Origin of the sequence: Candidatus Laterigemmans baculatus (assembly GCF_010367455.1) — a bacterium.
Lineage (GTDB): Bacteria > Planctomycetota > Planctomycetia > Pirellulales > Pirellulaceae > Laterigemmans > Laterigemmans baculatus.
The window spans coordinates 1-47,804 of record NZ_WRPR01000035.1 but is presented as its reverse complement, the minus strand read 5'-3'; the positions used below and the strand labels follow the sequence as shown (position 1 = coordinate 47,804).

39 protein-coding genes are annotated in these 47,804 nt (G+C 63.9%); 15 read left to right on the top strand and 24 right to left on the bottom strand.

Annotation, left to right across the window (positions count from 1 at the left end):
* Positions 1–154 precede the first annotated feature (154 nt).
* The 12 genes from rimI to GNK13_RS07580 all read right to left on the bottom strand — a co-directional run bounded on the left by rimI (position 155) and on the right by GNK13_RS07580 (position 12,614).
* A complete protein-coding gene (gene rimI, locus GNK13_RS07635; RefSeq protein ID WP_235934910.1) occupies positions 155–676 on the bottom strand; it encodes a ribosomal protein S18-alanine N-acetyltransferase in 522 nt (173 codons plus the stop codon).
* Positions 677–835: 159 nt separating this feature from the next.
* Positions 836–1,012, bottom strand: a complete 177-nt coding sequence (locus GNK13_RS07630; RefSeq protein ID WP_164101913.1) for a hypothetical protein — start codon at positions 1,010–1,012, stop codon at positions 836–838.
* Positions 1,009–1,392 carry an amidohydrolase gene (locus GNK13_RS07625; RefSeq protein WP_235934902.1) on the bottom strand — a complete coding sequence of 128 codons (384 nt, stop codon included), beginning with the start codon at positions 1,390–1,392 and terminating at the stop codon, positions 1,009–1,011. The genes GNK13_RS07630 and GNK13_RS07625 overlap by 4 nt, the downstream gene beginning before the upstream one ends.
* 8 nt (positions 1,393–1,400) lie before the next feature.
* Positions 1,401–2,477 carry a hypothetical protein gene (locus GNK13_RS07620; protein ID WP_164101911.1) on the bottom strand — a complete coding sequence of 359 codons (1,077 nt, stop codon included), beginning with the start codon at positions 2,475–2,477 and terminating at the stop codon, positions 1,401–1,403.
* Positions 2,478–2,543: 66 nt separating this feature from the next.
* Complete coding sequence (locus GNK13_RS07615; protein ID WP_164101910.1) at positions 2,544–4,508, bottom strand: 6-phosphogluconolactonase; 1,965 nt, start codon at positions 4,506–4,508, stop codon at positions 2,544–2,546.
* Between the two features lie 35 nt (positions 4,509–4,543).
* Positions 4,544–6,082: a DUF58 domain-containing protein gene (locus GNK13_RS07610; protein ID WP_390622502.1), complete on the bottom strand. Its 1,539-nt coding sequence runs from the start codon at positions 6,080–6,082 to the stop codon at positions 4,544–4,546.
* A gap of 114 nt (positions 6,083–6,196) precedes the next feature.
* Complete coding sequence (locus GNK13_RS07605) at positions 6,197–7,168, bottom strand: AAA family ATPase (RefSeq protein ID WP_164101917.1); 972 nt, start codon at positions 7,166–7,168, stop codon at positions 6,197–6,199.
* Positions 7,158–8,651 (bottom strand): hypothetical protein, encoded by a 1,494-nt coding sequence (locus GNK13_RS07600; RefSeq protein ID WP_164101909.1) that lies wholly within the window; start codon positions 8,649–8,651, stop codon positions 7,158–7,160. The genes GNK13_RS07605 and GNK13_RS07600 overlap by 11 nt, the downstream gene beginning before the upstream one ends.
* The gene (locus tag GNK13_RS07595) at positions 8,651–9,535 is read right to left on the bottom strand and encodes a DUF4129 domain-containing protein (protein WP_164101908.1); all 885 of its coding nucleotides are present in this window, start codon (positions 9,533–9,535) and stop codon (positions 8,651–8,653) included. Before GNK13_RS07595 ends, GNK13_RS07600 begins: the two co-directional genes overlap by 1 nt.
* The gene (locus GNK13_RS07590; RefSeq protein WP_164101907.1) at positions 9,532–10,560 is read right to left on the bottom strand and encodes a hypothetical protein; all 1,029 of its coding nucleotides are present in this window, start codon (positions 10,558–10,560) and stop codon (positions 9,532–9,534) included. The genes GNK13_RS07595 and GNK13_RS07590 overlap by 4 nt, the downstream gene beginning before the upstream one ends.
* Positions 10,550–11,533: a stage II sporulation protein M gene (locus GNK13_RS07585; protein ID WP_164101906.1), complete on the bottom strand. Its 984-nt coding sequence runs from the start codon at positions 11,531–11,533 to the stop codon at positions 10,550–10,552. Before GNK13_RS07585 ends, GNK13_RS07590 begins: the two co-directional genes overlap by 11 nt.
* Before the next feature lie 19 nt (positions 11,534–11,552).
* Positions 11,553–12,614, bottom strand: coding sequence for an RDD family protein (locus GNK13_RS07580; protein WP_235934900.1), 1,062 nt, complete (start codon positions 12,612–12,614; stop codon positions 11,553–11,555).
* 340 nt (positions 12,615–12,954) lie between these two features.
* Here GNK13_RS07580 and GNK13_RS07575 point away from each other — a divergent pair, with 340 nt between their 5' ends.
* Entirely contained in the window at positions 12,955–13,686 is a 732-nt protein-coding gene (locus tag GNK13_RS07575) for an SDR family oxidoreductase (RefSeq protein WP_164101905.1), read from the top strand.
* Positions 13,687–13,722: 36 nt separating this feature from the next.
* On the opposite strand, the gene map is transcribed toward GNK13_RS07575, so the two are convergent.
* On the bottom strand, positions 13,723–14,526 hold the full coding sequence (gene map / locus GNK13_RS07570) for a type I methionyl aminopeptidase (protein ID WP_164101904.1): 804 nt from the start codon (positions 14,524–14,526) through the stop codon (positions 13,723–13,725).
* Positions 14,527–14,694: 168 nt separating this feature from the next.
* Here map and leuS point away from each other — a divergent pair, with 168 nt between their 5' ends.
* Entirely contained in the window at positions 14,695–17,526 is a 2,832-nt protein-coding gene (leuS, locus tag GNK13_RS07565) for a leucine--tRNA ligase (protein ID WP_164101903.1), read from the top strand.
* Between the two features lie 137 nt (positions 17,527–17,663).
* Here leuS and GNK13_RS07560 read toward each other — a convergent pair whose 3' ends face one another.
* On the bottom strand, positions 17,664–18,497 hold the full coding sequence (locus GNK13_RS07560) for a dienelactone hydrolase family protein (protein ID WP_164101902.1): 834 nt from the start codon (positions 18,495–18,497) through the stop codon (positions 17,664–17,666).
* Positions 18,498–18,708: 211 nt separating this feature from the next.
* Positions 18,709–19,407: a hypothetical protein gene (locus tag GNK13_RS07555; protein WP_164101901.1), complete on the bottom strand. Its 699-nt coding sequence runs from the start codon at positions 19,405–19,407 to the stop codon at positions 18,709–18,711.
* 57 nt (positions 19,408–19,464) lie between these two features.
* On the opposite strand from GNK13_RS07555, the gene GNK13_RS07550 reads away from it, so the two are divergent.
* Both GNK13_RS07550 and GNK13_RS07545 read left to right on the top strand, forming a co-directional pair.
* Positions 19,465–19,680 carry a hypothetical protein gene (locus GNK13_RS07550; RefSeq protein ID WP_164101900.1) on the top strand — a complete coding sequence of 72 codons (216 nt, stop codon included), beginning with the start codon at positions 19,465–19,467 and terminating at the stop codon, positions 19,678–19,680.
* A 241-nt stretch (positions 19,681–19,921) separates the two neighbouring features.
* Complete coding sequence (locus GNK13_RS07545; protein WP_164101899.1) at positions 19,922–22,333, top strand: TolC family protein; 2,412 nt, start codon at positions 19,922–19,924, stop codon at positions 22,331–22,333.
* 381 nt (positions 22,334–22,714) lie between these two features.
* Here GNK13_RS07545 and GNK13_RS07540 read toward each other — a convergent pair whose 3' ends face one another.
* On the bottom strand, positions 22,715–24,346 hold the full coding sequence (locus GNK13_RS07540) for a sigma-70 family RNA polymerase sigma factor (RefSeq protein WP_164101898.1): 1,632 nt from the start codon (positions 24,344–24,346) through the stop codon (positions 22,715–22,717).
* A gap of 260 nt (positions 24,347–24,606) precedes the next feature.
* Positions 24,607–26,637, bottom strand: a complete 2,031-nt coding sequence (gene dnaG, locus GNK13_RS07535; RefSeq protein ID WP_235934898.1) for a DNA primase — start codon at positions 26,635–26,637, stop codon at positions 24,607–24,609.
* 452 nt (positions 26,638–27,089) lie between these two features.
* On the opposite strand from dnaG, the gene GNK13_RS07530 reads away from it, so the two are divergent.
* Positions 27,090–27,542 carry a hypothetical protein gene (locus GNK13_RS07530; protein ID WP_164101897.1) on the top strand — a complete coding sequence of 151 codons (453 nt, stop codon included), beginning with the start codon at positions 27,090–27,092 and terminating at the stop codon, positions 27,540–27,542.
* Between the two features lie 161 nt (positions 27,543–27,703).
* On the opposite strand, the gene GNK13_RS07525 is transcribed toward GNK13_RS07530, so the two are convergent.
* The 3 genes from GNK13_RS07525 to GNK13_RS07515 all read right to left on the bottom strand — a co-directional run bounded on the left by GNK13_RS07525 (position 27,704) and on the right by GNK13_RS07515 (position 30,071).
* Entirely contained in the window at positions 27,704–28,342 is a 639-nt protein-coding gene (locus GNK13_RS07525) for a DUF4254 domain-containing protein (protein ID WP_164101896.1), read from the bottom strand.
* A gap of 12 nt (positions 28,343–28,354) precedes the next feature.
* Positions 28,355–29,140, bottom strand: a complete 786-nt coding sequence (locus GNK13_RS07520) for a creatininase family protein (protein ID WP_164101895.1) — start codon at positions 29,138–29,140, stop codon at positions 28,355–28,357.
* Between the two features lie 100 nt (positions 29,141–29,240).
* Complete coding sequence (locus GNK13_RS07515) at positions 29,241–30,071, bottom strand: DUF1559 family PulG-like putative transporter (protein WP_164101894.1); 831 nt, start codon at positions 30,069–30,071, stop codon at positions 29,241–29,243.
* Positions 30,072–30,327: 256 nt separating this feature from the next.
* On the opposite strand from GNK13_RS07515, the gene GNK13_RS07510 reads away from it, so the two are divergent.
* The 4 genes from GNK13_RS07510 to GNK13_RS07495 are packed head-to-tail and all read left to right on the top strand — an operon-like array spanning position 30,328 to position 35,710.
* Positions 30,328–31,278, top strand: coding sequence for an SMP-30/gluconolactonase/LRE family protein (locus GNK13_RS07510; RefSeq protein ID WP_164101893.1), 951 nt, complete (start codon positions 30,328–30,330; stop codon positions 31,276–31,278).
* 36 nt (positions 31,279–31,314) lie between these two features.
* Positions 31,315–32,061, top strand: coding sequence for an ABC transporter ATP-binding protein (locus GNK13_RS07505; RefSeq protein ID WP_164101892.1), 747 nt, complete (start codon positions 31,315–31,317; stop codon positions 32,059–32,061).
* Between the two features lie 43 nt (positions 32,062–32,104).
* Positions 32,105–34,468 carry an ABC transporter permease gene (locus tag GNK13_RS07500; protein ID WP_164101891.1) on the top strand — a complete coding sequence of 788 codons (2,364 nt, stop codon included), beginning with the start codon at positions 32,105–32,107 and terminating at the stop codon, positions 34,466–34,468.
* A gap of 6 nt (positions 34,469–34,474) precedes the next feature.
* Positions 34,475–35,710 carry an efflux RND transporter periplasmic adaptor subunit gene (locus tag GNK13_RS07495; protein WP_164101890.1) on the top strand — a complete coding sequence of 412 codons (1,236 nt, stop codon included), beginning with the start codon at positions 34,475–34,477 and terminating at the stop codon, positions 35,708–35,710.
* A gap of 274 nt (positions 35,711–35,984) precedes the next feature.
* Here GNK13_RS07495 and GNK13_RS07490 read toward each other — a convergent pair whose 3' ends face one another.
* Positions 35,985–37,025, bottom strand: coding sequence for a Gfo/Idh/MocA family protein (locus GNK13_RS07490; protein ID WP_164101889.1), 1,041 nt, complete (start codon positions 37,023–37,025; stop codon positions 35,985–35,987).
* A 280-nt stretch (positions 37,026–37,305) separates the two neighbouring features.
* On the opposite strand from GNK13_RS07490, the gene GNK13_RS07485 reads away from it, so the two are divergent.
* The 6 genes from GNK13_RS07485 (at position 37,306) to cmk (ending at position 45,608) form a co-directional block, all read left to right on the top strand.
* Positions 37,306–38,175 (top strand): HAD family hydrolase, encoded by an 870-nt coding sequence (locus GNK13_RS07485; protein ID WP_164101888.1) that lies wholly within the window; start codon positions 37,306–37,308, stop codon positions 38,173–38,175.
* Between the two features lie 20 nt (positions 38,176–38,195).
* The gene (gene gnd / locus GNK13_RS07480; RefSeq protein ID WP_164101887.1) at positions 38,196–39,671 is read left to right on the top strand and encodes a decarboxylating NADP(+)-dependent phosphogluconate dehydrogenase; all 1,476 of its coding nucleotides are present in this window, start codon (positions 38,196–38,198) and stop codon (positions 39,669–39,671) included.
* 211 nt (positions 39,672–39,882) lie between these two features.
* Positions 39,883–40,944 carry a GHMP family kinase ATP-binding protein gene (locus tag GNK13_RS07475; RefSeq protein ID WP_164101886.1) on the top strand — a complete coding sequence of 354 codons (1,062 nt, stop codon included), beginning with the start codon at positions 39,883–39,885 and terminating at the stop codon, positions 40,942–40,944.
* A 60-nt stretch (positions 40,945–41,004) separates the two neighbouring features.
* Positions 41,005–42,414, top strand: coding sequence for a DUF58 domain-containing protein (locus GNK13_RS07470; RefSeq protein ID WP_164101885.1), 1,410 nt, complete (start codon positions 41,005–41,007; stop codon positions 42,412–42,414).
* A 25-nt stretch (positions 42,415–42,439) separates the two neighbouring features.
* A complete protein-coding gene (locus GNK13_RS07465) occupies positions 42,440–44,830 on the top strand; it encodes a transglutaminase TgpA family protein (RefSeq protein ID WP_164101884.1) in 2,391 nt (796 codons plus the stop codon).
* Between the two features lie 25 nt (positions 44,831–44,855).
* Entirely contained in the window at positions 44,856–45,608 is a 753-nt protein-coding gene (gene cmk, locus GNK13_RS07460) for a (d)CMP kinase (RefSeq protein WP_235934896.1), read from the top strand.
* On the opposite strand, the gene GNK13_RS21445 is transcribed toward cmk, so the two are convergent.
* The 3 genes from GNK13_RS21445 to GNK13_RS07450 all read right to left on the bottom strand — a co-directional run bounded on the left by GNK13_RS21445 (position 45,586) and on the right by GNK13_RS07450 (position 47,475).
* On the bottom strand, positions 45,586–45,762 hold the full coding sequence (locus tag GNK13_RS21445) for a DUF6800 family protein (RefSeq protein WP_203328976.1): 177 nt from the start codon (positions 45,760–45,762) through the stop codon (positions 45,586–45,588). The genes cmk and GNK13_RS21445 overlap by 23 nt on opposite strands.
* Before the next feature lie 70 nt (positions 45,763–45,832).
* Positions 45,833–46,660 carry an ABC transporter permease gene (locus GNK13_RS07455; protein ID WP_164101883.1) on the bottom strand — a complete coding sequence of 276 codons (828 nt, stop codon included), beginning with the start codon at positions 46,658–46,660 and terminating at the stop codon, positions 45,833–45,835.
* Positions 46,657–47,475 (bottom strand): ABC transporter ATP-binding protein, encoded by an 819-nt coding sequence (locus GNK13_RS07450; RefSeq protein ID WP_164101882.1) that lies wholly within the window; start codon positions 47,473–47,475, stop codon positions 46,657–46,659. The genes GNK13_RS07455 and GNK13_RS07450 overlap by 4 nt, the downstream gene beginning before the upstream one ends.
* Between the last annotated feature and the right edge of the window lie 329 nt (positions 47,476–47,804).

Here is a 47,804-nt window from a genome sequence, read left to right as displayed (position 1 = left end):
TTAAAAAGCAGTCGCCTTCGGCTTGCCGTTAAACGATTTTTCCGCGAGCCGTCCTGCTCCGAACCAATCCAAAGTGGCGCTGTCCAGCTAGGCTTCCCCGGGGAGCGTGTACTCACGCTTGGGGAAGCCGCAAGAAAATCGGCTGAGCTCTGGCTCAGCCAGCCAGTCGCGTGATGCGGTTGGTCGGCGAAGCCAGCTCCTCTTGCGAGGGGTGGTACCGCAACTGCATCAGATACGCGTCTTCGGTCGAGTCGTCGTAGAAATCGCGAAGCACCGAGATCGCGCGGAAGCCGAGGCTGCGGAAGAACAGCTGGGCGTCGAGGTTTGTCTCGCGGACCTCGAGCATGATGCGGTTGCGACGCTCATGCGACAGCTTGCCGATCAGCTTCTCGCACATCGCTCGGCCGACGCCCGTCCGGCGGGCTTCGGCGGCAACCGCAAAGTTGAGGATGTGCAAGCGGTTCTTGTGGAGCTCGTAAATCATGAAGCCCACGACTTGATCGTCCTGTTCGGCGACCATGCCAATGCAATTGCGTTGGCGAAGGCAGCGAATGAATTCTTCTTCGCTCCAAGGAAATTCGAAGCCTTGGCTCTCGATTCCCAAGACCGCCGGCATGTCGCGGCGGATCATCCAGCGAATGTGAACAGCAACGGGAGACTGCTTCGTGCGTCCCATTCCGTACTCCTTCCATGGCGACGGTTTCACGCGGTTCCTGCACTGCGATCGAACCAAGTTTCGGTTCACAGCCGCGTGCCAGGAAGGTATCAGAAGCGGATGCGAGGGCCAAGAGAAATCGATTCCCCGCAGCCCGTTTTCTACCTGCACGACCCCGTGCTATCCCCGCCGCCGCAGCAGGGTCAGCACTCCAGCCGCTTCGATCGCCGAGCCGATGCTGATCACAACGAAGAGCGGCAGCACCTGAAACGAGTCGGCGATGACGGCGAAGAATACGACTCCCAAAAGCTGGATCGCCGCGCCAACCAGAATCAGAACCAGAGGAAGCGGACTCATGAGGAAACCCCCTCCGGTTCCGCAGCCTTTCGAAGCGAATCGCCGCCGAGTAGCTGCTGAATCCTATCCACGGCGAGCCGAAGCGAGCGGGCTGCCATCTGGAAGTTCGTGTGCCCGCTGACTTCCGGCTGAATTTCCACAAACAGCTCGGTCGCCCCCCGAAGACGACGCAGCTTCTTCTTTGCTTGTTTTAAAAAGCCCGCGTCGTCGCCGTCGGTTCGATGGGGTCCCACAGCCAACATGAAATCGTAGAGGTCGCGTGATATTTGCTGCAGTTCCTCGTCGTCCTCCGCCTCTTCACAGTGCTTGAGGAACCGCCGCACCATCCAGACATGGGCGATCTGATCATCGATCGCCTCGACTCGTTCCCGGTCGTTCATCCCAGCACTCATGCCGAGGGAGCGGCGGTGGTCGAAGGTTCGCTCGCCAGCACCGGTTTCGCCGGCGGGGCGGTCGGTTTCGGAGCAAACACCAGGACGCTCACCGCCCCAGCAATCGTGACCAGCACGGCGGCGATGAATTCGGGACCGATCCGCCCCCAGCTACCCGCCCCGGTGACCGTGGTGATCGTATTCATCACCGGAGCCAATCCGAAAATCAGCGGCATTACGAAGATCGGCTTCCCCCCGAAGTTGAACGCCAACACGATTCCCAGGGCTCCCAGAGCGCCGGCCGCTCCGCCAGCCAAGCTCCACATCCAGCCCTCGGTCATTCCCGGCGTCGACCAATCCCGTAAGCCGGTGGTCATCGGAAGAATCAGCAGCGGCAGGGCGACGGCGATCAAAAAGTAAGCGGCTCCCACACATAAGAAGGGCCGCAGCCGACTGCCGCCCATCTTCATCTGCCCTTTGTGCAACATCGGACCGTAGCTCCCCCAGCAGACGATCGCCATCAACACCGAGAGAGCGACCAGGGAGAGCTGCGTTTCGGCCTCGGCCGCAACGACTTCAGGAACCTCCGCTGCGGCGGTCTCCGCGACATGCTCGGCCGCCGGGGCCGTCGCTTGGGGAGCCGGCTTGAAGTACAGCACCCCCGCGGCTCCGATGGCCGCGGTCAGCACCCCGAGCAAAAATTTCTTGCTGATGTTCGTATGCGACTTCGCCATCCACATCGTCACGATCGTGTTCACGATCGGAGCACCGCCGAAGACCAGCGGCATCACGTACATCGGTTTGCCCTGGAACGTGAAGGCGAGGATCACGCCGAGCGCCCCGAGCGCCCCGACCGCTCCGGAAATGAACGAGAACAGCGCCCCTTCCCGCGACCAATGACCCCGCTCCCCCGAGATTTTCAGCATCACGCTCGGGGCGAGCACGGCGATTACAAAGTAGGCGAAACCCACTCCGATGAACGGGTGGAGGGCATCGTGCATGTAGTGCTGACCTTGGTGCATCAAGGGGCCGTAGTTGCCCCAGCAAACAATGGTCAGAACCACAAACGGAAGGGCGGCAACGAACGATCGCATCGAATTTCTCAGGCGAGGGAGAGGGGAGCCGGTTGGAGTCGCTCGCAGGACTCCGTACTCAGGTCGCTAAATCTGTTGCCCGTTCCAGCGGGTGAAGGCTTCCAGGGCAAAGTATTCCGGCAACCCCAGTTGGTTGTAACCGTCGGCGGTTCCTCGGTTGCGATCCTCGGCCCGTTCCCAGAATTCCCGCGGATCGCTCCCGGGGAACAGCGCCTCGTCCTTCTGGCTCTCGTGCATGAAGATCGCCTTGCGTTTCAGCTCGATGTCGCCGGGCGAGAGCGGGACGGCGATCTCGATCTCGTGCATCGCGTACTCCTGCCATGCCCCGCGGTACAGCAGTACCTCCGGAAGCGGGTCACCGGCCTCCTCGAGCACCAGGATGGCGCGGAAGATCGCATCGGCACAGACTCGGTGGGTTCCGTGGGGGTCGGCGAGGTCGCCGGCGACGAACACCACCTCAGGCTGCACCCGCCGCAGCAGGTCGACGATGATCCGCACGTCCTCTTCGCCGACCGGACGCTTGCTGACCGTGCCGGTGCGGTAGAAGGGAAGGTCGAGGAAGTGCAGGTCCTCGTCGCGGCAACCGACTTTGAAGGCGGCCGCACGGGCTTCGCTCCAGCGGATCAGCCCTTTGATTTTCTGCAGCGCTTCGACGTCCGGCTGCCCAGGCCGCTTGCCCTGCAGCCCTTGGTGGACTTCCTGCTGCACGCGGAGGCTCTCGGATTGGTCGATCCCGAACAGCCGGTTGTATTCGGCGACCAAGTCAGCGATCCGCACCGCGTCGTGGTCGAAGACCGCGATGTTGCCACTGGTCATGTAGGCGATGTGGACGCGATGCCCGTCCTCGATCAAGCGGATCAGCGTTCCCCCCATGCTGATCACGTCGTCGTCCGGGTGGGGGCTGAAGCAGAGGCAGGTTCGCGGTTCGCGGCCGGCCGGATGGTACTCGAGCGTGTCCATCATCAGGCGGAACACGCGGCCGGCCAACCGCTGGGCCGGACCGTGGTGCCGCAGCAGCTGGTGCAGGTCGTGTTCGCGGAAATCGTCGTCGCTGAGCTTCAGCAGCGCCTTGCCCGTCTGCTGGCAGAGCCACAGCACGACCCGCTTGATCGAGTCCTCGGTCCACTCGGTCTTGCCGAGCAACCACGGCGTCGCGACCCCGGTCAACTCGCCGGCTGCCGGGGCATCGAGAAACACCTCCACCATCGAGTGTTCTTGCAGGAAGCTGGCCGGGACGCGGTCGGTCGCGGGACCTTCGAAGGCGGCGCGAACCATCGCCGCTTTGTGTTCGCCGAGCGCCAACACGCACAGCCGATCGGCCGAGAGGATTGTCTCGAGGCCCACCGTCACCGCCTGCAACGGCACGTTCTCTTCACCGAAGAAGTCGTTCGCCGCCGCCCGCCGGGTGACCGGATCGAGCGTGCACAGCCGCGTGCGACTGCTCCGCACGCTGAACGGCTCATTGAACGCGACGTGGCCGTTGCGGCCGATTCCGCAGACGACCAAATCCAACCCTCCGGCTTCGCTGATCGCGCTCTCATAGTCGCGACACGAGGCCTGGAGCTGCGCTGGAGTGCCGGCGACGTTCGGAACCCGCACCGACTCGCGAGGAATATTGACGTGGTCGGTCAGATGGTCGGCGATCCACCGCGCATGGCTCTGCGGGCTGTCGGGTGCCAAGCCGACGTACTCGCCGAGCAGGAAAATCACGACTCGGGAAAAATCGAGCCCCTCCTCGCGGTGCAGCCGAATCAGCTCGCGATAGGTGTCAGCCGGCGTCGAACCGGTGACCAATCCCAGCACGGTTCGCTGGCCGAGCACGCTCCGCTGCTCGATCACATCGGCGATGATCCGAGCCACATGCGAGGACAACTGCGATGCCCGCTCGAAGACGAACGCGTTGACCGAGGTGCCGGGAACCGGTTGAGCAATCGGACGGTGCGAAGGCTCGCCGGACGCCGCGGGCCGGGAGGCCGAGGCAGACGGATCCGAGAGAGACGCGTCGGACGGAGAAGAGGAGTCGAAGGCCATGGGTGCGCTGAGGGAGCGTGGGTAGAGGGAGGTGGTTAGAGCAGGTGGTCGGCTTTGATCCGCAGGTACTCATTGACCAGCGGAGCGGTCATCTCTTCGGGGAAGACGTCCAGCACGAGGCTGCCGCGGTGCCGTAAGTCGTGAATCAGCTGATCCCGCCAACACAGAATTTCGGCTGCAACTGCCGCTCTGTAAAGGCGCGTCGGGTCATCCGAGGGGTGATCGGCGGCATCAAAAATCTGCCGGTCGCGGATCAACAGGCCGAGCGGCAAGTGGCGACCGACGAGGTTTCCCAGGTAATCGACGACCTGCCCGGCGTTCACCTCGTCGATCACGCTGGTCATCAAGGCGACGAGCGTGCGACGTTTGCAGTGGTTCGAGAGATGCAGAAAAGCCTGGTCGTAGCGGCTTTCGACCAGCCGCGGGAATTGGTCGAAGCCAGCCTGCAGCAAGCGGTTGAGTTGGTTCCGGCCGCCGCGCGGCGGCAGGTAGGCGTGGACGCGATCGGAGAAACAGAGCATGCCGACCGAATCGCCCTGGGAGAGCGCCACGTAGGCCATCATCAAGGCCGCATTGAGCGAATGGTCCAGCAGCGACATCCCGGCCCGCTCGTTGGTCATCATCCGCCCGCAGTCGAGCAGCAGCATGATCCGCTGGCTCTGGTCGGACTGGAACTGGCGGACGGTCAGCTTGTGCCGCCGCGCGGTGGACCGCCAGTCGATGTGCCGGTAGTTGTCGTCCGGTGTGTAATCCCGCAACCGCTCGAAATCGCTGTCCTGGCCGATCCGCCGCGTTCGCCGCACGCCGATCAGACTCAGCCGGTCGGTGCGGGCGAGCAAGGCGTACTCGGCCATCTGCTTCATGTCGGGATAGACGTTCAGCCGGCTGGCGACCGGCAACACGATCTGCCGCTTCCACAGTCGCAGCGCGCTGAACGTCTCGAGGTAAACCCGCTGGAAATCGATCACGCCCCGGCGGGTCGGCGTGACCCGAGCGGTATACGTCGCCTTGGACAGCGGCGGAAGCAGGACCGGATGGACCGCCGGCTCCGCTTCGATCCCCTCGGGCAGATCATCGCGGACAAACCCCCGAAAGGTCCGCCGCGTCCCGTTGCGGAGCGTCAGCTCGCTAGGGGTGGCTGCGTTGATCGAGGTCGTGCGAGGCAGCTTCCGCTCCGCCGCGAGCCGTCCGGCCGGGGCACTCGGCTCGTCGCTCTGGCTGCCGCCCGCCTCCCCCTCGGCCTCCCCGACGCCGCTCGTTTTGCGACTCTCGGCGGTCCTGGTGCCGCGGCCGCCGCGGCTCGCCACCGGCAGCGTGATGTAGTCGATCGCAGCGATGACCAGGATCACCCCGTCGACGATCGCCAGAACCAGCAGCAGCGGCGCCCAGAGGGCGACCAGCAGGCTGCACAAAATCGGGACGAGCAGGATCCCCACCAGGACCCGCGTGGGATACGTTTGCGATCGCCACACGGCCAGCAGCAAGGGAGCCGCGATGGCAACCAGCAGCAACCACGGAACGGTCGATAACCACAGAAGCGTCGAGTTGCCGCCCATTCGATCCGAGGTGCTCAAGAGGTGTCGCCGGCTGAACCGCCCGGCTTGCAGCGAGCGGTTCCCACGGCGTTTCGAACAAACCGACGGCTACCGCCCGGCGGCTGAGGTGATGAAAACCAGTGGCGGTAGCGGCTAGCTGCGAGGCACGTCGACCGAGCGGACCAGCGAGCGGAGTTCCTCGTCCACCTGTCGCCCCTCGACTTCCGCTTCGGCGGTCAACTGCACGCGGTGCCGCAGGGCCGGCAGCACGATCTCGACGACGTCGTCGGGAATCGCATAGTCGCGGCCGTTGAAGGCGGCCAACGTACGGGCCGACTGCATCAGTGCGATCCCCGCTCGCGGCGAAGCGCCGATGTGGAAGGCGGGCCAGGAGCGGGTCAGGCGGACGAGCTTGTTGATGTACTCGAGCAACGGCTCTTCGACTCGCACTTGACCGCAGACCTCGATCGCCTGCACGATCGACTCCGGCGTGCCGACCGCCTCCACGTCGGTCTCGAGTCGCTGGTTCAAGTCGATCTGCAGGCTGTGCATGCGGAGAATCTCCGCCTCTTCATCGATGCTCGGATAGTCGACCTTCAGCTTGAACATGAAGCGGTCGAGCTGAGCTTCGGGCAGGTTGTACGTCCCCTCGCTCTCCAGCGGGTTTTGCGTGGCCATGACGAGGAACGGTCGCGGGACGCGATGGCTAACGCCGTCGATCGTGACGCGGTACTCCTGCATGATCTCGAGCAGCGCCGCGTGGGTCTTGGCCGGCGAGCGGTTGATCTCGTCGGCCAGCAAGAGTTGGGTAAAGACCGGCCCGGGACGGAAGCGGAATTCGGTTTCCTTCATGTCGAACATCGGCGCGCCGGTGATGTCCGAAGGCATCAAGTCGGCGGTGAACTGGATCCGTCCGAATTGGCAACCGAGCACGCGGCCCAGCGTCCGCACGAACAGCGTCTTGCCGAGTCCCGGCACCGACTCGATTAGCACGTGACCGCCGCTGAACAACGCGGTCAGCGTGCCCAGCACCAGCTCCTCCTGACCGACGTAGATTTTGCCGATCTCGTGGCTGATCCGTTCGTAGAGGTTGCGGATCTCCGCCACCGAATCGCTACTGATCATCGTTTGCGTCAACGTTGGGACTTCCAGTTCGAGGGGAGCGAGGAGGCGGTTCCGCCGAATTCTCATGACTCGCCGCGCCGCCGTCCAGCGTCCCCGCCCGCGGTGCGGCTGGCTGATCGAGTGCGGCTGGCTGATCGAGTGCGGCTGGCTGATCGAGTGCGGCTGGCTGATCGAGTGCGGCTGGCTGATCGAGTGCGGCTGGCTGGGTGGGCGGAGCTGGAATAACCCAGCGGCCGTCGGTTTCGCCGCGGACGCGGACCCAGTAGTCGCTGATCTTGGCCCGAGCGTACTGCTCATCGGTGGTCCGGGCCATCAGGGCGGCCACGGCGTCGATGTGCAGCGCAAAATCGGTCGAGCTCCGCGACGGGATTCGCTGGGGGCGGCCAAAGATCGGCAACAGCATCAGGCAGATCACCAGCCCCAGGACCGCCGCGTGGATCGTGACCAAATTCAGCGGCCAAGCGGTCAGCATCTCGAGCCCGCTCGGCCCCATCTGGGTCGGGTCGAGGGAGCTGAGTCGGACGCCCATTTCGTCACTGTACAGAAAGCCGACGATCGCGGAATCGTCCGGCGGCGGGGCGTCGCGCAAGTCGCTCGCAGCGATCAGCCGTACCGCCAACCGCTGCGCCGCCGGACGGACCAGCCCAAAATTGTTGATCAGTGATCCGCCCGAGACGACGACGATCTGCGAATCGGGCCACGCGTCGGAAGTGACTTCGGTGACCAGCGGCGTTCCTCCGGCAGTGGCGAGCGGGCTCGCGTGCTTGACCTCGGTGTCGCTGAAGCCTTCTTCCCAAAAAATCGGGAAGCCCGACGCACCGATCACCGCGGTCGTCGAGCCCGATTGGCGGTCGGCATCTCGAGCCGGGCGAACGGCGTACTCGATGCGTCCTTGATCGCCAAAGCTGCCGACCTCCGCGGCCCAGGGGCCGGTCGAGCTGCCGATGCGCGAGGGAGGATCAAGTGGTTCGGCAGTGAACCAGCCGGGGGAGATTCGCTCCGGCCTCGCGAGCAACTCCCGCTGGTATTGCAGTTCGGCGCGGGCCACGCGGCGGCGGTACTCCATCCGCTGTTCGGGCGCGGCGAGCTTGGCGGCCTGTCGCCAGTAGGCCGCTTCGGTGGAATGGTCCCGGAGGACGTAGACGAGCGTCTTTTCACCTCGCTGGAGCCATTCTTCGAACCAGTCGATCACCTCTTGGTCGGGGGCTTCCTCGACCGTGGGGGTCCAGACGATGGCGTCCACATTGTTCAGTCGCTCGCTCAGCCGGGCGACCGTGCGGTCTTCCCAACCTTGACGGCGAAAGGCTTCCCGGAGCACCCCAAAACCACTCAAGCTCCGTTGGCCTTCGGTTCCCACCGAACGTCCATAATTGGTTTCCAGTCGCGAGCAGCCTGAGAATCCGACGAGCAACACGAGTGCTGCGGCTGCGAACGCCCACCGGCCCCGCGGCTCGATTCTTGCCTGGCTGGCTGGGGTACTCATCAGGCGGCCTCCCGAAGCCGGGCGAGCAGCGACTCGAGCGTCGGTTGGCTGGCGCGGATCTCGGCAAACCGCTCGGCCGTGATCTCGTAGCGTCCAAAGTAGCTCGCTTCGAACACGCTGACGGTCTCCCGCATGATGCCGCGGAGCTCGTTCCGTCCGAACATTTCGCTCAGGTACTGGCGGTTGGTTTTGCCGCGGGCGAGCCGAATCACGTGGTGCCGGTCGAGCTGCAAAAGGCGATGCCCGAACAGGTAGATGATCGCCTCGTCCAACTGCCCGGCCGCAGCCAAGCGGTCGGCTTCCTCCAGCAGATCACCGCTCGGCCGGCGGACTTCGACGGGCAGCTTCTCCAGTCGCGTTTGAAAGTCCTGCTCGCGCTCCTCCGGAGCCGCCACGTCCGAAGCCGATGCCGATTCGGTCCCCTCGATCTTCAAAAAGGCATACACCAAAAGCCCCACCACCAGCAGCATCAGACCCACGACCAACACCCACCCCAAAATCTCCGCAAGCGAAAATTTGCCCGACGGCGTCGGCGCAGCGGTGCTGGTTCCCTGAGACGTCGGCTGGCCTGAGGTGGGGTTGGTGCTGCGAGGTTTCGGCAGCCAGCGACTGTTGCGATTAACCGAATCGTCGACTCGCGGCTCCACATGGACCGGGGCGACCTCCCCACTCTCGGAATCGTACCACGGCAGGCGGCCCATCGACTCGAGCGATTCGGCGACGGTCGGTTCGCCACCGGCTCGAACGGAACCTGCTACTTCACCGGCCCCCTCGTCGGCCAGTGCCGCGGTCGCACTCAGCAGAAACACAGCCAACCGAGCGAGCCGACAGACATCCAGACGGGGCAGCCCGGCGAAACGGAGCAGAGAAGTCGCTGGGGTCATGGGGCCCCCACTGCGGAAGCGGGACTCGCTGCTGGAGAAGCGTCGGCTGCCGAGGAAGTGGCGGCACCTGATACGGTGGCAGCACCTGATACGGTGGCGGGGGACGGCGAGAATCCACTTTCCTCGCCGAACTGCCGCATCGCCTCGGCTCGCAGGCTGAGTTCGACCTCCCAGCCCTCGAGGCGAATTCGGCAGTCGAGATACGAGAGGAACCGCACCAGAACGCTGAACCCCGCCGCCATCCAGAGCGCCAGCGGAAGCAACACGAGCGTCACGGTCAACGACCACTGCGAGGTGTTGGTCACCGCTTCGAAGGTGAACACCAGGGAGTAGAACAGCCCTAGGGCGAGCAGGGCGATCAGACTGCCGGCGAGCGCGAACCGCCCGAACAAGTCACCCCCGAGCGGGTTGTGCAGCAAGCGGCTGCGACGCCCGGCCGACAGCGCCGTCGCGTTTCCGCCGGCAAAAATCGGACAGCGTTCGAGCAGCAGGATCTCGGGCAGGAACGGACGGAAACTGCGGATCGCCGTCGCCCAGATCAGCAGCACGAACATCCAAAAAAGCTCTCGCCCCAGAGCAAACTCGCCTCCCCAGTTGCTGAGCACCAGCAGCATCGCGGGAATGGCGCCGCGGACGATGCCGAGCGACCAAAGCAGGCGGAGCGAGACGGCGGCCGTTTCGCGAAAGACGCGCTGCCACGGCGGACGCTCCTCAAAGATCGCTTGCCCGATGTAATAAGTCGTGAACGCACCGGCCAGCGGCGACTGTAAATAGATCAAGCATGTCATCAGCCAAATGTAGCGATAACGTTGCTCAATCGTCTCCTCGTCATAGACGTTCTCGATTGTTTCCGAGAGCGGAAGCCAGCCGACGAGCAGCAGATTGCAGAGTGCCCACGGCAACGCGCCAAGAAAAAAACCAACCAGTAGCGCTTGCGGGTATTGGCGAATCAGCATCAATGCCAGATCGCCGATCTCCGAGAGACTCCGCGGGCGAACTTTGACGTGCGTTCGGTCAAGCTGCATCGTCGCCCCTCCGCGGAAACCCGAGGACGACGAAATAGAACATCAACAATCCGCTCGAGAGGATCGCCCAGGCAGCCTTGACCACGTAGGGCAGCGGGCTCGGCGAAATAAAGCCTTCGGTAAATGCCGCTAAAAAGAACATCACCACCGCCGCCGCCATGATCGGAACTGCCTTGAGGGCGCTCAGCCGCAACGAGTCGACTCGCCGCAACCCGCCGGTCGCGAACAGCCCCAACCCCATTCGTAAACCGGCACCAGCGGACAGCGCGATCGCCGTCAATTCGAATGGGCCGTGGGCAGTGACGAATTGGAAAAAATTGTCTCCCGCGGCAACGCTGTCGCGAGCCATATAGCCAAACGAAGCGCCCAGCACCACGGCGTTATAAGACAGCGTGACGAGACAGGGGATCAACAGAATGCCAAAGGCAAAACATTGCAATCCAATCCCGGTGTTATGCTGGATGTAGAATCCCGACATCATCAGATAATGGTCCATCGACGCATCGAGCGGTTCCTCGAAGCTCGATTCCATCATCGTCATGTGTTCGGCACCGAGCACCGTTTCGGCGAACTGCGGAAACAGGGTTTCGTTCCAGGCAAAAAGCATCGAGAGCGTGAACAGCCCGAAAAATAACAGCGCCGCAACTCGCACGCAGGGGTCGGAGAAAATTCGCTGCGGGGCTTGCCGAATGACGATGTCCACCCAGCTGGCGAAGGTGGACGTGCCGCTGCGATAGAGCTGGTTGTGCGCCCGCCCGACCAAGCGGTGGAGATACGCCACGGTGGCCGGAGGGAGTTGGTAGGCGGTCGCCAGAGCCAAATCCGCGCAGGCCGAGCGATAGAGCGTGGCAAAACGGCTGACGGCCGCCGCGCTCCGCTGCTGGGTGCGGCCGCGGACTTCGAGCTCGCCGCACAACCGTTCCAACTCGGTCCACTGCAGCCGACGCTGTTCGAGCAGTTTGGCAATATTCATCCGGATCGGCCCTCCTTCCTCAGGAGCGGTCCTCGGGGCTAAGGGCGGTCGCGTGGTCAGCGCTCGGTTGAGTGGCGGCGGTGTGAGTGGCGCTCGGTTGAGTGGCGGCGGCGGCAGTTGTGTGTGCTGCGGTCGCGTCTTGGAACTGCGCGTCTTTGGCGAGCGGGCTGAACCCGCTCAGCGATCCCAGCTGGGGAGCTTCGGCGACTCCGTCGGCCAAAAACGTGCGGTAGTAGATTGCGTAGAGCAGCAGGTCGGGATCGACATCGCGGCGGAATTCGAAGCGATCGAGCAACGGGACCGCCAGGTGCCGAGCGATCTCCCGCCGCCGGGGCGGCGACAAGTAGAGGCGGCGTTCGGCGTAGTTGGCGAGCGCTTTGGCCATCGTCGGTGTCGCCCGATAGTCGGCCGGCACGAAGCTGGAGAGGGCGGGGACGCGGAGATCGTCGACGCGGGCGACCGGCAGCGTCCAGTTCCGCTCGTCCATCACGACCATCGTCCCGGCGGCCAGGTCGCCCAGTCGCTGCAGACGCCGCGTCGAGAGCATCGTGACCAGCCCAACCATTCCGGTCATCAGGGGCAGCATCGCGAAGAACGAATCTTCCGGGTCGAGTGCGGCGAGCGTCGTGGCGGGCATTAGATCGATGGCCCGGAGCAAGTTGCGGATCAGAGCCTGCATTCCGGTGATCGGGTGCCCGTCATCGCTGATCACCCGCAGCCCGCAAATCCACTTGCCCGGGGTCCGGCCGTTGAAGTAGGCCTCGAAGAAAACGCCGTAGAACCAGGCCTGGAGGAAGTACAGGATTAGCAACACCGCCGCGCCGAGGGCCGGGAGCAGGCCGCTGCCGAACAAGCCTCCAGCGAGCATCCCGCTCATCATGACCAGGAAAATGATCGCGAGAAACGTGACCAGGCGAATGGCGACGTCGATCAGGTAGGCCGGGAGCCGGCGGAACGGACCGGCCAACTGGTAATCGAACGCGATATTCTCAGGCGTTACGACCTCGATCGTGGTATCCAGGGGGGCCGAGACCGCCATGCGTCGTTTCGTTGGGACCGGAGCAAACAGGACTGCAATCATCGTCCGCTCGACCACCATCGTGAGGCCGCCGAGACGCCCAGTATCGGCCGAACCGGCGGACCCCGCAACAATGCCATCGAAATCAAAAAGGTCGCGCCCTCTTCGACGTCCTTGAGCCGTAGGCGCTAGCCTCGGGCCTCCCAGCCCTGGCGTTTCCGGTGCAGAACCCGCGGCTAGCGCCGTCGGCTCAAGGGCGTTAAGGAGTGCCTGCCCGGTACCACTTTCATCAAGTAAGGCAGCTGCTGTGCGGCCAAAGGCCCCCCGTTGGCTGTGCACGGCTCGGGGAATCGCCTAAGTTTCTGGGCGTTTCGGGTGCATGCTAACGCCGAGGGAGCTTCAGATGAGTTTGAATGGTCAGTCGGTCGTCGTGACCGGAGGTGGGAGTGGGATCGGTGCGGCGATCGCCCAGTCGCTGGCGGCGGCGGGGTGTCGCGTGGCGATCGGCGGGCGACGCAAAGAACCGCTCGAGCAGGTCGCGGCGGCGGTCGAAGCTGAGCACCCGGTTCGCGCTCACACCCTGGACGTGGCGGATGATGCCAGCATCGATCGATTCTTCGCCTGGGCAGCGGGCGAGCTCGGTCCGATCGACATTTTGGTCAACAGTGCGGGGACCAACATCGCCAACCGCACCTTTGCCGAGATGCGCCCCGAACAGTGGGACGAGGTGATGCGGATCAATGCCACCGGTGCCTATCGCTGCATGCACCAGGTTTTGTCGTCGATGCGCGAGCGCCGCAGCGGGATCGTCGTCAACATCTCGTCGATCGCTGGCAAGCGAGCCAGCGCCCTCGGCGGAGTCGTCTACTGCGCATCGAAGTTCGCGATGTCGGCCCTCTCGATCGCCACGGCAAACGAAGTCAAGGCGGATGGCGTCCGGGTGACGAACGTGTATCCGGGCGAAGTCAACACGCCGATCCTCGACCGCCGTCCGGTGCCGGTCAGCGACGCGCATCGCGAATCGATCCTGCAGCCCGAGGATGTCGCCGCCGTGGTGCTGACGATCTGCCAGCTTCCACCCCGAGCCCACGTCCCCGAGGTCGTGGTCAAACCGACCCACCAAGAGTGGCTCTGAAATTTGGGGAGTGGCTCTGAGATTTGGGGAGTGGCTCTAGAATTTATGGCCGCGGCGGGGCCCATGCTCGGTGTGGGTGAGGATTTCGGGGCCTTCCTCGGTCATCAGCACCGTGTGTTCGAACTGGGCCGAGGGGAGTCCGTCCTTGGTCCGCACGGTCCAGCCGTCGGCCTTATCGAGCTTGGTGAATCGGCTGCCGGCGTTGATCATCGGTTCGACGGTGAACGCCATTCCCGGCAGCAAACGGTCGCTGCGGCTCTGCCGATTCGGATAGTGCGGGATCGACGGGTCTTGGTGGAAGTTCCGCCCGAGACCGTGGCCGACGTATTCGCGAACGACGGTGAAGCCCCGGCGGTGGGCTTCGGGAACGATCGTCTCGCCGATCGTCGAGACCCGGCAGCCGGGCGTGAGGGCTTCGATCGCCAAGTACAGGCAGTCAAAGGCGCACTGCGTGACCGCCCGCGACTGGTCGCTGACGGGTTCGATGAGAAACGTCTCGCTCTGGTCGCCGAACCAGCCGTCGACGATCGTCGTCAAGTCGACGTTGACGATATCGCCTTCGCGGAGTTCGTACTCGTCCGGGATCCCGTGGCAGATAACTTCGTTGATGCTCGTGCAGCAGCTCTTGGTGAATCCCTGATAGCCGAGCGTCGCGGGGCGGTGCCCGTGGTCCAGCGTGTAGGTGTGGACGAGTCGATCGATCTCGTTCGTCTTCACACCCGCCTTGACGTGCGGGCGGATGAAATCGAGCAGTTGGGCGTTGAAGCGACCCGCCCGTCGCATCGCGTCGCGACCCGCGGCCGAGAGCAACAAGTTGGTGCGTTTCTTATCGTGCAGCATTCGATCCTATTCCTAATCGTCTTACCCCGAGTATCGATCTCATCGTAGCAAGGTCCGCCCAGAAGGCCTACCGACATCGCCTGTTCCGCGTTTTTTGGTTGTCCGATAAACTCGGCTCCTCAACCTCTCGCCCCGCACCCTCAGCTGATCTGCGAAACGGATTTTCCGATGCCTCGCTACAACCCGGCCGAAATCGAACCACGTTGGCAGTCGTTCTGGGAGCAGAACAAGACGTTTGCCGCTCCCTCGCTCCCGAGCGGCGACAAGCTGTACGTCCTCGACATGTTCCCCTACCCGAGCGGAGACGGGTTGCACGTCGGACACCCCGAGGGGTACACGGCGACCGACATCGTCTGCCGGTTCGCGCGGATGCGCGGCCGCGACGTGCTGCACCCGATGGGCTTTGACGCGTTCGGGTTGCCGGCCGAAGAGCATGCGATCAAGACCGGCGAGCACCCCCGCGTGCAAACCGAGAAGAACATCGCCACGTTCACCCGTCAATTGAAAATGCTCGGTTTCAGCTATGACTGGGACCGTTCGCTGGCGACGACCGACGTCGAGTACGTGCGGTGGACGCAGTGGATCTTTCTGGTCCTCTATGACACCTGGTTCGACCCTGAGTCGCAGCGGGGCCGCGCGATCGCCGAGTTGCCGATTCCCGAGTCGGTCGCGGCTCAAGGCGAGAACGCGGTCGAAGCCTACCGCGACGCCCACCGGTTGGCGTACGAAGACGACGCCCTGGTCAACTGGTGCCCTGCCCTGGGCACGGTGCTGGCGAACGAAGAAGTCGTCGATGGGCGGAGTGAGCGGGGCAACCATCCGGTTCAGCGACTGCCGCTGCGGCAGTGGATGTTGCGGATCACGGCTTACGCGGAGCGGTTGCTCGAGGGGCTCGACGACCTCGACTGGCCGGCCGGAATCAAGAAGCTGCAGCAGGACTGGATCGGGCGCAGCTCCGGTGCCGAGGTCGACTTCTACATCGGGCCACCAGCGGAGTTTGAGGATTGGAAGGCGCGCCGTAGCGACACCGGATTTGCTTCGGCGGCACCCGAGGACGCGCTCCGCGTCTACACCACGCGTCCCGACACGCTGTTCGGTGCGACCTACATGGTCATCGCCCCGGAGCATCCGCTGGTGGAACGGTTGACGACGCCGGAGCAATCCGCAGCGGTCACTCGCTACCGCGAAGCCGCGTCGTTCAAAAGCGACCGCGAGCGGACCGAGGGGGATCGGACCAAGACGGGTGTGTTCACCGGCAGCCACGCGACGAATCCCGTCAACGGTCAACCGGTGCCGGTCTGGATCGCCGACTACGTGCTGGCCAGCTACGGGACCGGGGCGATCATGGCGGTGCCGGCGCACGACATTCGCGACCACGAGTTCGCGGTCCAGTTTGGATTGCCGATCGTGCGGGTCGTCGAGCCGCCGGCCGACGCCGAGGATCGTGAAGCGGTGGCCGAGGGACGCGTCTGCTTTGCCGGTCATGGAACGGCGATCGCCAGCGGTCCCTACGACGGGCTGCCGACCGAGCAAGTGAAGCAGCAGATCACCGACCGGCTGACCGAGGAAGGACTCGGGCGACACGCAATCAACTACAAACTTCGCGATTGGCTCTTCAGCCGCCAGCGGTTTTGGGGCGAGCCCTTCCCGGTGCTCCACGAAGTCGATGCGGAAGGAAACCGCACCGGGCGAAAGCGGACGGTCCCGGCGGAGACGCTGCCGGTCGACCTGCCGCACCTCGACGATTTCAAACCGCACGGGCGTCCCGAGCCGCCGCTGGAGAAGGCCAGCGACGAGTGGTTGTTCGTCGAGCTCGATGGACGCCGCTACAAGCGGGAAACGAACACGATGCCGCAGTGGGCCGGCTCCTGTTGGTACTTCCTCCGCTATATCGATCCGAAGAACACCGAGCAGTTTGTCTCTCCGGAGCTCGAACGCGCCTGGATGCCGGTCGACTTGTACGTCGGCGGGGCCGAGCACGCTGTGCTGCACTTGCTCTACTCGCGGTTCTGGCACAAGGTGCTCTACGACCGCGGCCATGTCAGCGTGCCCGAACCGTTCCAGCGGTTGGTCAATCAAGGCATGATCCTCGGCGAGCTGGAGTACACCGCCTACCAGAGCGATGGCGACGAGTTCATCAGCTCCGCGGAAGTCCGCGAAAATGAAGAGGGCAAAGCGGTCGGACCCGCGGGCAACGTGCTGCGAACGGTCAAGCTCGAAGAGTCGCAGGTCGAGAAGGCGGGCGACCACTTCGTCCTCAGCGGCGAGCCGGCGATCCGCGTCGACGCCCGGTCGTTCAAAATGTCCAAGAGCCGCGGGAACGTGGTCAACCCGGACGCCATCGTGCGCGATTACGGCGCCGATTCGCTGCGGCTGTACGAGATGTTCATGGGTCCGCTCGAAGCGACCAAACCGTGGAACATGTCGGGAGTGGGGGGCGTCCGCAACTTCCTCGATCGCGTTTGGCGAATGATCGTCGATGCGCGCGCCGAGGAGGTGACGCTCGCCGCCGAAGTCGTCGACGCCGAGCCCGACGAAGATTCGCTACGGATGCTCCACCGGACGATCCGCAGCGTCACCGAAGACACCGAGGCGATGAGTTTCAATACGGCAATCGCCCGAATGATGGAGTTCGTCAATTACTTCACCCGCCAGGAGCAGCGTCCGCGAGCAGCGATGGAGGCGTTCGTGTTGCTGCTCAGCCCGTACGCCCCGCACCTCGCCGAAGAGCTCTGGAAAACCCTCGGGCACGACCAGACGCTCGCCTACCAGCCGTGGCCTACCTGGGACGAAGCGGCGCTGGTCGAATCGACGCTCGAATTGCCCGTGCAGATCAACGGCAAGATGCGGGCGAAGATCACCGTGCCGGCGGATCTCGACCAAGCGGGAGTGACCGAAGCGGTGATGGCCAACGACCGCGTGCAAGCGGCTTTGGAAGGAAAGAAGCTCGTCAAAACCGTCGTCGTCCCCGGCCGCATGGTCAGCCTCGTGGTGAAGTAAACCGCGGCGCCAACGCGGACGATTCATCAGCCGCCGGGCGCTAGCCCCCGGTTCCCGAAAACGCCGCTGGAACCGGACGCTAGCGCGTTGCGGCTGATGGAAAATCGCCCGAGACGGTGAGGAAATGCCCCGTCGGCTCAATCGCCGCTGATTTCTTCGAGGATGCTCAGCCAGCGGTCCCAGGCTTTGGTGCGACCTTCCCGGTCGGCCGGATTCGCGTCGGATGCTTCGCCCGATCGCAGGAAACCGTGCCCTGCTCCGTTGTAGACGACCGGGTCGTACTTCTTGCTCTGTTCCTGCATCGTCTTGCTGACCACCGGGACTTGCCCGGTGATGCGGAAGTCGTTGCCTCCGTAGAAACCATACACGGGAACTTCGACCTGCTTGAGTCGCTCGGCCTCGGGAGCCGTGCCGTAGAAGACAAAGGCGGCTTTGATCGACGGATTTTCGGCCGCGTAGTCAAACGCCTTGCCGCCGCCCCAGCAGAAACCGGACACGACGACATCCTCGGTCGTCGCGTCGAGCCCGCGAGCATACTTGACCGTCGCGTCGAGCGCTTCACGCACCTGCTCGTCCGACAACTCGTAGATCGCCGTCCGGGCGGCGTCGGCATTCGCAAAATCGTCGGTTCCGCCCCCCTCGGGCGCTTTCCCGCTGAGCATATCGGGGGCAACCGCAACGTAGCCAGCTTCGGCCAATTGGTCGGTCACGCTCCGGGCCCACGCGTTGAGTCCCCGGTTCTCGTGGATCACGACGACCGCCGGAGTGGGCCGGTCGACTTCGGGAAAGACGACGAACAGTCGGATCTTTTGGCCCGAGGCCGTGGTGACTTCGACCCATTCGTGATGCCGCGGCGATTTCTCCAACCGCTCTTCAGCGGGCAGCGCCTTGGGGGGAGCGGCATGGGCCGCGACCCCCGCGAGCAAGCAGGCGGAGACGGTGAGCGTCAGCAGCGGGGGGCGACAAAGCATGCGCGGAGTTCCTTGAGGCAAAGGAGCGAGGCGAGCGAACCAACCCCCCGATTATTGTGCTGCCCGCGTCACCGGACAACTGAATTGGCCGCTTCGTCGTCCAGTCGTTTAACGGCAAGCCGAAGGCGACTGCTTTTTAAAACACAGTCGCCTTCGGCTTGCCGTTAAACGATTTTTCTACGAACGGTTTCGTTGGCGACCGAAGTTGACGCTACTGCGGCTCGCGGATGAACATTCGCTGGCGGGGAGCCGGCTTCGTGGCATCGGTCTGTGGAGACGCCGGTTTCGCGGTGGGGCGCGTTTCGCTGACGGTCTGGAAGCGACCAGCTTCCGGTGAACTCTTGTGCAGCGGCTTGGCCGGTTCGCTCACTCGGTTCGCCGCAGGCTCTTGCTCGAGGACCGAGGCGAGTGCCGGCGGCCCCTCGGTCAGAGGAATCGCCTGCTCGCTCTGCCAGCCCGCCGCGGGTTCCTCGGGGATTCCGAACCGCCGCATCGTGTGGCGGGCGATCGCAGTCGGCTCGGGAGCTGCCGCTTCAGGGGCAGCCGCTTCGGGGGCAGTGGCTGCCGGGCGGAGCAGGTTACCCGGGTCGGCCGGCAGCGCCAGCGGGATGGCGACCTCGTGATAGCTCGACGGCAGCTTGTCGAGCACTGGCTCGTAGGGACTGACCGCGGGAATGGGAGCCGATGCGAAGCGGCTGCGAAAGCGGGGAGGATTGCTCGCCGCCGAGGGAGCCAGGTCGTCGCTCAGCGGCATCTCGCGGAGCGGGGTGACGGTCTCGGGCAAGCCCGGAGCGTCGACAGCTGGCGGTGAAGCGGTGGCGGCGACCGGCGGTGCGGCTGAGCGGCGAAAGGGCAACGCGGCGAGCACGCCGCAGGCGATGAGGCCTGCTGGGATGAGAAGCGATCGCACTGCAGAACCCTCGCGGAGAGTGTCTGTCGGCGAACCGTGGCAGCCGGTGGGCACCACTTGAACGACGACTCGGCGACTTCATCCGTGAAGGAACGAAAACAACTGCGCATCCCGCAAGGAATGGATATCGGTCCGCCGCTGGCCAGCGCTGAGCAGAAATGGAAGTTTTTTGGTGAGGGGCAGGGGCCGAAAGCCTGGGCAGTGTTCATTCGTTTAACGGCAAGCCGCAGGCGTCGGTGTTTTAAAAAGCAGTCGCCTGCGGCTTGCCGTTAAACGAAGCGGGATATCCCCCAGGAGATGGGCTTCCCCGCAGAATCCGAAAATCTTTCCGAATCGTCAAAGTTTACCAGGTGGGGCGTCGATAACGTTTGCGGGGACGAGTCTATCGCCGCTTTTTCGAAAGCGTGTTGGGCTCGTTAAGGGGGGCTTCCACCAGTACGTCTGCGGCCTCATTCCTGTGAGATGGTCTCACGGGAGGGGCAACGGGACAACGTCGGGCAAGGAAGCCATCGGGATGAATCGCTCGCTCATTCGCGTCGCGACTTACGTTCAGCTTTACGTCATGGCGCTGCTGGCCACCGGGTGCACCCCGACCCAGCCGTTTTTTCTGAACGAAAGTCCGGAGCTTCGCCATTACCTGGATCGCGCCACCGAGATCGAGTATCCCGACGTGGACGTGGCCAGCTTGGAGGAGACGACGCAGGCCTTGCCGCCGTTGACCCTCGGCAACCACAACTACGAGTACTGGGATCTGACGCTCGAAGAGTGCGTCGCCCAGGCGCTGCAGAACGCCCGCTTCTTCGTCACCGTCGCGGGGACGGCCGAGCAGCGTCAAAGCGTCGCGGCCCAGTTCGTCAGCGGGACGTCGGACCAGTTCGGCAGCGTCTTCGACGTGGCCTTGCAGCAGTCTTCGACGCAATCGATTCCGCTGACCATCGATGGCAACGGCAACCGCATTCTCGCTCGGGGCGTGCAGCGGGCGAACCAGATCGGTGGGGTCGAGGACGCGTTGGCCGAGTTCGATGCGCAGGTCAGCGGCTTCATCAGCTACAACACGACCGACCGGCCTCGCAACGTCGGCGCCAACAACGTCTTCAACCCGCAGCAGTTCCAGGCCCAGGACGGGACGCAGCAGCTGGCGATCTCCAAGCGGCTCGCGACCGGCGGCATTGCCACGCTGCGTCAGCAAGTCCTGTACTCGTGGAACAACATCCCGACCGGAGGGACCGCCGGGGCTCGGGCCGTGCCGAGCGACTGGACGGCGATCGTCGAGGCTCAGATCACCCACCCGTTGATGCGTGGCCGCGGGGCTCTGGTCAACCGAATTCCGGTCGTCCTGGCGAGCCTCAACGAAGACATCTCGATCGCCGAATTCGAGACGCAGGTCCGCAACCTGGTCCGCGACGTCGAAGTCGCCTACTGGAACCTGTACGTCGCCTACCGCAACGTGGAGACCGAGATCGTTGGCCGCAACAGCACCCAGGTGACCGCCCGCTTCGCCGCCCTGCAACTGCAGCAAGGAACCGGCACCGTTCAGGACCTGAAGCAGGCCGAGAACCAGTACTTCGAATTCCGCGGTCGGCTGCAGGCGGCGTTGGCCGGCTCGAACGTGGCCGGTTTCGATCCCGACGGAGTGTACGGAGCCGAACGGCGGCTGCGTGAGCTGACCGGTTTGGCGTCGACCGACGGACGGCTGATTCGGCCGGTGGATGAGCCGGTGATCGCTCACGTCGAATTCGATTGGTTCGAAGCGAAGACGCAGGCTCTGTACCTGAGCCCCGAAGTCCGTCGCTCGAAGGTCCGGCTCAAGCAGCGTGAGCTGGAATTGATCGCCGCCAAGAACCAGCTGTTGCCGCAGCTCGACCTTTCGTTCACCGCTCGTGCGGTCGGCGTGGGGGACAACCTCGGCGACCCGAGCCGCGGTGACGGAGCGAACTTTCCGGCTCCCGGTTCTTCCGCCTTGGCGGGGCTGACCGAAGGCAACTACGGCGAAATCGGCGCCCGCATCGAGTTCACTCCGGCGGCGATCGGGAAACGCCGCGAGCTGGCTCGGATCAATGGTGCGAAGTTCGCGATCTCCAAGGAAGCCGCCTTCATCCAAGAACAAGAACGCCTCCTCGACCACCAATTGGCCGGAGCGATTGCCAAGCTCGAGACGCACTACCGTCAGATCCAGACCTTCGCTCAGCAGCTCAACGCCGCCGAAGAGGAAGTCGAAGCTCGCTTGGCCAGCTACCGTAACAACGTCGACACGATCAACGTGGTGCTGCAAAGCCAGCTGCGGCGGTCGACCGCCCAGATCGGCTACTACCGGGCCCTCGGCGAATACAACAAGACGCTCTCCTACGTGCACTTCCTCAAGGGAACGCTGCTGGAAAACAACAACATCAAGCTCGAAGAAGGACCCTGGCCCAAGAAAGCCTACTGGGACGCCCTGGAGCGAGCCCGCGAGCGAAGTGCCGGACACTACTACAACTACGGTGTGACGCGTCCCAACGTGGTCCGCACCGGGCCGGTTACCGAACCGGTCGAAGTGCTCCCCTCGGCTCTCGCTCCGCATGGCATCGCCGACGGCGTGATCCTGGGCACCGAATCGATTGACGGCACCGTGATTGACAGCACCGTGATCGAAGGCACTTCGGTGATCGACCACAGCGAGGCTCCGGTCGGTTCGGGAGTGACCAGCGAAAATCTCCCGGCGGCCGATTCGATGGAAGAGCTGCAGATGCCGAGTGGACCGGCGATCGAATCGCTCCCGGCACCGGGGGATGGAGCCAGCCAGCCGACGACCGCACCGGCGGTCCGGCGAGCCGGCGGCAGCCAGGCGATGGGCCTCAACGCCCCCGCTAGCTACGAAGCAGGGGCTAGCTATGAAGCCCCGGCCGACAACGAAGCCCCGCTGCCGGAGAACCCGTATCGTCGGTAGGGACCTTTTCGGGACCTGTTGGCTTGAGCCGTAGGCGCTAGCCTCGGGCCGGTTCGCGGCACCAACCAGATAGGACCCGCGGATAGCGCCGATGATTCATCAGCCGCCGGGCGCTAGCCCCCGGTTCCCGAAAACGCCGTGAGAACCGGACGCTAGCGCGTGGCGGCTGATAAAAAACCAGAACACTTGAAACGCTGAGGGGCGGAGCCGTGCGGAGGTCGAGCGGTTGGCTTTCCCACCAGTCTTGCTGGGGGGCAATTCCGGGGGGCAATTCCGGGAGAGGCTGAGGGAAAGCCGCCGCGACCATCCGCCGCGCATCAAAACGCCCGGTCGTTCCGCGTGAACGACCGGGCGTTTTGTTTTTTTAATTCGAAGCCGCGATCACTCGGCAGTCTTCAGGAAGCCTTCGAGTTTCTCGGCCCGGTTGGGGCTCTGCAGTTTCTTCACCGCCTTGGCTTCGATCTGGCGAACCCGTTCGCGGGTGACTTTGAAGATCCGCCCGACTTCTTCGAGCGTGTAGCTGTAGCCGTCGACCAACCCGTAGCGGAGGCGAATGATTTCTCGCTCGCGGTAGGTCAGCGTCTTGAGCATGTCCTCGATCTTCTGCCGCAGGATGCCGTTGCTCGCGGTGCGAACCGGGTTGTCGCTGTCGTTGTCCTCGATGAACTCACCGAAGCTGCTGTCTTCGCCTTCGCCGACCGGGCGATCGAGGCTGACCGGATGGCGACCGATGTCGAGCACGCGGCGGACTTCCTCGACGGCGACTTCCGAGCGAGCGGCGATCTCTTCGAACGAGGGTTCGCGGCGGAGTTCCTGGGTCAGCTTCTTCTGGACTTGGCGAAGTTTGCTGAGCACGTCGATCATGTGGACCGGGATCCGAATCGTCCGGGCCTGATCGGCGATGGCCCGCGTGATGGCTTGGCGGATCCACCACGTCGCGTAGGTGCTGAACTTGAACCCGCGGCGGTATTCGTACTTGTCGACCGCCCGCATCAGCCCGGTGTTGCCTTCCTGGATCAGGTCGAGGAAGGAGAGGCCGCGGTTGCGATACTTTTTCGCGATCGAGACGACCAGACGCAGGTTGCCGCTGCTCAGCCGCCGCTTGACCGCTTCGTGGGCTTCGAAGTAGCGGCGGAATCGTTGGCAGCGGTTGCGGAGGCTGGTCGGGCTCTCCTGCGTCAGCATGATCAGTTCGCGAAGTTCCTGTTTCAGATCGGCTCGCTCATCTTCACTGACCGCATCGCTGCCGAGGCTCTCGAGCCGCGATTTGATGAAGTCCATTCGCTGCGAGATGGTCGTCAGCTGTTTCATCAGCGGCTGGACGCGGCGGCTGCGGAGCGACAACTCCTCGACCAGCTGCAACGCCTTGCGGCGGCGGCGGAGGAAGCGTTTGCGAGCGGCGGCGCGTTCGGCCTCGGAGGTGCTGCGGCGAACCAGGGCTTCGAACTCGTAGCGGTTCTGCTGCAGCAGCACGTCGACCGTGCGGAGGTTGTGGGGCATGCGGCCGCTGATCTGCTCCTTGGTCAGCCGCTCGGTCAGCGAGACCTTGATCGTGCGGTCGAACGGAAGAGCTCCCTGGTGGACTTTGTTCAGCGTGTCGACCGTGGCCCGCATGGCGAAGTCGTTTTCCAGAATCGCGCGGCGGAACTGGCGGCGGGTAACTTCGATTTTCTTGGCCAGCGAGATTTCTTCTTCGCGAGTCAGGAGCGGGATGTCGGCCATCTGGCTCAAATACATCCGGATCGGGTCGTCGCTCGGCTTGGGCATTTCGCCCGAACCGCCACCGAGATCGATCGGCCGCATCGGCGGAACCGGGGCCGCGGCAGCCGTCGGCGAAGGCGCTTGTTCGACGAGTTCGATACCCCGAGATTCAATCGCATGGAGCAGATTGTCGAGCTTTTCCGGGCTGACATCTTCATCCGGCAAGTAGGCGTTGACCTCATCGTAGGTCAAGAAGCCGCGTTTGCTGCCGATCGCGATCAGCTGTTCCAGATCTTGTGCCATCGGGTCCATGACAAACATCCTTTTTTGTCACCGCCTCCATTCGCCTCATCGAACGCGCGACCGCGTTAGAAGCAGAACGATTGAGAGCCGGCTCGAGGGGCCAAAACGACGACGGCTCTGCTGCGCTTCGGTAGCGCGCGGGAAGAAAGCAGAACCATCACCACAAATCCATTTGCGCGTAGTCGGTGCTCTGAAAAGAATCGACTTCCATTAAGATCGATGCCCCACATCCTATTGCATGGGGATCGCATCCGAAACCAGGGGCTCGGTCAACTTTCTTGAGCAGGGGGCAATTTTCCTGGTGCGGAAATTGTCGCGGCAATTCCATGCCGGATTTGCTGAGCCGCAAACATTTCTCGCAGTAGGTCGGTTGCCTCCTCCTCGGGAATCGCACCTTGGCCGAGCTGTGCCAGACGACGCTGGTTCTCGGCCTTGGTCTCCATTTCTCGATAGCACTTCAGGATCGAGTCAAAGCGTTCCTCGGCCGTTTGGTTCGCGACCTCGGCTTTGGCCTGGACTCGTTCGTCCAGGATCACCAATTGGTTTTTGAGGAACTCGTCTTCCGCCGACAGCATCACGTCGCGGACGTCGAGCGAGGCGCCGGCGAGTTCCAGCATCTGATAGATCTTCATCAGTTGGCGGGCGGTGGTGGTCGACAACCACCGCTCGTCGATCGTCTCAACGGCCAGCCCGACCAGCTCGGGACGCTCGATCAGCGTCTCAAAGAGCTCGCGGTCGATGCCGAACAGCGGTTCGTTCGCTGGCGGCGTTGCCACGCCTCGCGCCCCGTCCTCGTCACCGATCCAGGCCTCTCCCGTCCAAGCCTCCATCGGCCAGGGCTCGAGCTCCTCCGCCGCGGCCTGCGGCCTCTTCGGCTGCGGTCCCTTTGGCGACCCTTTTGGCGGTGCTGCTGCCGGGAGCGTGGTTCGCTCGGCGGAGGCAGAACGTTTCGCATTCTGAAAGCGGCTACGCTTCTTTCGCAGCTCGTCCAGCCGTGACTGCAGGTGCTCGACCGGCATCATGAAGGTGCGACCGAGGCGGACGAGCGTTTGTTGTAGCCGCAAGTCGCCGGTGGCCACCGGAGCGGCCGCCAGGATCGACAGCATCGCTTCGGCGGCCTTCGTCGCGCGGTGCGTATCGTGCGTCAGGTCCACGCCGGCGGTGAGTCGCTGCAGCTTGTGGTCGATCGCGTCGGGGGCCGCCTCGACGAGTTGCTCGAATGCCTCGCGCCCCTCGCGGCTGATGAAGTCGGCCGGATCTTGGCCGTCGGGCAGAGTGAGGACGCGGAGGTCGACTTCGGCGCCGACAAACATCTCCAAGACTTCGTCCGCCCGCTTCTGGCCGGCGGTGTCGCCGTCGAGAACCAGCACGACGCTCTCGGCAAAGCGTTTGAGAATCGTGATGTGGCTCTCCCCGAGCGCCGTCCCCAGGACCGCCACGACTGGTTCGATCCCCGCTTGGCGAGCGGCGATGACGTCGGTGTAACCCTCCATCACCAGCACCCGTTGCTGCCGCACGATCGCGTCCCTCGCCAAGCTCAACCCGTAGAGCTGGCGGGATTTGGCGAACAACCGCGTCTCGGGGCCGTTGATGTACTTGCCCCCCTTCCCTTCACCGCCCGGGAGAATTCGGCCGCCGACAGCCACCGGTCGCCCTTGCAGATCGAAGATCGGGAAGATCACGCGATCGCGGAACATGTCGTAGTGGCCGCTACCGGAATTTCGTGGCACGGCCAGCCCGGCGGCCTGCATCACTTCGCCGCTGTAACCGGCAGTGCGTGCCCGATCGAGCAACCAATCCCAGCTCTCCGGCGCATAACCGATGCGGAACCGCTTGCGACTGTCCTCGTCGATCCCGCGGTCGGCGACGTATTTCCGCGCCACCTCGGCTTCGGGGCCCTGCTCCAGGCACTGATAGAACTGGTCAACCGCCCACTGCATCGCGGCGAGCAGCGTGGCCTTGTCTTCGGGGCTGCCCGGCTGGGCCGGTTTGGAATGCGGGCCTTTCTCGATCGTGATGCCCGCCCGCTCGGCCAGGATCTGCAGAGCTTCGGGAAAGCTCACCCCGTCCCGCTTCATCACGTAGCTGAACGCATCGCCGCCGATGTCGCAGACCCAGCACCGCCAGGTTTGCCGTTCGGGATTGACCATCATGCTGGGGCGGCGGTCGTCGTGCCACGGGCACAGCGCGACGTAATTGCGGCCCTGGCGGCGCAATTCCAGCTGCGTTCCGATCACGTCGACGATGTCGACCGCCGAACGGACGCGTTCTTTCAGTGCAAAGTCAGCGCTGAAAACCACCAATCACTCCAAATGGCATCCGGCCCGGGGAACTCCCCTTTCTTCACCGCGAGTCGCTGTGGTACATCGCGGTTCAGCGGGGCACATGATCCTCCTGAGCGTAGCAAACTCGCTTGCCACCGAAAGCCTCGCAGACCCTTCGAGGGGGGATCGCTGCATAGCCCAGCGGGTCGTATCCGCCGGTCGCTCGGGGCAGGAGAAGCGTCGCTGTCATGCGCACCGCCGGAAAGTTTGGGACGCGGCCCAAATTTGGTCAAGGCGGATTTATCGTTTAACGGCAAGCCGCAGGCAACTGTGTTTTCAAGAAGCCGTCGCCTGCGGCTTGCCGTTAAACGAACGATTCGCGAGCACGCTGCCCGCGGTCTCTGGCACCCGGTTTGCTTCTTGAACGGAAAACCGACGGTTTGTTCCGTTCTCACCTCCAGCCCCTTCCTTTTGCGAGCCTAACGGCGATGACTCCTCTGGCGAACTTCCACCGGCTGCATTCGTTCCCCCGTCGCTCCGCCTCCCCGCTCCTCGTTGCTGTCGCACTCCTGGGCGTCTCTCTCTCAGGGGGCTGCGACCAAACCGCCGAGACCGATTACGAAAAGGCAGTCGAAGCGCAGGCCGAGCTGGAACGAGCCCGTGAGGAAGCGGCGGAAAAAGTCGCTGAGGCCGAGGCCAAGGCGGTCGAGAACATCCAGGACGCCCGCCAAGAAGCTCGCGAGTCGATTCAGGAGACCAAGCAGGAGGCGGCCGAGATGGTTCAGGACGCCGAGCAAAACTTGCAAGAACGTCTGGACACGCTCTCCGAAAAACCGCTCGCTCCGGCCGCGGATCCCGCCGCCGAAGGAGTTGTCGTAGAACGCAAGGTGATCGTCACCGACGAAGAGCCGAGCGAAGTGGTCGAGCCGCAAACGCCATAGTTGCCATAGTTGCCATAGTTGCCTTTCGCTCCGCGAAAGTAGCATTTCCCCACTACTTTCGCGGAGCGAAAGGCGACTATGTTGCGCTACTTTCGCGGAGCGAAAGGCGACTATGTTGCGCTACTTTCGCGGAGCGAAAGGCGACTATGGGGCGACTATGTTCAAACCGCCCGTCCGGGTTCTTGGGGGCCGCTGGGGAATCGCTTTTTTTGCTTCGACTCATAGAGCACAGGATTGAGCGTCGGATCGTTGTACATCTTGCACTGGCGGTAAATCTTATGCCGCTTCACTCCTCGCTCCAGGTCGGAAATTAGCTCCGCCAGCGCGGTGGCGAGATCCCGCTTCTGCTCCTCGCACTGCTGCACCTTCTTGCCGACGCTTTCTCGATGAGTTTCGTCGACGTCGGTCCGATCCAGTTGCTCGCGGAGATGATAGATCCGCAGTGCCATGATCGAGAGTCGATCGATGGCGCTGCCGGGCGTTTCGGTATTCATCGGAAGCGCATCGCTAACGGGTCGTGATTGCTCGCGGAGGTAATCGGCGATCCAGGCGTCGATTTCTTCGATCGCGTCATTCCGCTGCTGATTGAGCCGATCGATAGTCCGCTTAACCTCCGCGATCTCGGCATCGCTTGCTCCCCGGCTGCGGGCGAGATCCTCTTGGTGCCAAAGGAGAAAATTGTAGGAGTGCTGGGTGCAAATCAGCCGCATCACTCCTTCGCCTGCAATGGAAATCGGCACTGCATGCCAATCGGCAACCGTCTGCTCGTGCAATGCGAGCACCGCTTCGACATCGATCATGGGGAGCTAAGCCTAGAACGGAAAGGTCTCGTCCAACTCGGCGTTGGAGAGTTCGACGAGGAAGGGAGCCAGCCGGTCGACGATGACCTGCATGACCGCATGTCCCTTCTCGGCGGAGGCGGCGTGCGGGTTGCCCGAACCGGACTGTTTGGTGAGCAAATGCCAGGGACGGGTGATGGAGACCCACTTCTGATTCACCGCTTCGAATCGCGTCGACCGCACCGCCCCGTCGTCGGCCCTCAAGTTTCCATCGGCGTCTCGGACGACCAGTTCTGGGAAATACGCCAAACCGAGAGAGGTTTCCATTTCACCGGCATGGTCTTCTGGGACCGCAAAAATTTCACTCGCAGCATTTCCGACCATGCGGAACCAGTCGCAGAGGAACAGCTGAGCTGCGCTGCGGCCGTGCAGCTCGCGCAGGAACGGTTTCAGATCGTTCCCTCCATGGCTGTTGAGCAGCACAATTTTGCGAATCCCGCTGGTCACGAGCGACTCGACCAAATCGCCGAGCAGGGCGAACATCGTGCTGGGATTGATGTTCATCGCTAGCGGCAATTGCCGCATGTTGGTCTCGGTGCCATAGGGAATCGTCGGCAGGAGGACGACGCGCGCCCCGTCGTGGTGAGCCCGCTCGCAGACCGCCCGCCCGATCGCCCCCGCCTCCAGCGTGTCGGTTGCGTAGGGCAGATGCGTGTTATGCGGTTCGGTGGCTCCGAGTGGTAAGACCGCAACCTCATAACGCGATTCCCGCACATCGACCAGGGTCGCTCCTTCTAATAACCAGGGGCGACGGTCCATAGAGTGGCTCCAAGAAAAAGGTTGAGTCGCCTTTTGCTCCGCGCAAGATGCGCGGAACCGCAACTTTCGCGGAGCGAGAGGCGAGTATGGATGGTGGATGCTACTCAGCTGGTTGCGGCGTGTCGGCGGCGATTGTTTCACCACCGCGACGCGTCACCATGGCTTCAAACTCGGATTGTGTGAGTTGACCGTCGACCTGGCGCACACTGCCATCGCTGAGCAGAATATTGGTTCCTTCGGTGGACCCCTTGCTGCCGGCAATCGCCGCGTAGGCTTGCTGGGGCGTCACGTCATCGGGACGAGTCCAGGGGATCCCGGTCTCCTTCATTTCCACGACCGCCACGGTCAGCGTTGTGCCGTCGATGACGTCCCGGATTCTGATGGAACGGTCTCCTGGGAAAACGGAATCCTCAGAGCGAATCGTGACGTAGTTGGTTTCGTTCGAATTTTCCGGCTGGTCGTAACGTGGCGAGCCAAAGACCGGCGGCATGTACTGCAGCAAGCTGCGATTGTTCGGGCTGTCCCACGGTTCCTCCAGAACGAACTGTTCATGCAGAATCGACTGCTGCATGAACGGCAGGATGAGAACCCGCCAGCTGAGCAGCGGTTGACCGTCTTCGTCGGTCGTGTAGGCAGGCGGGAATGCCTCATAGGCCTCATGATAATTGAGTAAGGCCAAACCGATTTGTTTCAAATTGTTAGCGCTCTCGGCTTGCCGGCTCGCACTGCGCGTTGTGGTCACGGCAGGCATCAACAGGGCGGTCAAAATTCCTCCGCTGAGCAGAAGCCCCAGCACCAACAGGCCGAGCACCACCGCAATGATCATGATCGGGCTGCGTTTTCGCGGCACCGCGGGCTCGATGGAATCCGACGGCTCGATCGGCTGAGGGGATTCCGGAGGCTGGGCGTCAAAGTCGGGATCGCTGGACATGGCGGGAGTTCCTGCTGCGGAGGGGAGGGTCGAGCCACCGGGTAGAAGATACCGCCGCACGACGCCGACCGCCACGCGACGCCCTGCCCTGCCCTGCCCTGCCGCGCGACGCCCTGCTAAGCGCTGCCTTGTCGCGCGATGCCACGCCACACGCTGCCCCGCCACGCGCTGCCTTGTCGCCGACCGGCCGCGCGGTCATCCTGCTGTGCTGCCTGGAATGGGTACGCGTCCCGCAACACTGGAGTAATTCTCTCGCATGACCGTTCGCACCGAAGCCACCGTCCTGCATCGCCCCTCCGACGCTGCACTTCGCTTTTTGCCGGAAGGACCGTATCCGCTGGGGCCCTCGCGGATCAGCTGGGTCGCGATCCAGCACGGAGCGGACGCAACTTCGGGGTCGCTGAACATTCTCGATTTGGCTAGCGGCGAGAACTCCAACTATCCGCTCCCCGGACGTCCCGGCTTTGCGTTCCCCTGCGACGACGGAGCTCGCTTTTTGGTGGGCTGCGAGAGGGAGATCGGCCTGTTTCATCCCCCGAGCGGCGATTGGCAGTTGTTGATCGACGGCATCGACGCGGATGTGGAGGGGACGATCATCAACGACGCGGTGATCTTCGAGGATGATTTGATCTTCGGAACCAAGGACCTCGAGTTCGCGACGCGGAAAGCGGGGCTGTACCTGTATCGCGGCCGCGACAAGAAACTGATCCGCCTTCGCGACGACCAGATTTGCAGCAATGGGAAGGCGATCCGCCAAGCGCCGCACGGGTTGGAGCTGATCGATATCGACTCGCCGACCCGGAAGATCGTCGCCTATCCGCTGGACATCGAGCGGGGAAAGCTAGGCGAACCGCACACGGTCGTCGATCTGACCAGCGATTCCTCCGCGCCCGACGGGGCGATTCTGACGCCCGACGGCGGGGGCGTGATCGTTTCGATGTACAATCCCGGGGCGGCCCCCGCTGGGGAAACTCGCGAATATTCGCTCCGCGACGGTTGTATGCGTCGCGTTTGGCTGACCCCCGGTGCGCCGCAAAACACCTGTCCCAATCTGGTCCAGCACGAGGGACGCGTGCAGTTGGTGATCACGACGGCGGTCGAGCACATGCCGGTCGAGCGGCAAAGCGATGCGCCGCAGTCGGGATGCTTGTTCATCGCGCCCACGGAATTCGACTCGGTGGGCACCGCTCCGGCGTATCCCCCGTAACGCCCCCCGAATCATCGTGAGACCGGCGGGCCGCCCATGAGTCGTGCTCCTGCTTCGCCACCGTCAGACGTTCACGCACGGCAGGTGGTGTTTCGTGTCCGCGGGGCGACGAAGGTCTATCCGATGGGCGAGGTCGAGGTGCAGGCGCTGCGGGGAATCGACCTCGATTTGTACGCGGGGGAATTCACGGTGCTGCTCGGTCCGAGCGGCAGTGGTAAATCGACGCTGCTGAATATCCTCGGCGGACTGGACCAGCCAACGGGCGGGAGCGTGTTCTACCGCGAGCTGGAACTCAGCGGCGCGAGCAATCGTCAGCTGACTCAGTTTCGTCGGCATGCGGTGGGGTTCGTGTTTCAGTTCTACAATTTGATTCCCAGTTTGACCGCCTGGGAGAACGTGAGCCTTGTGACCGAGGTTGCGAGCGATCCGATGTCGCCACTCGAGGCGCTCCGGCTCGTTGGACTCGAAGACCGCCGCGACCATTTTCCGGCTCAGCTTTCTGGTGGCCAGCAGCAGCGCGTCGCAATCGCTCGAGCGATCGCCAAGCGGCCGGACGTTCTGCTTTGCGACGAACCGACCGGAGCCCTCGACGCGCTGACGGGCATTACGGTGCTCGAGGCGATCCAGCGGATCAATACCGAGCTGGGCACGACGACGGCGGTGATCACCCATAATGCGGCGATCGGAGAGATGTCGGACCGGGTCGTGACGATTCGGGACGGGCGAGTCGCTGAGGATCGGCGGGTGGCGGTCAAGACACCGGTCGCCGAGCTTCGCTGGTGACGACGGTGGGTGAAGCCGAATTGCCGCGGACCGGGGGCAAGCCGTGCAGACGCTGAATCGGAAATTGATTCGCGAACTTCGCCACACCCGCGGGCAGTCGTTGGCGATCGCCGCGGTGGTGGCTTCCGGAGTTGCCGTGTTCGTGATGGCGCTCGGGACGCTCGGGACGCTGCGGTCGAGCCGCGACGCGTACTACGAGCGATACCGGTTCGCCGACGTGTTTGCTTCGCTGCGCCGTGCCCCCACAGCGATTCTTCCGCGGATCGCGACGCTGCCGGGAGTCGCCCGCGTGCAGACGCGAATCGTCTCGGACGTCACGTTGGATGTGCCGGAACTGGATGAACCGGCCGTGGGGCGGTTGATCTCGTTGCCCGAAGTGGGCGAACCGGTGCTGAATGCAGTTTATCTGCGGCGGGGTCGGTTGCCTGAGCCGGGGCGAGCCTCAGAGGTTCTGGCCAGTGAAGCGTTCGTGGAGGCTAACACGCTCGACGTGGGAGACACGCTTCAGGCGGTCATGAACGGGCGGCTGCAGGAGTTGCGGATCGTGGGCGTCGCGATCTCGCCGGAGTACATCTTTCAGCTTCGCGGCGGTGACTTGCTGCCGGACGATCGGCGGTTCGGCGTGTTTTGGGTCTCGCAGCGGCAGATGGAAGCCGCCTTCGACATGGAAGGAGCCTTCAACGATGTGTCGCTGCGGCTTGCCGGCGGGGCTCGCAGCGAGCCGGTCATCGAGGCGCTCGACCGGTTGCTCAAACCGTATGGCAGCATCGGCGCGATCGACCGCGAGGATCATGTCTCGGCGCGATTCGTGGCCGACGAGATCAAGCAGCTGCGAGCGACCGCGGTCGTCGCTCCCTCGATCTTCCTCGGCGTCGCGACGTTCCTGCTCAACGTCGTGCTCTCGCGGCAGATCGGTACGCAGCGGGAGATCATCGCGACGCTCAAAGCGTTCGGCTACAGCGACGCGGCGGTCGCTTGGCACTACCTCAAATCGGCGATCCTCGTGGCGCTGTTCGGTGCGGTTCTCGGGGCGGCCGGAGGGCTCTATCTCGGCCGAGGTCTGGCGCGGTTGTACGCCGAGTTCTATCACTTTCCGAGTTTGATCTCGCGGATCGATTGGCGGATCGTGCTGGCGGGCGTGTCGCTCAGCGTGCTGGCAGCGGTCGCCGGCTCCTACCGCGCGATCTATCAGGTCATGCGGCTGATGCCCGCCGAAGCGATGCGTCCGGCGGCACCCGCTCGCTACCGGCAATCGTGGTTGGAGCGACTGGGACTCACGCCGTGGATTCCGTTGACCGCGCGGATGGTGCTGCGGGGACTGCAGCGGCGGCCGCTCAACTCGCTGCTCTCGTCGCTGGGGATCTCGGCCGCAGTGGCCGTGCTGCTGGTGGGGAATTTCGCCCCCGACGCACTCGATTACCTGCTCGAGTTCCAGTTCGAGCGGGCGCAGCGGCACGACGTGCAGGTCGCTTTCTACGAAGTCGCTTCGCCGTCGGCCGCTTACGATCTGCGACATCTGCCGGGAGTTCAGACGGCCGAGACGTTCCGAGCGGTCCCGGTGAAGCTGCGGTTTCGCCATCGCAGCTACCGCACGAGCATCATGGGACTCGGCCAGCGCCGCGACCTGTATCGGCTGCTCGACGTCGATGGCCGCGCGATCCCGCTGCCGCCGGCCGGGTTGGTGCTCTCGGACAAGCTGGCCGAGCTGCTTGCCGTCCGCGAAGGGGAGACGGTGACGGTGGAGGTGCTCGAAGGGGAAGAACCGGTGCGGGAAGTGGTCGTCTCAGGGCTGGCCGTCGAGTACGCGGGAACGACGGCCTACATGGACCGGCAGGCGCTGCACCGCTTGATGGGCGAAGCCGACACGCTGAACGGCGCTTTTCTGGCGGTCGATCCCGGCCAGCTCGAGACGCTCTACCGCGAGCTGAAGGAGACGCCGCAAATCGCCTCGGTCGCGGTCAAGTCAGCGACCGTCGAGCAGTTTCGTGAGACGGTGGCGAAGAACCAGTTGACGATGCAGTCGTTCATGGTCTTTTTTGCCGCGGTGATCGCGATCGGAGTCGTCTACAACACGGCCCGGATTTCGTTGGAGGAGCGGAGCCGTGAGCTGGCGACGATGCGGGTGATCGGCTTTACACGGAGCGAAGTCTCAGCGATCCTGCTCGGCGAGTTGGCGGTCCTGACCTCGCTGGCGATCCCGCTCGGCTGGGCGATTGGATATGGGTTGTGCTATGCGATGGTCCGCGGGTTTGAGACCGAGATGTTTCGAATTCCGTTGGTGATCCACCCCGAGAGTTTTGCGTTCGCGGCGCTGGTGACCGTGCTTGCCGCCGCAGCAAGCGGGTTCTGGATCCACCGCCAGATCGGCCAACTCGACCTGGTCGCCGTCCTCAAGAGCAGCGAATAACCCGCGGTGGCTCCAATCCGATTCGCACGCATCCGCCGTCTCGTTCTTTGGGGAGCCGCCGCCATCGTGGTCTCGGCCGGGATCTACTATGCGCTCCGACCTCAACCGGTGTTGGTCGATGTGGCGGTCGCCGAGCGGGGGCCGATGCGGGTCACGGTCGATGACGACGGGATCACGCGGATCCGCGAACGATACGTGGTCTCCACACCGCTGACCGGGCGGCTGCAGCGAATCACGCTCGACGTGGGGGATGAAGTCCGAGCCGAAGAGACGGTCCTCGCGCGGCTCGAAGCGACCGATCCAACGCTGCTCGATCCTCGGGCCGTCGCCCAGGCGAGAGCCCGCGTGCGGGCGGCCGAGCGGAGATTGGAGTCGGCCAAGGCCGAGCTGAACAAGTCGAATGCGGCCTTGAACTTCGCCGAAGCCGAAATGGGCCGCGCCCGCCAGCTGCTCCGCAACAACGCCATCTCGGAGAGCGAGTTCGCCTCGCGGGAGCTCGATTTTCGTCAGGAGACCGAGAACGCGCGGGCGGCTGGTTACTTGGTCGATATCGCCCAGCACGAACTGGAACTCGAGAAAGCGGCGTTGCTGCTGACCGACCCGGAATCGTCGGAGGATTCGATGGAGCTGGCGATCACCGCTCCGATCGATGGACGCGTGCTCCGCGTGAACCAGGAGAGCGCCGCGGTCGTGACCGCCGGAGATCCCTTGCTGGAGATCGGCGACCCGAGCGATTTGGAGATCGTCACCGATGTTCTCTCCCGCGATGCCGTCCAGATCGAAGCGGGCGATCCGGTCGATCTACTGCACTGGGGCGGCGCGAATCCACTCCGCGGACGAGTCCGTCTGGTCGAGCCGTCGGGGTTCACCAAATTCTCGGCGCTCGGCGTCGAGGAGCAACGGGTCAACGTGATCATCGACTTCGCCAATCCGCTGACCGAAGCCCATGGCTTAGCGGCTGAACCTCAGCACTCCCTCGGCGATAATTTTCGCGTCGAATGCCAGATCGTGGTCTGGCAGGGGGACGATGTTCTGCGGATTCCGACCAGCGCCCTGTTCCGCGTCGGCGATGCTTGGACGGTGTTCGCCGTCCGCGATGGCGTCGCCGCGGAGACGCCGGTCGAGATCGGCCGCGACAATGGACAAGTCGCTGAAATCACTGCCGGACTGGCTGAGGGGGATCAGGTAATCGTGCACCCCAGCGACCGGATCCACAACGGAACGCCCATCGCGATCCGCTGAGGAAATTAATCTCAAATTTCCTGACTCTAACGGAATCTATGCACGCACCTGGCTGGGGAAACAACCACGAATAACACGAACGGTGGCCACGGAAAGACACGGAAGATCACGGAAAGAAGAGGGACCGCGGATAGCACGGAGAACGCGGATAAAAGGGGAATCCGAGGTTTCCCCCATCTTTCGGCACTCCACGGGCATAAGCTCGCGCAAATAGATTCCGTTAGAGTCAGCAAATCTCAGATCGCAAATCCTGCAACCTGCTACCTGAAACCTTCTATCTCACCTTCACCGGTCCGTTGGCGGCGATGCTTTCGGCGATGCGTTGGCTGAGCATCAAGGCATCGGCGGCCAGCGTTCCGCTCATCGCGGGCGTGGGGGTTTCACCGGCAACCGCCGCGGCGGCCGCTTCGAGTTCGGCGACAAACGCGTCTTCGGGTGCGCCGCCGCCAAGCTCGGGGCGCTCGACCGTACCGTCTTCGTGGAGGATTTTGAGGGGCATCGCTTCGGCCGCGTCGCTAAAAGCGGCAAATGCGAATTGCACGGTGGCCCGTTCGAAGTGGGCTTCGTAGGAGTGGGTGAAGGGGCGTCCGGCTTGGTCGATCACACCGCCGCTCGAGGCGACCACGAGCGACGAGTCGGCGAAGTCGTAGAGCGTTTCAAAATACTGCGGCAGCCCTTGGCGGAGCCGACCGCGAGCGTGGACGCGAGTCGGCATGCCGAACAATAGTCGGATCAGGTGCGTGTCGTGCACGTGCAGGTCGACCAGCGGACCGCCGACACGCTCGGGGTTGTAGAAGTCGGGATTCCAGTCGACCGGCCCGATCGTGCGGTTGAAATGGCCGCCGAGTAGCTTGCCCCAGCGACCGTCCGCCGCAGCGTCGGCCAACAGTTTGAATTCGGGCATGAAGGGGAGGACGTGTCCGACCAGCAGCAGTCGGCCCGCCTTGGCGGCGGCCGCGACCAGATCCGTCGCCGCGTCGCCGTTGAGGGCCAGCGGCTTTTCGCACAACACGTGCTTGCCCGCCTCGAGGCACTGCCGAACCTGATCGACATGCAGATGGGGGGGCGTGCAGAGGTCGACCAGGTCGATCGACTCGTCGGCCAGCACGTCTGCGAGGGTTTCGTAGACGGTGAGCCCGCTGATGTCGATCTGCTCGCCGGGAGGACCGAAATTGCCTTGAATGCCGCGCCAGTCTCCCGCTCGCTTCTTCGGATCTCGGCTGGCGAAGCCCGCCAGCTTCGCCGCCGACGACTTCTGGTAGGCCAGGTAGTGGATCCAGCCCATGAATCCGACGCCCACGATTGCAGCACGCATGATGTCAAAATCCCTCGGTTCTTAGCTTCGATTCCCGTGCATTGGAGCCGGACAGCTTAGCCGAGCCCGCCCCCGGCCGACAGAATGGGGGCCGCAGATCCGCGGCGGCCGGGAGCGAGGGACGGTCGAATGGCGGTTTGAGACGGTTTTCGCGGCCAATTGATGGGATTCTGCCGCGGGGCTAAACTCAGCGGCCCCAGGCTCTTTCCCCCCATTCACTTCGACTCGTCCACTGCGACTCGTTCACTCCGACTCGTCCAGCCCGCAGCCCCTCGGGACCATGCACGCAATCGCACCGGAACACGATTTCTTTGTGGGCGTCGACTCGGACGGTTGCGTGTTCGATTCGATGGAGTTGAAGCACAAGGAGTGCTTCGTCCCTGCCACGATCAATCACTACGAACTGCAGCCGGTCAGCAAGTTTGCCCGCGAGACCTGGGAGTTCGTCAATCTCTACAGCAAGAGTCGCGGGATTAACCGCTTTGCCGCCTTGCTCGAGACGCTCGAGTGGCTCCGGCGGCGGCCGGAGGTGCGGGACCGAAACGTAGAAGTGCGGATTCCCGACTCGCTCCGCCGATGGATCGCCGAAGAGACCAAGCTGGGAAACCCGGCGCTCGAGGCTAAGGTCAACGAGACGGGCGATGCCGACCTGGCCCAGGCCTTCCGCTGGTCGCTGGCGGTCAACGCGGCGGTTGCCGAGATCGTCCGTGGCGTGCCCCCTTTTCCAATGGTGCGGGAGTCGCTAGCAAAGTTAGCCGAGCGAGCTGATCTGTTGGTCTGCTCGGCGACGCCGACGCCGACCCTCGAGGCGGAGTGGGACGAGCACCGCATCCGCCCCTTTGTCGCCGCGATCTGTGGTCAGGAAGCGGGCACCAAAACCGAGACGCTGAAGCTCGCCTCCCAGTATCCCCCCGACCACGCCTTGATGATCGGCGATGCGCCCGGCGACTACCGAGCGGCGGCGGCCAACGCAACGCTCTTCTATCCGATCAACCCGGGTGCCGAGGAAGCCAGTTGGCGGCGGTTTCACGAAGAAGCGATCGAGAAATTTTACAAAGGAACTTTCGCGGGAGCCTACCAGCAAATGCTGCTCGAGGAATTCGAGAGCTATCTCCCGGAAAAGCCCGATTTCAATACTGTATCCGAATAACACGATCAGGAACTGCTTCCATGAGTGACTGCGATTTTGGTTTGATCGGGCTTGCCGTAATGGGTGAGAACCTCGCCCTGAACGTGGAGAGTCGCGGTTATAAGGTAGCTGTCTACAACCGCACGACTGAGAAGGTCGACGAGTTGCTGGCCGGTCGCGCGAAGGACAAGAGTTTCGTCGGTTGCCATACAATCGAAGACTTCGTCAAAGCGGTGAAGCGGCCCCGCAAATTGATGCTGCTCGTCAAAGCCGGTCCGGCGGTCGATGCGATCATCGAACAATTGCTGCCGTTGCTCGAGCCGGGCGACATCATTATCGATGGTGGAAACACCTACTACCTCGACACCGAGCGGCGAACCAAGCAGGTCGAGGAAGCCGGGTTCCTCTACGTCGGCGCTGGCGTCAGCGGTGGTGAAGAGGGAGCCCTCAAAGGCCCCAGCCTGATGCCCGGCGGCTCCAAGGATGCCTGGCCGCACATCAAGGACATGTTCCAAGCGATCGCCGCCAAGGTGGGGCCCAATAACGACATTCCCTGCTGCGAATGGGTCGGTCCGCGGGGCGCCGGGCATTATGTCAAAATGGTGCACAACGGGATCGAGTACGGCGATATGCAGTTGATCTGCGAAGCCTACCACTTGTTGAAAGAGATCGGCGGCCTCTCGAATGACGAGTTGTATGACGTCTTCGATCGCTGGAACCAGGGAGACCTGCAAAGCTATCTGATCGAGATCAGCCGCGACATTTTCAGCGTGAAAGACGATCAAGGGGGCGACGGGCATCTGGTCGACAAGATTTTGGACGTCGCCGGGGCCAAGGGGACCGGCAAGTGGATGAGCCAACTGGCGCTCGACCTCGGCGTCCCGAGCACCCTGGTGACGACCGCCGTGTTCGCTCGCGGTCTCTCGGCACAGAAGGAAGCTCGCGTCCGGGCTTCGAAGGTCTTGGCCGGGCCGGCCGATAGTCACAATCGGCCCTTCAGCGAGGCTGCTCAAAAACTTATCGGCGATCGTGCGGCGTTTGTCGAAGCGGTGCATCACGCTTTGTATGCGTCGAAGATCGTCAGCTACGCCCAAGGTTTTGTCCAACTGCAGGCCGCTTCGCAGGAGCACGCCTGGGACCTCGACTACGGCCAGTGCGCACTGCTGTGGCGCGGTGGTTGTATCATCCGCGCCCAATTCCTCGACCGCATTAAAGAAGCGTTCGACGACCAACCGAACTTGGAAAACTTGCTGCTCTACAAATACTTTCAGGACGCGGTCGGCAACGCCCAGGAGGCATGGCGGGCGGTGGTTGCAACGGCCAGCATCCACGGCGTGCCGGTGCCGGCGTTCAGCACCGCGCTGAGCTACTACGACGGCTATCGCTTGGCACGCTTGCCGGCCAACCTGCTGCAGGCTCAGCGGGATTACTTTGGCGCCCACACCTACCAGCGGGTTGACCGCGATGGGGTGTTCCACAGCGAGTGGCTTGAGCTTCGCAAACCGCCACGCGGCTGAGGCCTCTTATACCATTACCCTCCCCCCGGGAGGGTCGCGAGGAACGAGCGGGGAGGGTCCGGCGAGGTTCGGGGCCCGAATGCCCTACGTTTTATGTGGCCCTCCCCGGGCCTGAGAGCCCGACCCTCCCAGGAGGAGGGTGATGGAGGAGGTCCGTTCTCTGTAAGTGTGAAGCTCGGCCGCACCTCGACAGCCCCTCGGAGGAACGACGGTGGTTCAACCGCGATCCGTTCCGCACCCACGGTCGTTGGAAATCACGACCGGTGCGCGGCTGCACTTGGGGTTGCTCGACACGGCGGAACCGTTTGGCGGCGTTGGGCTGATGCTGCGGGAGCCCGCCACGCGGATCCGAATCCAGGAGGCGACCGAGTTCGAGGCTCGCGGTGCGGCGGGGGACCGAGTGAAGGAGGTCGCCCGGCGGTTCGCCGCCTACTGGCGACTCGAGGAACTGCCGAGGTGCGCGATCGAGGTGCTGCGGCGGCCACCCCCGCATGCCGGGCTCGGCAGCGGAACGCAGTTAGCGATGGCGGTCGCCGAAGGTCTCTGCCACTTCACCGGCCGCGAGGTCATCGCCCGGGAAAGCGACAGCGAGAGCCTGGACGAAAGCCCCCGAGAGAGCGACCGCATCGAGCGAAGCACGCTCGCTGTCGAGATCGCAGGGCGCGGCCGGCGGTCGGCGGTCGGTGCGCATGGCTACTTCGACGGCGGGCTGATCTACGAAGCGGCTGCCGCGGTGGCTGCACGGTTGAACCCGGTTCGAGCCCGAGTCGAGCTGCCCGAGTCGTGGCGAGTGCTGTTGGTGCGCAATCGGGGTGCGGCACCGGAGGTGGCGGGAGAAGCCGAGCTCGCCCACTTCGCACGCTTGCCTCCGGTCGCCGAGCAGGTTCGCGAGCAACTGCGGCGGGAGGTGGAAGAGGAGCTGTTGCCGGCGGCCGTCGCGGGGGACTTTGAGCGGTGGTCGCAAGCGGTGCATCGCTACAATCGCGAGAGCGGCAATCTGTTCGCCGCCGTTCAAGGTGGACCTTACAACGGAGCGGTCATCGCGGCTTGGGTCGAGCGGCTGCGAGGGCTCGGCGTACGGGGCGTGGGTCAGAGCTCGTGGGGACCGGCCGTCTTTGCTTTCTGTCGATCGCACGCGGAGGCCGAGGAGATTCGCAGCCGGATCGCCAGCCAGTACGGAGATGCCGCCGAGATGACGCTCGCCCGGTTTGCCAGCCGGGGCCGAGAACTGCGCGATGCGCCAGCAGAGCATGTGGACTCGCGGTATAACTGACCGTGATAGGGAAAGCAGCTTCACGGCTCGAGGGAACGCTCTAGACCGGCGACAATTTTCATGAGTCTACGGATCGCTCGCCGCACGTCCGCAACGGCGACTCCTGCAGGCGAATCCGGCGCGGCGGCTGCATCGAACCGCGGCGAAGAAAGTCCGCAGGACGGTTTGGTTGGCCGTTTCACAGGTAGCGGGGCGGGAGACTCGACGGCGGAGCAACTCGATCCGGTGGCTGCAACGACGCCGGCAGTGATTCATTCGCGGATCACGCGGAACGGCTTGCACATGGCGTTCGTTGCCGCCTTTGCGATCCTCGGTGGCTCGATCCGCGGCTTCAATCTGCTGGTGATACTGGCCGGGTTGATGGTGGGGCTGCTGGTCGTCCAGTGGCGGTTCTGCCGAGGCATGCTCCCCAAGCTCACGGTCCGCCGGGTGTTGCCGCTGGAAGCCTACGCCGAGCGGCCGTTCAAGGTCCAGTTCGTGGTCGTCAACGGACGCTCCTGGCTCCCCGCCTGGATGATTCGCGCCGAGGATCGGATTCGGGGCGGGCGGGGCAAGACGCGAGACGGGCAAGCGATCTGCAGCTTTGGGATGATTCGCCCGCAGACGAGCGAACCGGCTCACTACGAGTGCACTGTGATGCGGCGTGGGCGTTACTACTTTGGTCCGGTGCGGCTAGCCAGCGGCTTTCCGCTCGGCCTCGTCCAGGCGTGGCTCAATACCCGCACCCGCAGCTCGTTGCTGGTCTATCCGTCGATCGCTCGCTTGGCTCCCAACTGGAGCGAGATGATCCTCAACCGCCGCGAAGGGCTGACCGGCTCGCGGCAGCGGAGCGGACAGAACGAGGGCGATTTTTTTGGGATCCGCTCCTGGCAGAGTGGTGACAGCCGGCGGTGGATCCACTGGCGAACGACCGCTCGGATCAACGCGCTTGCGGTGCGACAATTCGAACAGCCGAGCAAAACTCAGTTGTCGCTGATCCTCGATCCCTACCTGCCCGCCGGTGCGGACGACCGAGACGTCGAGTGGGCGATCAGCGTCACTGCAGCGATGGTCCTAGCACTTTCGGCGGGAGGAACCAATCACTTGGTGTTGGGGATCGCCGACGCCGCATCCCGGTCGCTCGCTTCGCATCACACCTTCGATTTCCGCCGCGGGGCGATGAATTTGTTGGCGACCACACGGCCCGTACCGCAGCCCACTTTGGCTCCGACTCTCGAACGGGTGCTTCGCGACGGGAATCCGAACTGGCCAATCCTGCTGATCAGCCCTAGAGCGCAGCGGATCGAACTGCTTTGCCGGGAACCGGACGGTCCGGCCGAGCGCGGCGAGAGTGCGGTGCGGGGCGGCAGCGATGCGGCGGACCGCTTGACGCCGGCACTGCTCGCGCGCCTCGATCTGCGGTGGCTCGACGTCACCTCATCGGCAGCCGATGGGATCTTCATTCGGGAGCCCGCCCGTGGTTCGACTTGAGCGATCGTTACAGCTCCACTTCGCCATGCTGACGGCGTTCGGCGGATTGATGATGGGCTCGGGCGAAGTCGGCGTGATGCTGCCAGCGGTCGCAGTCATCGCCGCCATTGCCTCGTTTCTGCTGGTCGACCTGTGGAAGCTATTCTACCTGCCCACTCCGGCGGCCTACGTCGGGATGGGGCTGGTGGCGATCTACTGCATGGGAGACTTTCTGTGGCTGCAGAATGAAAACCAGCTGACGGCGGTCGCTCAGTTGCTCGTGTGGGTCGAAGCCGTGTTGTTATTCCAGCGGAAGTCGGTCCGCGTGTTTGAGCAGGTGGGGATCTTCTGCTTGCTCGAGCTGGTCGTGGCGGCGGTGTTCAATCATGCGCTGGGATTCGGATTGCTGTTGATCCCGTTTTCGCTGATCGGGATTCGGGGGCTGGTGTTGCTGCACGCGTTCTCGGTCACTCAGGCAGGAGCCGAGAATGTGCAGGGGGTACTTCGCACCGACGCGAGTGAGGCGGGGCGGATGTCGGCGGCGCAGGCCCTGCGACTCCCGCGGTGGGTGGTCGTCGCTCTGGCGCCGGCCGTTCTGTTGGTCGCTGGAGTCTTCTTTTATGCGCTGCCACGCGTCGCCGGAGCGCCCGACTCGCGGGGCGTCGGAGGCCGAGCGACGACTGGGTTTTCCCGCACGATGACCTTGGATCAGGTCGGCGAGTTGCTCGAGAACCGAGATCTGGTGATGCGGCTGACGCTCGAAGAGCAACGGACCGGGCGACCCTATCGGTCGAGCGACGCGATCTACCTCCGCGGGGAGGTGCTGGAGCACTACCAGAACAAATCGGGGGTGGGGGTGTGGAGCGCAGCCCCCCTGTACCCAGTCCGCAGCAACCGGCCGTTGCCTAAACCGTATCACCCGTCGGAGGAGGAACTCCAGGATCTTTACGATCGGGTTGAAGTGCGGGTGGAAGTGCAACCGCTGACGACCGACGCGCTCTTCGCGATCGCTCCCTACCACCAGCCGAGCGGCAGTCCTCGGCAGGTTCAATCGTCGACCGAGGGGATCATCCATCGCCGGGGCCGCTGGCTGCTGTCGCGCGGCGACTCGCTCGGCGTGTGGGCTCCGGAGCGGTTGGAGTACCGTTTCGGCACCCACGCCTTCCACTACGGCCGCCAAACCCGCTACTTGCGATTGATGGAGTTCGATGGGCTGCCGCGAGGCTCGTCCCCGGAAAATGCGGGGGAAGCGGAGCAGCGGTTCTCGGTGGAGGCGGAACCGCAGTTGTACCAGCGGATGCTCGAGTTCTCTCCGTCTCGGATGCCGACCGTCGCGGCCGAAGCGGAGGCCATCGCCGAGACGCTCGGCGACCGCAGCCGTTCTCCCTATCACGTCGCCTCGGCCTTCGAGGAACACTTCACCGCGTCGGGCAAGTTCCAGTACACGCTGGATCTCAACGAGCGTCGCGACTTGGCGGTCGACCCGATCGAAAAGTTCATCGCTCAGAGCCGCCGCGGCCATTGCCAATACTTCGCCTCCGCGATGGTCATGATGCTGCGGAGTCAAAAGATCCCCGCCCGCATCGTGCTCGGTTACAAGACGAACGAGTTCAATGTGCTTGGGGCTCACTACGTCGTCCGCCAACTGCATGCGCACGCTTGGGTCGAGGTCCTGCTCGACGAAGCGGATCTTCCTCCGGGGACGGTGATCGCCGGGCAGCCGACCGTCGGACCGGTGCTCGTGCGATTCGATCCCACGCCGAGCAGCCTCCGGCCCGACGCGTCGCTGAGCCCTCCGAATCAGTTCTACGATTTCGCCCAGGCGCTGTGGAACACCTACGTGCTGGACATGAGCAGCCAGCGGCAGCAAGAAGAGCTGTTCAGCCAATCCGGACGCGACAGCGACATGAGCAGCGCCTACACCGCGATGCTGACGCGGCTGAAGGAGGCGAGCAAACGGGGGCTCGACGAGCACCTCGGCACCGAAACGCTCGCCGTGCTGCGGCGGTTCTCGTGGCGGGCTGCGTTCCTGTCGGTCAGCATCACCTTGATCGTTGTCGGGTTGTACTGGATGGGGCTTCCCTCCTGGATCCGCCGACGCTGGCCCCACCAGCGAGCTTCCACGCGGGCTCGCAGCGTCTCCTCGGTTGGCTTTTACCAGCAGTTGTGCAGTCTGCTCGCTCGGCTCGAACTGCACCGCTCCGAGGGGCAAACGCCGAGGGAATTCGCCGATCAGGCGAGCGTGGCGTGGACCGCTTCGCAGGAAAAAGAGGGAGCCGGTGAGACGCCCATCCGAACCCTGGTCGATCTGTTCTACCGAGTCCGCTACGGTGGGACGCCGATCTCCGAGAGCGAAGCGACCGAAGTCATTGGTCCCTCGCTTGAACAAATCGAAGGATTCGTGCATCGTTCACGTCGCGGCTCGACGCGGCGTTGAGCCACTTGAACGAACCCTCCCCGGATTGAGACCCACGCAGGTGACCGAGCGACGCAATGACCCGACCTCTTCGCCGCTCGACGAGCGGCAATGGGGCGACGGCGAACTGGTGATCACGATCGACGGACCGGCCGGGGCCGGCAAGAGCACCGTCGCGCGAGGGCTGGCCGCTCGGCTCGGGTTTGCGTTTCTCGATACCGGAGCGATGTACCGCTCGGTCACGCTCGGCTGCCTCCGTCAGGGAGTGTCCTGGGACGATGCCTCGGCGATCGGACGCGTGGCTGGGCGGGTGGAGATCCGCTTTGAAGGAGACCGCGTGTTGCTCGACGGCGAGGACGTCTCGGCCGCCATTCGCAGCACCGAGGTGACCGACCACATCCGCTGGGTCGCTGACAACGCGGAAGTGCGGGCCTTGCTCGGTGGACTGCAGCGACGAGCGGCAGTGGGAATGCGGATCGTCACCGAGGGCCGCGACCAGGGGAGCGAAGTCTTCCCCGACGCGGCTTGCAAGATCTTTCTCACCGCTTCGCCCGAAACGCGGGCCCGGCGGCGGCATGCGGAGCTCGCCGCTCGCGGTCAAGCAGCGACCTACGCCGAAGTCCTCTCCGCTCAGATCCGTCGCGACCAGGAGGACGCCAGCCGGCCGGTCGGGGCGCTGCGGCCGGCCGACGACGCGGTCATCGTCTCGACCGACGGGCTGAGCGAGGAACAGGTGATCGAGCGGTTGGTCCAGATCGTGGCGGCTCGCGCGCTCGCTACAGACCCAAACGCTGAATGATAACCTCGGCACCGGGCGTCAATTGACGCAGCTTGCGGGCGATCTCCGGTTTTTCGCCGCCACTCGCTTTCTCCGCTCGCTTGCTGAGGTACCGCACCTTTTCGCGGCGCTGACGACGACGACGGATTTCTCGCTGACGTTCGGTTCCAGCCATGGCGTTGTCCGGGGTTGGGGGTGTGGCAGGCGCGCCTCACCTACGAAGCTATGCCGCCGGCGCGGGCCGGTCAACGTTTTGCGGACCCCACGCCACTCCAGCGGCGAAGGAGCGTCGCGGCGAGCAGGTTCACGCCGCCGAAGAACACGATCCCTAGCAGCGTCGCCGCGCCGAGAGCCGCGATCAGGCGATCCGTTTTCTGCAGCGCCCCCCAGCCCGTCATCAACGTCCCCAGCCCATCGTACTGAGCGCCGCTGCCAACGAAGAAGTCGCCGATGATCGCTCCGATCACCGCCAGCCCGCTGCTGATTCGCATCCCCAGCACGAGATAGGGAATCGAGGAAGGCAGCCGCAGCTTGAGCATCGTTCGCACTCGACCGCTGGCGTAGATTCGAAACAGATCCTCCAAGTCGCGGTCGACCGCGATCAGCCCTGCGGTCATGTTGCTGATGATCGGGAACAGGCTGATGATCACCGTGATGTAGACGACCGTCGCAAAGGTGTATCCGAACCACGTGATCAACAGCGGTGCGATCGCGATGATGGGCACCGTCTGCAGAAAGATCACGTAGGGGTAGAACGCGTTGCGGATGTGCCGCGACTGGCTGAAGACGATAGCGATCAGAGTCCCTACGATCACGCTGGTCGCGAATCCAGCCGCGGCCGCTTGTCCGGAGACCCACGTCGCCTCGAGCAATGTCTGCCGGTTCTCCCACCCCGCGGCGGCGACCTGCAGGGGGCTGGGGAGCAGGATCGGGGCGATCTCAAATATCTGGACGGCGAAATGCCAGAGCAGCAAGAAACCGACGGCAGCCGCAATCACCGGAACCGCCGCGAAACCGCCGGCGATCAGCACCCCGCTCGCTCCACGCGTCTTGCTGGAACGCGGACCCTTCATTGCACCGCCTCCCGAAGGGCATCGGCGACTTCGCCGTACACGCGGCCGAACTCCGGGGTGCGACGACAGTCGGGGTGCCGATGCTGGGGAAGCTCGATTTCGATCTCGCGGGCGATGCGACCGCGTCCCATCACGACGACGTGGCTGCTCCACATGATCGCTTCGGCGATGTTGTGAGTCACCAGCACGATCGTTCTCGCCCTCGCTTTCCAGAGCTCGACGACCATCAAACCGAGCCGTTCGCGGAGCATATCGTCCAGAGCCGCGAACGGTTCATCGAGCAGCAGGACCGACGGATCGGTGACCAGCGCACGGGCGATCGAGACCCGCATCCGCATCCCTCCAGAAAGTTCCGCCGGCGATTTCCGCCACTCTCGCGCCTCAAGCCCAACCGCGGCCAGTTGCTCGGCGGCCCGCTGCCGCCTCGCCTCGCCGGAGCCTTGTCCGAGCAGCTCCATCGGCAGCGTGACGTTCCGGAGCACGTTCCGCCACGGCAACAGCCCGGCGTCTTGGAAGACGTAAGCCAACTCGCCACTCCCAGGCCGGGCCACGGCGCGAGCGGCGGTGGCGGGTGAAGCGGAGGGAAGCCGAAAGCGGAGCGAGCCGGAGGTGGGCTCGAGCAACCCGGCGAGCAAGCGGAGCAAAGTGCTCTTGCCGCAGCCCGAGGGCCCCAGCAAAGCCGTGATCCGTCCGGCCGCGATCGACAGATCGATTCCCGCGATCGCCCGAGTCCCCTCGGGATAGGTCAGCGAGACGCCATCCAACTCGATCGCGGCCGCCGGCGAACCGTGGGGAATTTGAGCAGCACTTTCCAAGGGAGATCGCGACGAATCATTCGCCAAGCTCGGGGAAGACCAGTAAACGAACCCCCAAAAGCGTAGCAAACCCAAGCCAGCCCGAGCAGACCTACGTCCCTAGTCGATCATCGCGGGAGGGAATTCGGCGAGGGGGGAGCCTTCGCTGTCGCGGCGATTTGGTTCCGGTGCCGCGATTGACGCCCAGCGGCAACGTCCCGCCGTCGATGTCGAAAAAGGGGTCAGGAGCCGAATTATGTCGAAAAAGGGGTCAGGAGCCGAATTGGTTGTTTGGGAAGTTCTGCTCGGGTAGTCTGGTCAGAAGTGGTGGTTTTTTTTGTTTTGCCTGT

Coding starts and splice junctions, on each gene's coding strand:
- GNK13_RS07620 (WP_164101911.1), bottom strand. CDS start 2,477: ATGCGATCGTTCGTTGCCGCCCTTCCGTTTGTGGTTCTGACCATTGTT.
- GNK13_RS07605 (WP_164101917.1), bottom strand. CDS start 7,168: ATGATCAGTAGCGATTCGGTGGCGGAGATCCGCAACCTCTACGAACGG.
- GNK13_RS07575 (WP_164101905.1), top strand. CDS start 12,955: ATGAGTTTGAATGGTCAGTCGGTCGTCGTGACCGGAGGTGGGAGTGGG.
- GNK13_RS07465 (WP_164101884.1), top strand. CDS start 42,440: ATGCTGACGGCGTTCGGCGGATTGATGATGGGCTCGGGCGAAGTCGGC.
- GNK13_RS07595 (WP_164101908.1), bottom strand. CDS start 9,535: ATGACCCCAGCGACTTCTCTGCTCCGTTTCGCCGGGCTGCCCCGTCTG.
- GNK13_RS07455 (WP_164101883.1), bottom strand. CDS start 46,660: ATGAAGGGTCCGCGTTCCAGCAAGACGCGTGGAGCGAGCGGGGTGCTG.
- GNK13_RS07490 (WP_164101889.1), bottom strand. CDS start 37,025: ATGCGTGCTGCAATCGTGGGCGTCGGATTCATGGGCTGGATCCACTAC.
- GNK13_RS07525 (WP_164101896.1), bottom strand. CDS start 28,342: ATGATCGATGTCGAAGCGGTGCTCGCATTGCACGAGCAGACGGTTGCC.
- rimI (WP_235934910.1), bottom strand. CDS start 676: ATGGGACGCACGAAGCAGTCTCCCGTTGCTGTTCACATTCGCTGGATG.
- GNK13_RS07530 (WP_164101897.1), top strand. CDS start 27,090: ATGACTCCTCTGGCGAACTTCCACCGGCTGCATTCGTTCCCCCGTCGC.
- GNK13_RS07600 (WP_164101909.1), bottom strand. CDS start 8,651: ATGAGTACCCCAGCCAGCCAGGCAAGAATCGAGCCGCGGGGCCGGTGG.
- GNK13_RS07585 (WP_164101906.1), bottom strand. CDS start 11,533: ATGAATATTGCCAAACTGCTCGAACAGCGTCGGCTGCAGTGGACCGAG.
- GNK13_RS07520 (WP_164101895.1), bottom strand. CDS start 29,140: ATGGACCGTCGCCCCTGGTTATTAGAAGGAGCGACCCTGGTCGATGTG.
- GNK13_RS07560 (WP_164101902.1), bottom strand. CDS start 18,497: ATGCTTTGTCGCCCCCCGCTGCTGACGCTCACCGTCTCCGCCTGCTTG.
- GNK13_RS07515 (WP_164101894.1), bottom strand. CDS start 30,071: ATGTCCAGCGATCCCGACTTTGACGCCCAGCCTCCGGAATCCCCTCAG.
- GNK13_RS07580 (WP_235934900.1), bottom strand. CDS start 12,614: ATGATTGCAGTCCTGTTTGCTCCGGTCCCAACGAAACGACGCATGGCG.
- GNK13_RS07505 (WP_164101892.1), top strand. CDS start 31,315: ATGAGTCGTGCTCCTGCTTCGCCACCGTCAGACGTTCACGCACGGCAG.
- GNK13_RS07590 (WP_164101907.1), bottom strand. CDS start 10,560: ATGCAGCTTGACCGAACGCACGTCAAAGTTCGCCCGCGGAGTCTCTCG.
- map (WP_164101904.1), bottom strand. CDS start 14,526: ATGCTGCACGATAAGAAACGCACCAACTTGTTGCTCTCGGCCGCGGGT.
- GNK13_RS07485 (WP_164101888.1), top strand. CDS start 37,306: ATGCACGCAATCGCACCGGAACACGATTTCTTTGTGGGCGTCGACTCG.
- GNK13_RS07470 (WP_164101885.1), top strand. CDS start 41,005: ATGAGTCTACGGATCGCTCGCCGCACGTCCGCAACGGCGACTCCTGCA.
- GNK13_RS07630 (WP_164101913.1), bottom strand. CDS start 1,012: ATGAGTCCGCTTCCTCTGGTTCTGATTCTGGTTGGCGCGGCGATCCAG.
- GNK13_RS07625 (WP_235934902.1), bottom strand. CDS start 1,392: ATGAACGACCGGGAACGAGTCGAGGCGATCGATGATCAGATCGCCCAT.
- GNK13_RS07540 (WP_164101898.1), bottom strand. CDS start 24,346: ATGGACCCGATGGCACAAGATCTGGAACAGCTGATCGCGATCGGCAGC.
- GNK13_RS07615 (WP_164101910.1), bottom strand. CDS start 4,508: ATGGCCTTCGACTCCTCTTCTCCGTCCGACGCGTCTCTCTCGGATCCG.
- GNK13_RS21445 (WP_203328976.1), bottom strand. CDS start 45,762: ATGGCTGGAACCGAACGTCAGCGAGAAATCCGTCGTCGTCGTCAGCGC.
- GNK13_RS07545 (WP_164101899.1), top strand. CDS start 19,922: ATGAATCGCTCGCTCATTCGCGTCGCGACTTACGTTCAGCTTTACGTC.
- gnd (WP_164101887.1), top strand. CDS start 38,196: ATGAGTGACTGCGATTTTGGTTTGATCGGGCTTGCCGTAATGGGTGAG.
- leuS (WP_164101903.1), top strand. CDS start 14,695: ATGCCTCGCTACAACCCGGCCGAAATCGAACCACGTTGGCAGTCGTTC.
- GNK13_RS07510 (WP_164101893.1), top strand. CDS start 30,328: ATGACCGTTCGCACCGAAGCCACCGTCCTGCATCGCCCCTCCGACGCT.